Source organism: Amycolatopsis regifaucium (genome assembly GCF_001613935.1).
Lineage (GTDB): Bacteria > Actinomycetota > Actinomycetes > Mycobacteriales > Pseudonocardiaceae > Amycolatopsis > Amycolatopsis regifaucium.
Map to the genome: position 1 here is coordinate 1 of NZ_LQCI01000001.1, position 56840 is coordinate 56840.

Annotated in this window: 50 protein-coding genes and 1 pseudogene (1 of these 51 running past the window's edge); 32 read left to right on the forward strand and 19 right to left on the reverse strand. The window is 69.2% G+C overall.

The annotated features are described in order from the left end of the window. On the forward strand, positions 1 to 530 hold a 530-nt coding region (locus AVL48_RS00005), incomplete at its 5' end, for an HNH endonuclease signature motif containing protein (RefSeq protein WP_156515754.1). A gap of 161 nt (positions 531 to 691) precedes the next feature. On the opposite strand, the pseudogene AVL48_RS00010 reads toward AVL48_RS00005, so the two are convergent. Together AVL48_RS00010 and AVL48_RS00015 are read right to left on the reverse strand one after the other, a co-directional pair. After that, positions 692 to 2259: pseudogene (locus AVL48_RS00010) on the reverse strand (multicopper oxidase family protein). Beyond that, positions 2256 to 2663, reverse strand: coding sequence for a hypothetical protein (locus AVL48_RS00015; RefSeq protein ID WP_177242348.1), 408 nt, complete (start codon positions 2661 to 2663; stop codon positions 2256 to 2258). Before AVL48_RS00015 ends, AVL48_RS00010 begins: the two are co-directional and overlap by 4 nt. An 80-nt stretch (positions 2664 to 2743) precedes the next feature. On the opposite strand from AVL48_RS00015, the gene AVL48_RS00020 reads away from it, so the two are divergent. Next, on the forward strand, positions 2744 to 3646 hold the full coding sequence (locus tag AVL48_RS00020) for a LysR family transcriptional regulator (protein WP_061983090.1): 903 nt from the start codon (positions 2744 to 2746) through the stop codon (positions 3644 to 3646). A gap of 25 nt (positions 3647 to 3671) precedes the next feature. Here AVL48_RS00020 and AVL48_RS00025 read toward each other — a convergent pair whose 3' ends face one another. From AVL48_RS00025 to AVL48_RS00035, 3 genes are all read right to left on the reverse strand, one after another. Beyond that, complete coding sequence (locus AVL48_RS00025) at positions 3672 to 4766, reverse strand: S1 family peptidase (protein WP_061983089.1); 1095 nt, start codon at positions 4764 to 4766, stop codon at positions 3672 to 3674. 202 nt (positions 4767 to 4968) lie between these two features. After that, a complete protein-coding gene (locus AVL48_RS00030; protein ID WP_177242349.1) occupies positions 4969 to 6108 on the reverse strand; it encodes a GDSL-type esterase/lipase family protein in 1140 nt (379 codons plus the stop codon). A gap of 8 nt (positions 6109 to 6116) precedes the next feature. Next, entirely contained in the window at positions 6117 to 6689 is a 573-nt protein-coding gene (locus AVL48_RS00035; RefSeq protein WP_061983087.1) for a TetR/AcrR family transcriptional regulator, read from the reverse strand. Positions 6690 to 6807: 118 nt separating this feature from the next. Between AVL48_RS00035 and AVL48_RS00040 the strand changes: the two genes are divergently transcribed. The 3 genes from AVL48_RS00040 to AVL48_RS00050 are packed head-to-tail and all read left to right on the forward strand — an operon-like array spanning position 6808 to position 9482. Beyond that, a complete protein-coding gene (locus AVL48_RS00040) occupies positions 6808 to 7656 on the forward strand; it encodes a hypothetical protein (protein ID WP_061983086.1) in 849 nt (282 codons plus the stop codon). A gap of 29 nt (positions 7657 to 7685) precedes the next feature. Then, positions 7686 to 8711 carry a hypothetical protein gene (locus tag AVL48_RS00045; RefSeq protein ID WP_061983085.1) on the forward strand — a complete coding sequence of 342 codons (1026 nt, stop codon included), beginning with the start codon at positions 7686 to 7688 and terminating at the stop codon, positions 8709 to 8711. Positions 8712 to 8723: 12 nt separating this feature from the next. Then, a complete protein-coding gene (locus AVL48_RS00050; protein ID WP_061983084.1) occupies positions 8724 to 9482 on the forward strand; it encodes an EI24 domain-containing protein in 759 nt (252 codons plus the stop codon). Between the two features lie 44 nt (positions 9483 to 9526). Here the strand turns inward: AVL48_RS00050 and AVL48_RS00055 are convergent, their stop codons facing one another. Then, positions 9527 to 12511 carry a 3-keto-alpha-glucoside-1,2-lyase-like domain-containing protein gene (locus tag AVL48_RS00055; RefSeq protein ID WP_061983083.1) on the reverse strand — a complete coding sequence of 995 codons (2985 nt, stop codon included), beginning with the start codon at positions 12509 to 12511 and terminating at the stop codon, positions 9527 to 9529. Positions 12512 to 12761: 250 nt separating this feature from the next. Here AVL48_RS00055 and AVL48_RS00060 point away from each other — a divergent pair, with 250 nt between their 5' ends. Then, positions 12762 to 14771 (forward strand): ATP-binding protein, encoded by a 2010-nt coding sequence (locus AVL48_RS00060; protein WP_158070217.1) that lies wholly within the window; start codon positions 12762 to 12764, stop codon positions 14769 to 14771. Positions 14772 to 15230: 459 nt separating this feature from the next. On the opposite strand, the gene AVL48_RS39750 is transcribed toward AVL48_RS00060, so the two are convergent. Further along, a complete protein-coding gene (locus AVL48_RS39750; RefSeq protein ID WP_061983081.1) occupies positions 15231 to 15644 on the reverse strand; it encodes a methyltransferase domain-containing protein in 414 nt (137 codons plus the stop codon). 81 nt (positions 15645 to 15725) lie between these two features. On the opposite strand from AVL48_RS39750, the gene AVL48_RS00070 reads away from it, so the two are divergent. From AVL48_RS00070 to AVL48_RS00095, 6 genes are read left to right on the forward strand one after another with little or no spacing between them, the layout of a single operon-like run. Continuing rightward, positions 15726 to 17039, forward strand: a complete 1314-nt coding sequence (locus AVL48_RS00070) for a hypothetical protein (RefSeq protein ID WP_061983080.1) — start codon at positions 15726 to 15728, stop codon at positions 17037 to 17039. Further along, on the forward strand, positions 17036 to 18091 hold the full coding sequence (locus AVL48_RS00075) for a hypothetical protein (protein WP_061983079.1): 1056 nt from the start codon (positions 17036 to 17038) through the stop codon (positions 18089 to 18091). The genes AVL48_RS00070 and AVL48_RS00075 overlap by 4 nt, the downstream gene beginning before the upstream one ends. A gap of 1 nt (position 18092) precedes the next feature. Next, a complete protein-coding gene (locus tag AVL48_RS00080; RefSeq protein WP_061983078.1) occupies positions 18093 to 21125 on the forward strand; it encodes a hypothetical protein in 3033 nt (1010 codons plus the stop codon). 58 nt (positions 21126 to 21183) lie between these two features. Then, complete coding sequence (locus tag AVL48_RS00085) at positions 21184 to 21711, forward strand: hypothetical protein (RefSeq protein WP_061983077.1); 528 nt, start codon at positions 21184 to 21186, stop codon at positions 21709 to 21711. Positions 21712 to 21721: 10 nt separating this feature from the next. Continuing rightward, complete coding sequence (locus AVL48_RS00090) at positions 21722 to 22585, forward strand: DUF3592 domain-containing protein (RefSeq protein ID WP_061983076.1); 864 nt, start codon at positions 21722 to 21724, stop codon at positions 22583 to 22585. Positions 22586 to 22605: 20 nt separating this feature from the next. Next, a complete protein-coding gene (locus tag AVL48_RS00095) occupies positions 22606 to 23919 on the forward strand; it encodes an MFS transporter (protein WP_061983075.1) in 1314 nt (437 codons plus the stop codon). On the opposite strand, the gene AVL48_RS39900 is transcribed toward AVL48_RS00095, so the two are convergent. Both AVL48_RS39900 and AVL48_RS00105 read right to left on the reverse strand, forming a co-directional pair. After that, a complete protein-coding gene (locus AVL48_RS39900; protein ID WP_244162442.1) occupies positions 23912 to 24202 on the reverse strand; it encodes a hypothetical protein in 291 nt (96 codons plus the stop codon). The genes AVL48_RS00095 and AVL48_RS39900 overlap by 8 nt on opposite strands. A 338-nt stretch (positions 24203 to 24540) precedes the next feature. Continuing rightward, positions 24541 to 25137 (reverse strand): DUF6801 domain-containing protein, encoded by a 597-nt coding sequence (locus AVL48_RS00105; protein WP_061983074.1) that lies wholly within the window; start codon positions 25135 to 25137, stop codon positions 24541 to 24543. Between the two features lie 229 nt (positions 25138 to 25366). Here AVL48_RS00105 and AVL48_RS00110 point away from each other — a divergent pair, with 229 nt between their 5' ends. After that, a complete protein-coding gene (locus AVL48_RS00110) occupies positions 25367 to 26149 on the forward strand; it encodes an adenylate/guanylate cyclase domain-containing protein (protein ID WP_061983112.1) in 783 nt (260 codons plus the stop codon). A 104-nt stretch (positions 26150 to 26253) separates the two neighbouring features. On the opposite strand, the gene AVL48_RS00115 is transcribed toward AVL48_RS00110, so the two are convergent. Together AVL48_RS00115 and AVL48_RS00120 are read right to left on the reverse strand one after the other, a co-directional pair. After that, positions 26254 to 27651, reverse strand: a complete 1398-nt coding sequence (locus AVL48_RS00115) for a Gfo/Idh/MocA family protein (protein WP_061983111.1) — start codon at positions 27649 to 27651, stop codon at positions 26254 to 26256. A 172-nt stretch (positions 27652 to 27823) separates the two neighbouring features. Further along, complete coding sequence (locus AVL48_RS00120) at positions 27824 to 28519, reverse strand: nitroreductase family protein (RefSeq protein ID WP_061983073.1); 696 nt, start codon at positions 28517 to 28519, stop codon at positions 27824 to 27826. Positions 28520 to 28800: 281 nt separating this feature from the next. Between AVL48_RS00120 and AVL48_RS00125 the strand changes: the two genes are divergently transcribed. Next, entirely contained in the window at positions 28801 to 29529 is a 729-nt protein-coding gene (locus AVL48_RS00125) for a S1 family peptidase (RefSeq protein ID WP_061983072.1), read from the forward strand. A gap of 240 nt (positions 29530 to 29769) precedes the next feature. On the opposite strand, the gene AVL48_RS00130 is transcribed toward AVL48_RS00125, so the two are convergent. Further along, a complete protein-coding gene (locus AVL48_RS00130) occupies positions 29770 to 30087 on the reverse strand; it encodes an ArsR/SmtB family transcription factor (protein ID WP_061983071.1) in 318 nt (105 codons plus the stop codon). Between the two features lie 156 nt (positions 30088 to 30243). Between AVL48_RS00130 and AVL48_RS00135 the strand changes: the two genes are divergently transcribed. Beyond that, positions 30244 to 31689: an MFS transporter gene (locus tag AVL48_RS00135; protein WP_177242350.1), complete on the forward strand. Its 1446-nt coding sequence runs from the start codon at positions 30244 to 30246 to the stop codon at positions 31687 to 31689. A gap of 16 nt (positions 31690 to 31705) precedes the next feature. On the opposite strand, the gene AVL48_RS00140 is transcribed toward AVL48_RS00135, so the two are convergent. Further along, positions 31706 to 32116, reverse strand: a complete 411-nt coding sequence (locus tag AVL48_RS00140; protein WP_063816539.1) for an ArsR/SmtB family transcription factor — start codon at positions 32114 to 32116, stop codon at positions 31706 to 31708. 157 nt (positions 32117 to 32273) lie between these two features. On the opposite strand from AVL48_RS00140, the gene AVL48_RS00145 reads away from it, so the two are divergent. Together AVL48_RS00145 and arsB are read left to right on the forward strand one after the other, a co-directional pair. Next, positions 32274 to 32678, forward strand: coding sequence for an arsenate reductase ArsC (locus AVL48_RS00145; protein WP_061983070.1), 405 nt, complete (start codon positions 32274 to 32276; stop codon positions 32676 to 32678). Between the two features lie 34 nt (positions 32679 to 32712). Next, complete coding sequence (arsB, locus tag AVL48_RS00150; protein WP_061983069.1) at positions 32713 to 33786, forward strand: ACR3 family arsenite efflux transporter; 1074 nt, start codon at positions 32713 to 32715, stop codon at positions 33784 to 33786. On the opposite strand, the gene AVL48_RS00155 is transcribed toward arsB, so the two are convergent. Continuing rightward, entirely contained in the window at positions 33787 to 34362 is a 576-nt protein-coding gene (locus tag AVL48_RS00155; protein WP_061983068.1) for a TetR/AcrR family transcriptional regulator, read from the reverse strand. It abuts the gene before it with no gap. A gap of 220 nt (positions 34363 to 34582) precedes the next feature. Between AVL48_RS00155 and AVL48_RS00160 the strand changes: the two genes are divergently transcribed. The 3 genes from AVL48_RS00160 to AVL48_RS00170 are packed head-to-tail and all read left to right on the forward strand — an operon-like array spanning position 34583 to position 38158. Next, a complete protein-coding gene (locus AVL48_RS00160) occupies positions 34583 to 35035 on the forward strand; it encodes a (2Fe-2S)-binding protein (protein ID WP_061983067.1) in 453 nt (150 codons plus the stop codon). Then, positions 35022 to 35981 (forward strand): FAD binding domain-containing protein, encoded by a 960-nt coding sequence (locus AVL48_RS00165; protein ID WP_061983066.1) that lies wholly within the window; start codon positions 35022 to 35024, stop codon positions 35979 to 35981. The genes AVL48_RS00160 and AVL48_RS00165 overlap by 14 nt, the downstream gene beginning before the upstream one ends. After that, positions 35981 to 38158, forward strand: a complete 2178-nt coding sequence (locus AVL48_RS00170) for a xanthine dehydrogenase family protein molybdopterin-binding subunit (protein WP_061983065.1) — start codon at positions 35981 to 35983, stop codon at positions 38156 to 38158. Before AVL48_RS00165 ends, AVL48_RS00170 begins: the two co-directional genes overlap by 1 nt. 172 nt (positions 38159 to 38330) lie before the next feature. Here the strand turns inward: AVL48_RS00170 and AVL48_RS00175 are convergent, their stop codons facing one another. After that, entirely contained in the window at positions 38331 to 38894 is a 564-nt protein-coding gene (locus AVL48_RS00175; protein WP_244162441.1) for a CGNR zinc finger domain-containing protein, read from the reverse strand. Positions 38895 to 38972: 78 nt separating this feature from the next. On the opposite strand from AVL48_RS00175, the gene AVL48_RS00180 reads away from it, so the two are divergent. From AVL48_RS00180 to AVL48_RS00205, 6 genes are all read left to right on the forward strand, one after another. Further along, positions 38973 to 39632 (forward strand): haloacid dehalogenase type II, encoded by a 660-nt coding sequence (locus AVL48_RS00180; protein ID WP_208616228.1) that lies wholly within the window; start codon positions 38973 to 38975, stop codon positions 39630 to 39632. A gap of 73 nt (positions 39633 to 39705) precedes the next feature. After that, positions 39706 to 40206, forward strand: coding sequence for a hypothetical protein (locus AVL48_RS00185; protein ID WP_061983062.1), 501 nt, complete (start codon positions 39706 to 39708; stop codon positions 40204 to 40206). Beyond that, positions 40206 to 41588: a hypothetical protein gene (locus tag AVL48_RS00190; protein WP_244162440.1), complete on the forward strand. Its 1383-nt coding sequence runs from the start codon at positions 40206 to 40208 to the stop codon at positions 41586 to 41588. The genes AVL48_RS00185 and AVL48_RS00190 overlap by 1 nt, the downstream gene beginning before the upstream one ends. Then, positions 41585 to 42955: a VWA domain-containing protein gene (locus tag AVL48_RS00195; RefSeq protein ID WP_061983060.1), complete on the forward strand. Its 1371-nt coding sequence runs from the start codon at positions 41585 to 41587 to the stop codon at positions 42953 to 42955. The genes AVL48_RS00190 and AVL48_RS00195 overlap by 4 nt, the downstream gene beginning before the upstream one ends. 27 nt (positions 42956 to 42982) lie before the next feature. Then, positions 42983 to 44095, forward strand: a complete 1113-nt coding sequence (locus tag AVL48_RS00200; RefSeq protein WP_061983059.1) for an ATP-binding protein — start codon at positions 42983 to 42985, stop codon at positions 44093 to 44095. Next, positions 44092 to 46854, forward strand: coding sequence for a DUF5682 family protein (locus tag AVL48_RS00205; RefSeq protein WP_061983058.1), 2763 nt, complete (start codon positions 44092 to 44094; stop codon positions 46852 to 46854). Before AVL48_RS00200 ends, AVL48_RS00205 begins: the two co-directional genes overlap by 4 nt. Positions 46855 to 46906: 52 nt before the next feature. Here the strand turns inward: AVL48_RS00205 and AVL48_RS00210 are convergent, their stop codons facing one another. After that, positions 46907 to 48385 carry a carotenoid oxygenase family protein gene (locus AVL48_RS00210; RefSeq protein WP_061983057.1) on the reverse strand — a complete coding sequence of 493 codons (1479 nt, stop codon included), beginning with the start codon at positions 48383 to 48385 and terminating at the stop codon, positions 46907 to 46909. 83 nt (positions 48386 to 48468) lie between these two features. On the opposite strand from AVL48_RS00210, the gene AVL48_RS00215 reads away from it, so the two are divergent. Continuing rightward, positions 48469 to 49188 carry a TetR/AcrR family transcriptional regulator gene (locus tag AVL48_RS00215; protein WP_061983056.1) on the forward strand — a complete coding sequence of 240 codons (720 nt, stop codon included), beginning with the start codon at positions 48469 to 48471 and terminating at the stop codon, positions 49186 to 49188. Here AVL48_RS00215 and AVL48_RS00220 read toward each other — a convergent pair. Beyond that, positions 49172 to 49777, reverse strand: a complete 606-nt coding sequence (locus tag AVL48_RS00220) for a TetR/AcrR family transcriptional regulator (protein WP_061983055.1) — start codon at positions 49775 to 49777, stop codon at positions 49172 to 49174. The two genes, AVL48_RS00215 and AVL48_RS00220, sit on opposite strands and share 17 nt — an antisense overlap. Before the next feature lie 87 nt (positions 49778 to 49864). Here AVL48_RS00220 and AVL48_RS00225 point away from each other — a divergent pair, with 87 nt between their 5' ends. Next, positions 49865 to 50746: an alpha/beta fold hydrolase gene (locus AVL48_RS00225; protein WP_061983054.1), complete on the forward strand. Its 882-nt coding sequence runs from the start codon at positions 49865 to 49867 to the stop codon at positions 50744 to 50746. Here the strand turns inward: AVL48_RS00225 and AVL48_RS00230 are convergent. Then, on the reverse strand, positions 50725 to 51351 hold the full coding sequence (locus AVL48_RS00230) for a TIGR03086 family metal-binding protein (RefSeq protein WP_061983053.1): 627 nt from the start codon (positions 51349 to 51351) through the stop codon (positions 50725 to 50727). The genes AVL48_RS00225 and AVL48_RS00230 overlap by 22 nt on opposite strands. A 70-nt stretch (positions 51352 to 51421) precedes the next feature. Between AVL48_RS00230 and AVL48_RS00235 the strand changes: the two genes are divergently transcribed. The 3 genes from AVL48_RS00235 to AVL48_RS00245 are packed head-to-tail and all read left to right on the forward strand — an operon-like array spanning position 51422 to position 55625. Next, positions 51422 to 51865 (forward strand): MarR family winged helix-turn-helix transcriptional regulator, encoded by a 444-nt coding sequence (locus tag AVL48_RS00235; protein WP_061983052.1) that lies wholly within the window; start codon positions 51422 to 51424, stop codon positions 51863 to 51865. 45 nt (positions 51866 to 51910) lie between these two features. Next, positions 51911 to 54922, forward strand: coding sequence for a DEAD/DEAH box helicase (locus AVL48_RS00240; RefSeq protein WP_061983051.1), 3012 nt, complete (start codon positions 51911 to 51913; stop codon positions 54920 to 54922). Then, the gene (locus tag AVL48_RS00245; protein ID WP_061983050.1) at positions 54915 to 55625 is read left to right on the forward strand and encodes an SWIM zinc finger family protein; all 711 of its coding nucleotides are present in this window, start codon (positions 54915 to 54917) and stop codon (positions 55623 to 55625) included. Before AVL48_RS00240 ends, AVL48_RS00245 begins: the two co-directional genes overlap by 8 nt. Here the strand turns inward: AVL48_RS00245 and AVL48_RS00250 are convergent. Beyond that, positions 55609 to 56649 carry an enoyl-CoA hydratase/isomerase family protein gene (locus tag AVL48_RS00250; RefSeq protein ID WP_061983049.1) on the reverse strand — a complete coding sequence of 347 codons (1041 nt, stop codon included), beginning with the start codon at positions 56647 to 56649 and terminating at the stop codon, positions 55609 to 55611. The genes AVL48_RS00245 and AVL48_RS00250 overlap by 17 nt on opposite strands. 103 nt (positions 56650 to 56752) lie before the next feature. Between AVL48_RS00250 and AVL48_RS00255 the strand changes: the two genes are divergently transcribed. Then, positions 56753 to 56840 carry the start of a hypothetical protein gene (locus tag AVL48_RS00255; protein ID WP_244162439.1) on the forward strand. The gene runs 152 nt beyond the window's last position, so only the first 88 of its 240 coding nucleotides appear in the window; it begins with the start codon at positions 56753 to 56755; its stop codon lies off the right edge, out of view.

Sequence of the window (56840 nt, forward strand, 5' to 3'; positions counted from 1 at the left end):
AGGTGCTGGATCTGGCGATCGCGTGCCCGGACCAGCCCGGCACCAGCGGGTATCGGACCCTGCTCCACGTCACCATCGGACTCGAAGAACTCAAGTCCGGGATCGGGACCGCGTGCCTGGACTTCGTCGGGGCCCTGACCGCTCGTGAAGCCCGGCTCGCCGCCTGCGACTGCCTCATGCTGCCGATCGTCCTCAGCGCCTCCGGGGAACCGTTGGACATGGGACGGCTGAGACGGTTCGTCACTCCCGGCCAACGGCGGGCGTTGAACATCCGCGACCGGGGATGCGCCTTCCCCGGCTGCCATCGGCAGCCGAAGCACTGCCACACCCACCACATTGATCACTGGGCAGACGGCGGACCCACCGACCTCCGCAACCTCACCTTGCTCTGCGGCTTCCACCACCGCCTCATCCACCACGGCGACTGGCAAGTCCGGATGGCGGCCGACGGGCTACCCGAGTTCACACCACCCCAGTACCTGGATCCGCTACGAAGACCCCGGCGCAACACCCTCCACCACGCCGCCTAACCCCGCATGACCCGAGGAGCCCGCCAGCCACACCGGCGACGGGCCCCTCGGCATGCCTGTAGGCCGGTAGGACAACGCCTCGTGTGAACGCGCTGCTCCCCGCTCGCTTCCGACCAGCTCCCTGCACCGGCACGACACCGTGGGTCCATAACCGGCCGTGCTCACACCACCTCGAAGTTCGCCATCATCGCCATGTCCTCGTGTTCGGCGTTGTGGCAATGGAAGACGTAGCGGCCGCGGTAGCCGTCGAAACGGGCGATGACCTCGACCGACTCGCCCGGCTTCAGATCGACGGTGTCCTTGATGCCGCCGTCGAACGGTCCCGGCGGACGGCCGCCGCGGGACAGGATCCGGAAGCCCACCAGGTGCAGATGCACGGGGTGGTGGATGTCGGCGACGAACCGCCAGATCTCGACGTCGCCAAGGCGCGGGCTCGCCGACATCAGGTCCGGCGAGAACGGCGCCCCGCCGATCACCCAGCCCGCGTGGCCGTGAACGGTCCCGGCGCGGAACGAGAACTCCCGTGTGGTCGTGGCCTGTTCACGCGCGAGCGGCGCGATTTCGCTGAGCTTCGCCGGGACCCGGCTCTCGTCCAGTGCGCGACGGGCGACGACGAACCGCATGACCTGGCCGGTCGAGCCGGTGCCGAGCCGGTTCACCAGGGTGACTTCGGTGCCCACTGGATATCGGCCGAAGTCGATGACGACGTCGTATCGCTCCGCGGGTGCGATGGGGAGGTGGTCGTGTTCGCGCGGTGCTTCGAGGAGGCCTTGGTCGCCGCCGATCTGGACGAAGCCATCGCCGCCCGGCGGGGGAGGATCGAGCGCGAGGTCGTAGCGGCGGGCGTTGGAACCGTTCAAAACACGGAGTCGGTACCGCACGGCCGCCACCTCGTGTACTGGCCACGGCGCGCCGTTGACGAGGATGACATCCCCGAAAACCCCTTCCACGAATGCACTATCCACCCCAGGCGTGGTCCGCAAGGTCCGGTCGAGCGACGGGTACGCGAATGCGCCGTGCTCGTCGAAGGAGCGGTCGGCGATCATCAGCGGCAGTTCGCGTTCCCCGGACGGGAGCCCCAGCGCCTCTTCCTCGTCGTCGCGCACCAGATGGAAACCGGCGAGGCCCCGATAGACGGCCGGACCGGTGAAGTCCATGCGGTGGTCGTGGTACCACAGAGTCGCGGCCCGTTGCCGCAACGGGAAGACGTAGTCGCGTTCACCGTCCGCGATCCGGGCGCGGGCGTCGACCATGCCGTGCCCGCCGTGTCCGGCGTCCCAGCCGGACAGCGGCAGGACGAGATCGGTCGGGTAACCGTCGGACTCGGCGGGAGTGTGCCCGCCATGCAGGTGGACGACGGTCGGGACGGGAAGTTCGTTGCGGTGGCGCACCACCGTCGTCCGGTCCCGCCGTGATTCGATCGTGGGCCCCGGAAAGATCCCGTCGTAACCCCAGATCGGCGTCCGGACACCGGGAAGGATCTCGGCCGTCGCCGCCCGCTGGGTGATCCGGTAGTGATCCGCGTCGTCCGTCCTGTGTGGACGGATAACCGGAGGGATCGGGAGCGGTACCCGGAACGGTTCCGGCAGGGGGAGCCCGCTGCGCAGCAGTTCACCGGTGCCCGGCGAACCCTGCGCGAGCAGCCGGGGCGCGGTGAGCCCGGCGGCCAGGAGGACACCGGCTCCACCGCGAGCCCGAAAAACGTCCGCCGGGGAAGGCGGCGGCTCATCGGCCCGCCCGCCAGATTTGCGGACGCCAGAGGGCGACGGTCGTCAAAACCATCCCGGCGACGAGGGCGACGCCGAGGGGGATGTGCAGGTCGAGCGCGCCGTCCATACCGGCGAAGTACTGCGCGGTCTCGCCCGCCGCGAGCAGCAGGCTGACCCAGAACAGCCAGCGCGGTCCGCGGACCAGCCACAGGACCAGCGCCGCCAGGATCTGGGCGTACGCCAGGAACGACACGGCGTCGGCACCCACCCGATGCAGCCCCAGCATGTCGTAGTCGCCGCCCAGGTAGCCGCCGGCGAAGACCGGCTGGCCGATGATCGCGACGGTGTGGGCGCTCACGAGCACCCGGTTCACCATCAGCGTCCCGTTCGCCTTCCGGCTTCGGGTAGTCACGGTTTCACTCACGTGACCGAACGTAAGAGCCGTGGCCTTATGCTGTCCAAGACAAGATCAGTTATCTATTCATAGCAGACTGGGTATGAGCGATGGATCTTCTGGCGCTCCGGTACTTCCAGACGGTCGCCCGGCTCGAACACGTCGGCCGCGCGGCCGAGAAACTGCGTGTCGCGCAGCCCTCGCTCAGCCGGACGTTGGCCAGGCTGGAAAACGACCTCGGCGTCCCGCTGTTCGACCGGCACGGCCGCCGGATCCGGCTCAACCGGTTCGGCGCCGCGTTCCTCCGCCGCGTCGACCGGGTACTGGCCGAACTCGACGACGCCCGCCGGGAACTCGACGACGCCGCCGGGCTGGAACGTGGCACCGTCACGGTCGCGGCGGAAAGCCTGCTCGCCCTGACCGAACCGCTCCGCACCTTCATCCCCGGGCACCCGCTGGTGGACGTGCGGCTGTCGCAGGCATCGGCGGAGGGGATGGCCGGAAAACTGCGGTCCGGCGACGTCGACCTGTGCGTCACGTCGCAACCTCTGTCCGGCAACGACGTCCGCAGCCGCGTGCTCCTGGACGAACCCGTGATGCTGTGTGTGCCGTCCGGCCATCGGCTCGCCGGACGCGGCCGCGTCGCACTCGCGGACCTCGCCGGAGAGCCATTCCTCACCACACGGCCCGGTTACTGGCAACGCGAACTCGCCGATCACCTTTTCGCGAAGGCCGGTCTCGACCTCCACATCGTTTGTGAAGGCGATGAAGCCGCCGTGCTCTTCCAGCTCATCGACGCCGGTCTCGGCATCGCGTTCGTGCCCTCGCTCGGGCTGCGGGCGGAGAGCAGGGCTTCGGTGGTCTGGCTCGACGTCGACGATCCCGATTGCCGCCGCGTGCTCAGCGTCGCGTGGCGCGAGGACACCTACCTTTCCGCCGCCGCGCGCCGGTTCCGCGACCACACCGTCGAACATTTCCAGGCACAGGCCGAGGCCGGGCCCCGGTCGGACTGACCAGGACCCGGCCTCGGGGGAACCGCTACGGGTTGAGCGTGACGCTGTAGGCGCTCATGGCCTCGCCGAGCGGCTGGAAGTACGACGTTCCGCTGCCCTTGCCGGAGGTGATGCCCAGTCCGACGCTGCCGGAGAAGAGGCAGCCGCCCGAGTCACCGGGGTTGACCAGCGCGCTGGTCTGGATCAGCTGGTACACCGAGCCTTCGGCGTAGTTCACCGTGACGTTCAGCCGCTGCACCGAACCCGAGGTGAGGTGGGTGGTGCTGCCGCTCTTGCTGATCCGCTGCCCGACGGTGGCGGATCCGGCGGAGGCGATCCGCTGGGTGGAGCCGTTCCACAGGGTGACCGCGCCGGGCGCGCTGCCGGTGGTGTTGCGGATCAGGCCGTAGTCGTTGGTCGGGAAGCTCGCACCCTGCGACGGGCCGACGTTCCACTGCGACACCGCGCGGGTGCAGTGGCCGGCGTCGAGGATGTAGTTCTGGCCACCGCGGTTGGTGTTGAACCCGACCGAGCAGCGGGTGCCGCCGCCGGTGATGGCCTCACCGTTGTAGATCGCGGTGTGCATCTCGCCGGTGGTCCGCTCCACGCGGACCCGGTCGCCGAGCGCTTCGGCGGCCTTCACGAGGGCTTCGGCGCCCTTGGCCGCGTCGGACACGGTCAGCACGACCTGGTTGCTCTTCGGGTCGAGGCCGATCGACGTGTGCGCGACCGTGGGCAGCGCCTGCAGGGCGTTCTGCGCTCCCGCCAGCGCCGCGCTGGAGTGTTTGACCACCCGCGCCCGCGCGCCGGTCGCGGTCACCTGGTCCGCGGCGGCCTGGTCGAGCACGTTCACCACCGGTTCGGCGGCGTCATCGAGGTAACCGTCGGCGGCACGGGAACCCAAGGCGGCGGTGACCTTCTGCAGTGTGTCGACGCTGCCGGTCTGCTTCCGCAGCAACTCGGTGGCGGCGGCTTCGCTGATCCGCGCCTCCGCGGCCAGCGAGGTGACCGCCTCCCGCTGCACGGTGGGGGAGTAACCCTCGATGGTGGTGGCGGTGGCCGTGGACGGGGCGAGGAAACCGATGACCGCGGCGGCGGCCACCAGCGTGGTGGCGGTACGGGCTGAGGGGGTTGGGCGCATACCGGTGACTCACTTTCGCGAGGGGAGATCCAGCGCGAGGGGTGGCCGCACTGGACACAGTGGGGTAGCCGGGCGCGACCGAGGTGGCCCGGCACCGGTGATCCGGTGTCGATCAGGGTGATCCCGTGACACCGGACCCCGGTACCGACTTTCGTTGGACAGGAAGAAAAATAGGTACCGCGCCCTTCGCCCTACCTAAACCTCAGCCGCCGAGACCGAGCCGCGCGAAGCGTTCCCCGATGAGCCGGTGCGTGGCCGCGTCCGGATGGAGGTCGTCGGGCAGCGGCGATTCGGCGTTGTCAGCCTCGCCGTACAGTTCGAGGCCGTCGAGGTACCGCAGGTTCGGGTCGGTGGCGGCGCGCTCCTTGACGATGCGCGCGAGTTCACCGCGGATCATGGTGAGGGTCAGCTTGCCCGCCGCGGTCTCCGCCGGATCGCCCGTGGCCACGAACCGCAGCTTTCCTTCGCTCAGCGAACCGGGATCCATGGCGCTGGGCCCCGGTGTGTGCTCGTGGATGGGGCAGTAGATCGGCGAAATGACCAGCAGCGGCGCGGTGGGGTGTCCTTCCCTGATGGTGTCGAGGAAACCGTGCACGGCCGGTCCGAACGCGCGCAGCCGCAGTACGTCGGAGTTCACGAGGTTGATCCCGATCTTGACGCTGATCAGGTCGGCCGGCGTGTCCCGCATGGCCCTGGCGGTGAACGGGTCGAGCAGCGCACTGCCGCTGAACCCGAGGTTGACCAGGTCCATCCCGGCCAGCCTCGCGGCCAGTGCGGGCCACGTACCGGTCGGGGTCGCCGCGTTGGAGCCGTGGCTGATCGAACTGCCGTGATGCAGCCAGACCTTGCGACCGGTGGACTGTGCATTGTGGACTTCCGCGTCGGTCCGCAAGGCGACCAGCCGGGTGGCTTCGTCATGCGGCAGCCAGAGCTCGACGTCCTTCCCGCGACCTGGCAGGCCGGAGAAGCGCAGGGTCCGTACCGGGCCGGGCTCGGCTTGCGCGGTGCCCGCGGCCATATCGATGGTGAGTGTGTCGCCGTCGTCCACGCCGGCCTGGCTCACGAGCTGCCCGTCGACGAGGAGTTCGTAGACGCCGTCGGGCCGCGGCGGCGCGCCGACGTAGACCCGTTTGGTGGCGATGACGTCCAGCTCGACGGCCGTGGCCGCGGTGCGGAACACCAGCCGCACACCGGACGGCTGCGCTTCCGCCATGGCCAGCAGGGCGTCGGGGATCTGCTGCCGGGCGTGCGCGGTCAGCCGGTGGGGGAGCACGCCGCGTTCGGTGTACTCCAGGTCCAACGCGCCGCGGACGAGGGCGGCGGTGATCGGGGTCGTGATCATTTCCTTGGTCATTTCTTTCGGGGCCAAGCGCGCAAGAGGACGTCGAGCGCGTCGAGGATTTCGGTCCAGCTCTCCTGTGAGCCGGGACTGCTGTGGCTGAAGCTTCCGGAGGACTCCAGGCCGACGTAACCGCTGAAGACACTGCCCAGCAGCCGCACCGCGTGCGTCTGGTGCGGTTCGGCCAGGTCATAGCCGCGCAGGATCGCCCGCATCAGCTGGGCATGCCGGATACCCGCGCTGGCGGCGGCCTTCTCCGGCGCGAGCCGGAATCTCGCGGCGGCGAACCGGCCCGGGTGTTCGAGGGCGTAGTCACGATGGACGTTCGCCAAGGCGATCAGCGCGTCCTTCCCCGCCAGGCCCGCGACCGCCGCCGACGCGAGGTCGGCGAGTTCCGCCAAGGCCAGCAAGGCGATCTCGGTCTTCAGGTCGTGGGCGCTCTTCACGTGCGAGTACAGGCTCGCCGTCTTGACGCCGCACCGCTTCGCGAGCTCGGTCGGGGTCACCTGCTCGAAGCCGATCTCGTCGGCCATCTCCGCCCCTGCCCGCACTACGCGCTCCGTGGTCAGTCCCGCCCTTGCCATGCCACCACGTTACCATAGTCCATTCTGGATTTGCCTAATTCTTTTAGGAAAGCGAAACCTGGGTTCGGTAGCACCCGGTCCGGTGCACGCTGGGTGCCACCGAACGGAGGTGAACGTGATGAACACGGTGGATCCGGCGCGGGCCCGGCATGACCGCATCGAGTGCCTGCGGGGGGACGGGCGTCTGCTCGTCGGCGGGATCCTGGCTTCGGCCGTCACGCCGGCCTGCGGATTCCTGGCCGGGCACGGCTTCGGCACCTTGGTCGAAATGTTCCGGACCATGGCGATCGACAGCGTCTTCGACGACCGCGGCGACAGCGATCCGCCGTACGGGGTGATGTGGGGGACTTTCGGCTTCGTGGGCTGCCTCTTCGCGGCGACGCTCGCGGGAAGTGCCCTGCGGCGCTACCAGGGGCGGCCGTCCGGACCGGCGTTCCCGATCGTGCTGGTCTTCGCGGCTATCACGCTCGGCACCGGCGACTCCTCGCGAGAATGGCTTCCGCCGCTCGCCGTCGGCACCGCGGTCGACCCCGTCTTCCACGAGAACGAAGAGTGGGGGTTCTGGGCGTGGCTGATGTACTACGCGGACCGGTGGGTGCCCCTGCTCATGCTCGTCTTGACGCTTCTTGTGCTGTGGTACGCCGTTCAGGACTCCCGCCGGTACGCCGAAATGGCCCGGACCCGGGACCGGCTCCTGACCTACGGCCGTCGTGTGCCGGCCCGGATCGCCGAGGTGGAGGTCCACCTCGGCGGGGACGAATCGGCGAAGCGGGCCGTCGGCGCGATCGTCACGCTGTGCTTCGACGATCTCGCGGGTGTCCGGCACTGGGTGACCCGCCGCACCCGGGACACCACGATCGCGACCGCCGAAGTGCTGTTCGACCCGGCATCACCGGACGACGACAAGAAGATCTTCGTGGCGCTCCGGCGCTGCCCCGCCCTCAGCGATTGGCTGCCCGCGGCCTGAACGCCGCCCGAAAGTCTGGAGTCACGTTCATGTCGGTCGTCCCACCACCCGCCCGGCCCGGCCCACTCGCCGCCGTCCGCGGGTTCCTGGCCGGGATCGTCATCGGGACGACGCTGTGCGCCTTCGTCGTCGGCATCATCATCGAGTACGTTCCCTTGATCATCGCCGGCGTGGGGCTTCCCCTCGTCTACGGCTTTCTGCTCTACGCCGCCGGGGCACCACGACGCGCTCGCGAGGCGGCGATCGTCCCGGTGGTGGCGCTCGCCAAGATCGAAAGCCTGCGGGCGAGTGGCACGGAAACGGGAGACATCCCGGTCGACTTCGTCCTTACCGTCGCACCCGACGGCGCGGCATCGCACCGCGTGAAGATCACCCACGGCGTCAACCTGGTCGACATCCCGGACCATCGGCCGGGCAACGTCCTCGTCGTCCAGTACCCGCCGGACCGGCCGTGGAAGGCGAAGATCGTGGAGCGGCTGTCACCGGAGTGGGAGCGCCGCGTGGCCGAAGCCGTGATCGAATCCGCTCCGGAGTCCAGCCTGGTGCAGGAGCCGCCGGAAGGCTGCCTGTTCGGTGCGCTCACGTTGCTCGGGTTGCTGCTCGGCGCGGCACTGGTGCTGTTCCTGTTCCGCGCGGAACTGTTCGCGCCGGAAGCCCCCGCCCGGACGGAAGAAACGCAGTCCAGCGTGACCACGTCATCGTCGGGCTCCGCGACGGTCACCGTGGACCGGCCGCTGCTGGGCGAGGGGGAATTGCGCCGGGCGATCGACTCGCTGGCGGGGGCGACGGACGTCTCGCGGGTGCTCACCGCGGTGGTCGAAGAGCGGCGGCTGACCGTGGTCTTCGCGCCGACGGACGCGCAGGTGCCGCGATTCGATCTGCGCGCACTGGCCGTCGACCGCGTCCCGGCGCTGGTCGAGCGGGCGACGACCACGATCGACGTCGGTTCGCCGCGGACCTGGCAGGTCATCGCCGTCCCCTTCGGTGGTGTGGTCAGCCTCCGCGTCGTCGTGACCGGCCCCGACGGGAGTGGCTCGCTCCCGGACGGCGGCTGATAGAACTGTCCGATGCGGGATTTCTTCAAGGGGTTCAAGATGTTCGGGCAAGGCCTGGGCATTCTGCTGCGATCGCCGAAACTGCTGCTGATCGGGGCGCTGCCCGCGGTGCTGACCACACTGCTGCTGCTCGGCGGTGTCGTCGCGCTGGCGTTCTGGATCGACGACCTCTCCCTGCTGATCACGCCGTTCGCCGACGACTGGGACCCGGGCTGGCGGACGACGATCCGGGTGGCGGTCGGCGTCGCGGTCTTCGGCGTGGTGCTGGCCCTGTGCCTGATCGGGTTCACGGCGATCACCCTCGCCGTCGGCGGTCCGTTCTACGAGCACATCGCGGAGAAGGTCGAGGACGATCTCGGCGGGGTTCCCGGTGCGGTGGACCTGTCGTTCTGGCGGTTGCTGGGGATGGGCCTGAAGGACGGGCTGTCGCTCGTGCTGCGGTCGCTGATGTTCACGATCCCGCTGTTGATCGCGGGCTTCATCCCCGTGGTCGGACAGACCGTCGTGCCGGTCCTGCTGGCCTTGGTCACGGCGTGGTTCCTGGCACTGGAACTGATCGCCGTGCCGTTCTACCGGCGCGGGATGGACCTCAAGCAACGGCGGCTGCTGCTTCGCAAACGGCGCGCGCTCGCTCTCGGTCTCGGACTTCCCGCCTCCCTGCTGAGCCTGATCCCGTTCGCCGTCCTGATCGTGATGCCGGTGGGCTTCGTCGGCGGGGTTCTCGTCGCCCGTGAGGTCCTCGAGGCGGACGCAGTGGACCGGAAAGTCTGAGCGACCGGCAGGCCCCTGTCGCGGGCCTGCCGGTCACTCACCGGTTAGGCGACGGGTTCGATCCAGATGTTGCGGAACCGCGGGTTCTCCCCGGGGTCGCCGTGGTCCTGGAGCCGGATCGCGCCCGGCCCGGCGTTCTCCGGGTTGCTGTCACCCGTGCCGCCGTCGATCTCCACGTTGTCGTGGACCACCACGCCATTCCAGACCACGGTCACCCGGGCGTTGTCGGTCTTGTTCCCGGCCCCGTCGAACCGCGCGGCGCGGAAGGTGACGTCGTAGGTCTGCCACGTTCCCGGTGCCGCCGCCATGTTCCGGTCGGGCGCCTTCTTCAGGTAGATCGCCCCGGCTTCATTGCTGGCGAGGGTGGTGTCGCCGAACGATTCCAGCACCTGAAGCTCGTAGCGTTCCTGGAGGTAGACACCGCTGTTGCCCCTGGCCTGCCCGGTCACCTCGGGCGGATAGTTCGGCTCGTTCCACTCGACGTGCAGCCGGAAGTCGCCGAACTGCTGCTTCGTCCGGATGTCACCGCCGTTCGACTCCATCGCCCCGCCCGCCACCGGCCAGGTCGCGGCGCCGCCCGCCCGTTTCTCCCAGGCGTCGAGGTTTTTGCCGTCGAACAACTGGATGCGCTGGGTGGCGGTGACGGTCAGGCTGTCGAGGTTGACGTTGCCCGCGTCGCCGCTGTCGTAGCGGTAGGAGATCGAATTCGTTCCGGCGGCGAGGGTCAGGGTCTCCGGTTGGGAGTTCCAGGTGTCCCAGTTGCCGGTGCCGGCGAGCCTGACTTGCCTGACCTTCGTGCCGTTGACGTAAACGCTCACGGATTTGGGCCCGGGTGCCGGATCCGGGCCGTTGGCGTAGCGCAAGGCCGCGTTGTAGGTCCCGGCCTTGGGGACGTTCACCGTGAACGTCGTCGCGGCGCCCGGGTTCCAGTAGCCGTCGACGAAGCCGGTGCCGGTGTAGCCGGCGTGGTTGGTGTTGGTCGCGGCGCCACCGCTGAGCGCGGCGCGTTCCGCTTCGTAGGTCGTACTCGCCGCCGGGCCACCGACCAGGGAGTTCAGCGTGTACCACGCCTCGGTGCTCCACAACGCCGCACCGGACTCCGCGGCGAACGGGCGCGGGGACCGGACGTGCACCACGTGTCCCGCCTTCAGGCCGGACATCCGCAGCGTGACCTTCTTGCGGTCGGGGGACAGGCTCGCGGAGGTGACGGACAAGGTCTGCTCGTCGATCTTCGGCCCGCCGTACGCGGGAGTGGGCTGGTAGCGCCACTGCTGCGCCTGGTACTTCGCCGCGAGGTTCTGCGCTGTCTCGGCCGACAGCGGCTGGGTGTATTCGAGTTCGAAGCCGCCCGCGACGGCGCGCATCGCGCGGATGTCGAAGGCGTTCGTACCGTTCGGCGTCACCTTCTGGAGGCCGTAGGCAAGCTTGCCGGGCTGGCCCCAGTTACCGCCGCCGTCGATGCCGCCGGTGTAGATCGCGCCGTCGGGGCCGAGGCTGATCCGGCTGACCCCCGACTCGAGTCCTTGCGTCATCCTGAACACGGCGCCCTGGTACTCGCCGTTGACCTTCTCCAGGAACGCCCGCTGCAGCCCGCCGTAGGTCACGTCGCCGTACACCATCTGCCCGGCGAAAGGACCTTGCGACAGCATCACCATGTTGCTCGGCGAGTTCGCGATCTCGTTGTGCGGCAACCACAACACCGGCGCGGTCACCGACTTCGAGTCGAACGGTCCCGGGGGATTGGTGTAGTGGTTGAAGAAGCGGTCCTGCTTGATCCGCACGAGCTTGTTCGCGGGCAGCCAGCCGCCTTGGTTGTCGGTGACGAAGACGTCGCCTTCCGGGCCCCATCCGATGCCGTGCGGGGTGCGCAACCCGCCGGCGATGTAGGACACCTGGCCGGTCGCCTTGTCGATCTTGATCGTGGTGCCGCGATTCGGCGCGGGCTGCGGGTCGGTCGTCGCGCCGCCGTAGTTGATCGACACGGAAAGGTTGGCGTAGAAGTAGCCGCCCTTGTACAGCAGGCCGAACGCGAACTCGTGGAAGTTGCCGCCGAAGGGCCAAGTGGCGACCGTACGGTAGTTGTCGGTCACGCCGTCGCCGTTGTTGTCGTTCAGTTCGACGAGCCGCGTCTTCTCCGACACGTACAGCTTGCCGTCGACGTACTTGATCCCCATCGGTTCCTTCAACCCGCTGGCGACCCGCTTGGTCTTGACCTTGGCGGGGTCGGTGTTCCCGGTGACGTTGCTCAGCACGTGGACCTCACCGAGGACCTTGTCGGAGCCGCCCCACGTGGCGATGGCGAGGCGTCCGTCCGGTAGCCAATCCATCCCGGTGACCTGCGGCTGGAAACCGTCGGGCCGCAGGTTCGTCAGCGTGAAACCGGGGTGGACGCCGTTGAGCGGCAGGCCGTCACCCGGTGAGTCCGCGACGCCCTCGCACTCCTTGCGGCCCGGCGAGGTCACCCGGACGACGTCGGCGTCGGTGCTGAGCACCGAAGTCGGCACGATCGTGAAATCGGCCGCGCCCGGCGGCCGCCATTCGAGGGTGATCTGCTGGTCGTAAAGATTGTCGAAATGGTCGATCCGCAGCGCGCGGTATCCCGTGGCCAGCTCGACGGAGCCGGTCGCCGGGGTCGCGCCGTGCAGGCCGTCGTGGTTGATCACCCGCTGCCCGTCGATGAGCAGCCGGGAGCCGTCGTCGCTGGTGAGGCGGAATTCGTACCGGCCGGCGGTGGCGATGTCGAGGTTGGCGGTCACCTCGGACACGAACTGGTCGCCGATTCCGAAATCGGCCGTGCTGGTCCAGTTGATCGTCGGCAGCACTTTGTCGACGTTGGGGGTCTGGCCGGACTTGAGCGCGCAGAGCTTGTCGATCTGGCGCTGGAGGTCGTACGTGCGGAGCGTGACCCCGGGTTGCTGGGGCGGGACAGCCGCTTCGGCCGGTGCGGTCACGAGTCCCGACAGGGTCGTGACCAGCGCCAATGAGGCGACGATGGACCGGTGGAAGCGCTTGCGGACAGACGGAAGCATCGTTGCTCCTCGAGGTTGGCGGCGGAGCACCTCTGTGACGTCCGCTGAACCTAAGAGGACTTTCGTCCTAAGTCAACGAAAGTCTGTACAACTCGGACGAAAGTTAGCCCGAACGGCCGCCTGGTGTCCACAAAGGACAGAGGAGGTCCGACGGGCTTGCGCCATTCAGGTGGCAACCTGGCGAGTACGCGACGATTGCCGAGGCCGGAACGACAGAGCCGGTATGGATCGTCCCGGTGGGGATTCACCGTTGACCCCGCATCAACTGCCTGCCCTGCCCCCGACCTTCGTCGGACGGGAGGCCGAACTGGCCAAGCTCAGCGCGCTCGCCGACCGGGCGAGGGACGGGCAGGCGATCGCGGTCGTGATCGTCGCCGGGGCGCCTGGCGTGGGCAAGACCGCCTTGGCCGTGCTGTGGGCGCACCGGCAGCGAGAGCGGTATCCGCACGGCGATCTCTACTGCGACCTTCACGGCTACTCGCCGGGGCCCCCGAGCACCCCTCACGAGGCACTCGCCGGATTTCTGACCGCGCTCGAAGTGCCGGGGAAGATGATCCCGCGCAGCCTCGAAGCGAAGTCGGCCCTCTTCCGATCCCTGGTGAACGATCGCCGGTTCGTCATCGTCCTCGACAACGTCACGTCCCCGGACGAAGTCCGCGCTCTGCTGCCCAGCACACCCGGCTGCTTCGTGATGGTGACCAGCCGCAGCAGCCTTTCGGGTCTCGTCGTCCGCAACGGCGCGCATCGGATCACCCTCGACATGCTGACCCCGGCGGAGTCCGAAGCCCTTCTGCGCAAGGTGATCGGGCGGGAACGGGCGGACGGCGAACCCGGCGCGATCGGCGACCTGGCCGGCCTGTGCGGACATCTGCCGCTCGCCCTGCGAATCGCGGCCGAGCGGGTGGCGGCCCATCCCTATCTGCGGCTCGCCGACCTGCTCGGCGAACTCACGACGGAGGCGCGGACGCTGGACGCCCTCGAGACGGGTGACGACGAGATGTCCGCGCTGCGGCCCGTTTTCTCGTGGTCGTATCGAGCACTCGATCCCGAGACCGCCCGCGTCTTCCGGGTACTCGGCCTGCATCCCGGCCCGACCATCAGCGTGGCCGCCGCGACGGTACTGACCGGTTCCCCCGCCGTGGACGTCCGGCGCAGGCTGGACAACCTGACCGGTGGCTGCCTGCTGTTCGAAGTGGAGCGCGAACGGTTCCGGTTCCACGATCTCCTGCGCGTCTACGCGAAAGAGCGTGTCGAGGCCGAGGAAACGGCCGACGAACGGGAAAACGCGGCCAAACGACTGCTGGAGTGGTACCTGGCCGGTGCCGATTCCGCGGACCGCGTGCTCACCCCGATGCGCAGGCGCAGCCCGCTCGGCCTCACCACCGACGTGTCCGGCCTGCTCGACTTCGGCAGCTACGGTGACGCCCTCGCCTGGTGCGAGGCCGAACAACCCAACCTGGTGGCGTCCGTGCACGCCGCGCTGGCCGCCGACTGGCCGGAGATCGCGTGTCGGCTGCCGCTCGCGTTATGGGCGTTCTTCACGTTGCGCAAACCATGGGCGGACTGGATTGCGACCTACAAGGCCGGTGTCGAGGCCGCCCGGCGATGCGCCGACCCGTTCAGCGAAGCCTCGTTGCTGGCCGGGCTGGGCATCGCCCACCGCGATCTGTGCCGGTTCGAGGAAGCGCTGGAGTACTTGGGATCCGCACTCGCCCTCCGACGCATGATCGGGGACGCCTGGGGACAGGGGCAGGCCCTGATCAGCCTCGGCATCGCCTACCACGAACAAGGCGAGTTCGCCGAGGCCCTCGGCCATCACGGGGAAGCGCTGGCCGTCTTCCAGGAACTCGATGACGAATGGGGAGTCGCGCAGACCCTGCACTTCCTCGGCCTGACCAACCACGAACTGGGCCGTTTCGAGAAGGCCTACGAGACCCTGCGGGAGGCCTTGGACATCCGGCACCGGATCGGTTACCGCTACGGCGAGGCGGAATCACTGGTCGGGCTCGCGCTCGTCTTCCAGAAGATCGATCGAAGCGGTGAATCCGGCGGTCATCTCGATCGCGCGCTCGAGATCCGCCGTGAGATGGGGGATCGCTACGGCGAGGCGGCGGCACTGGATCACCTCGGCCAGCTCTGGGCGGCGACGGGCGAGGTGACCTCGGCGAAGGAGTGCTGGCGTGACGCCTTGAAGATCTTCACCGAGCTGGGCGCTCCCCGGGCCGCCGACGTGTACGCCCGACTTCAGCGGATCTCTTGAGAGGTAGCCGAACTCCGTGATGGCCTCCTTCCCTGCTCTCGAAGTCAGGGTCCGGAAAAGTCGAGGTAGGGCGGGCACTGGTTCTCAGATGCCGTCCGGGCGTGGCTTTCGCGACATGGGCGGGCTGGCGGCAGCCTCCACGGACTGTGGAACCGCAGCCTGGCGTCACGGCCGTCCCGCATCGGTCGGTAGCGAAGGGCCCCTTCACTACCTTCAGGGTAGGCAAGGAGGCCTTCACGGAGTTCGCCACCTTCAGCTTACCTCTCAGGTCTTCCGTGCCCAGGCGACCAGGCCTCTTTTGGTGAGAGACAAGGGAACCGTCGCCCCAAGGGCGAGCCGTCTCGCGGACCTTCCGGAAGACCTCTGCCTCGAAGGTGCAGGGCGACCGGGCGTGGTCGGGAAGCGTGACGAGCGGGGCGTCCCAGATCCGGACGGCGTCGACCTCGAATACGTTTCCCATCAGGGTTCCCGCGACTTCGGCGTCGAAGCTCGACGGGCGTCCCCAACGGGGGAGGGCTCAGGCGAGTCCGGAATCGTTTCACCGGCTGGCCGCTGATACGGCGAGGAGGCCGCGGGAGCGAGGACCCGGCGGACCTCGGTGAGCGCCTGGATCGGGTCGGCCACGTGATGCAACATCCACAGCGCCGCGGCACCGTCGAACGTGTTGTCGCGGAAGGACGAGGGCGGCGATGTCCGCCCGGACCGCGAACCCCGGCGCACGAGCAGCCGCGAGAGCGGATGGACGTCGCCGTACGAGGAGAACCACGCCGTCGACAGGACGTTGGCCGCGAGGCGTCCGGGATCGGTCTCGTAGGCGACGGGTATGGCGTTACTGGCCGACGTCGACTTCGACGTTCTCCCTCCTCCGCCCACGGCCTTCCAGCGTAGGGACCGGGAGAAGGCGTCCGCGTCGTCTGCTCGGTTAGAGTGCGAAGGGACTCAAGGGGGCGGGTGATGACGACGGGTTCGGATGACTCCCGGCTGCGATCGGCCGTCCTCGCGCGGGCGTGGGAGAAGCTCCCCGGGGTCGAGGTCCTGTCGTCCGCCGACGGCGGCCCGCTGACCAGGACGATCAAGAAGATCATCGACCCGCTCGTGATCCGCACGGCGGCGCGTCCCCGGCTCGGCCGTCCGGTGCTGGATTCGGTGGCGGCCGCCGAGCTGACGGAACTGCTGCTGGCCGACGCGGACAGGTTGCGCGCCACCGCCGCGTGGTTCACGCATCTGAAGCGCCAGCGCCGCGCGTTGCGCATCACGGCGGGCAACGTCCAGGACGTGTGCTTCCCGTTGGCTTACGAACTGGCGACCGGGTTCGGCGCGCCGGGGCCGGAGGCGCCCGCGACCGCCGCGGCGGCGTTGCGTGATCTGCACGGAGAGGGCGGCGCGGCCGGTGTCGATCAGCTCACCCGCTACCTCGCGGATCCCCGGGTGTCGGCGGATCTGACCGAGGAGCTTCGTCGCCGCTGGCACACCGTGTCCGAGGCGCCGCAAGACATTCCGGCGCTCCAAGCGTTCGTCGATGGTCTTACCGACTCCGCGTGGCGGGCTCTCGCCGCTTCGGCCGCCGGGCACGCTCTCGGGCTGGCCCTTCGCGGTCCGGACGGGGTACGCGCCCTGGCTGAGGCCGTCGAAGAGATCTCCGGCCTGCCTGTGCCGGATCTCGGTCTGCAGCGCGGGGAGCGCACCGAGGTCCCGCCGTTGAACCGGCGGGACGAAACCGGCGCCGAACTGCTCGAACGCAGTGTCGAACGGCGGGTGCGGGCCACCTTGCGCCGTCTTCCGGCGGACGAGCGGGCTCCCGTCGCCGATCTTGTCGACGACGAGCTCACGCGGGTCGCCGCCGGATTCGGGCTCGGCCTGCCCGCGCTTGCCGCCTGTTTCGCGGTCGGTGTCGTGCTCGCGCCCGCGCTCCGGCCGCTCGACGGTGCCGCGCCCGCCGGTGTCCCGGAGTTCGCGCGGCAGCTCAACGCCCAGGTGGCCCGGGAGGGCTACGTGCTGCACGCCCGGCGCGCACTGGCCGGAGCCACGCCGCTCACCCCGCGGCCCGACGCCGAACTGCTCCGTGATCTGCGCGAGTTCGCCAAGCAGTTCCTCAGCAGGCTTTGGGTGCGGCTGCACGGTTTCGACGTCCGCGGTGACCTGCCCGCCGACGCCGCCGACGTCCGTGACCTCGTCACCGGCGTGGTGCGGTCGACCTCGATGGACCTGCGGACGAAAGTGCGGCGCGCGCTCGTGGCCCGCCTCCCGGATCTGGAGGCCGTGTCGTGACGCATCCGGTGCACACTCCCGTTGTCGCGGCGGACGGTGCTCTCATCCGCTTCGCCCTCGCCGATCTCCTTTCCGGCAGGGCTTCCTCGATGCGGATCGAACTGAGCGACGCGGGGGCCGCCGAACCGTGGCTCACCCGGCTCGTCGGTACGGAGGCCGGTCTGGACGCGCTCGGCAAGGGACATGCCGAGGTGCCCGCCCGGCCGGAACTGGCCAGACTCGCCTTGCTGCTGTGGATCCGCCGCTGGTGGCCCGCCGGCCCGTCGCTCGGTGTTCCGTCACTCGACCCGGCGTTGCTGGACCTCGAAACGGCGGTCGCGACGGCCGCGGTCGAGGACTTGGCCGAAGGCCTCCTCGACGGTTTCGAAGCCTCTCCGGCGGAGCTGTTCGACACGGCGATCGCGGACGACGCCTTGATGGCCGCCGCGCCCCCGGTCGCCGACGAGGTCCGTGGCCTGTGCGGCCGCCTCGCGTCCTGGTTCGACGACCAGGACGACGTCGTGCGCGCCGAAGCCGCGGCCGAAATGGTGGCACGCCTGGATGCCGCGGCTCCGGGCCAACGCGCGTACGCGCTGGCCGCCGGAACCGATCCCGTCGCGTCCGGTGAAGGCGTACTGGCTTCGGGGCGGGCGAGTGTCGACTGGGCGCGGGTACCGCCGGGGATCCTGGACGCCGCCGAGGACACGGTGACCTGGCGGATCGTCATGGCAGCGGCGACCGCCCGGCTCGAAGTCGACGTCGCGGGCGCGTTCGCCGACGCGGCTCTCACCGCGACAGCGCTGCATGACGGTGAGCCGTTCGCGGAGGTCCCCCTGTCGCTCGGCGCCGGACGATTCACCGGGGCCGCTGACCTCGACGAAGCCTCGACCCAGCTCGCGGCGAGCGTCCAGAGTGGACGGATAACGCTCGTCGTCGGCGTGGCGGGCGAGGGGGTCACCGGGACCACGGCGGAAGACCGGGCGGAGGTGGTCGCGCTCGTGCGGGCCCGCCCGCCGGAAGACCGGACACTCGCCGAACGGGCGGCGGCCGCTTCCACCGAAGAGGAGTTCTGACGTGCTCGTCGGCATGCCGCCGCCTCAGACCCCGCCGGACCGTCCGCTCCCGCCCGAACTGAGTCCGGCGACCTCGCACGGCTACAACTGCCGTTGTGTCGCAAGGCATTTCGGCATCGATCCGGCCCCGTACGGCGAAGTGCCCGCGTGCTCGCTGTCCGAGGGCGAATACCGCAAACTGCTCAGGGAAGCCGCCAAGGTCCAAGACCAGGCCAAACGACTCGCCGCGGCGCGGAACGTCGCCGGCGCGCACCGCAAGTACGCGCGGATGCGGGAGATCGCGCAGAAACTCGACCGGACCGACCTCGAACTCGCCGCCGTCAGCGATCTGGCCCACGTCTGCTACTCCGCGGGCGACCTGCGCAACGCGCGGCAATGCGCCGAGGCGGTGCTCCAAGTCTTCAAGGTGAGCGCCGCCGCCATCGTCCACTTCGGACAGTACACCGAGGCGCGGATGATCGAGGGTTCCCGGGAGGTCGCCGAACGCGTGCTCATCTCACTGGCCACGGAGGAAGGTGACGTCGCCAAGGCGCGTGAGCTGATCGCCGGGCAGCGCCGCCGGGCGGCGTTCCGCAAGGAAGCGGGACCGGAACAGTATCCGCCCGAGTTGCTCGACGTCCACGGCGCCGACGAGCTGGAACTGCGGATCTTCGACGTGCGCGTCCAGATCGCCGCGGGGGAGCTGGCGGAGGCGCGGGCCGCGCTCGAGGAGATCCTGGCGGCGTTGGACGTCCTCGCGGAAAAGGACGAGGTCCGCGAGCGGGCCGTCCTGCAGCAGGCCATGGCCAGGGCCGAACGTGCCCGGATCCTCCACGCGGGTGGTGAGGACGCGGACGCGCGGGCCGACCTGCTGAGGCTGAGCGCCCGGCACGCGGGCGCCCCCGTGGCCGCGAAGGCCGACATCGGGCTGGCGGAGGCGCGTGCCCTGGCCGGTGACTTCCCCGGCGCGGTCGCCGCGATCGTCGCCGCCCGCGACGAACTCGCGGCGGCGGGCCTGACCGGCGATGTCGCGGAGGCGAGCCACGCGCTGGGCACATTGCTGCTCTACGCGGGTGACGTCGGGCAGGCCAGGGCCCAGTTCGAGCACGCGAAGACGATCCGGACGGCCAACGGTGACGTTCCGGGCCTGCGCCTCGTGGACACGGCGCTGGCCCGGTGCGCCGCGGCGGAAGGCGACTGGGTCGCGGCGGAGGAGCACGCGAACCGCGCCAGGGAATCGGCGCGCACGTCGGGGGACTGGTCCGACCACCTGCACACGGATTTCGTGGCGGCCACGATCGGGCTCGCCCGTGGGGAGGACCTGCGGGCGGTGCTGGATCTGGCGCTCCCGCTGACCCTCGCGGCGGCGGAGTACCGGTTCGAGTTCGTCTCGCCACCGGCGCGTACGGCCTGGGCGCGCGACATCGCGGCTCCGACGATGGCGTTGACACTGGCGTTGCTGGCCCAGTTGAAGGAGCCGAGGCTGGCAGCCGAGCTGATCGAGCGCACCTGCGCGGTCGGGGCGTACACCGGGGTCGAGGGGCCGTCGCTCGGCCTGACCGGAGCGCTGCCGGCCCTCGAGGTCTCGCCGTCCACTGAGGACGAAAGGCTTCCCTTGGCGGCCCTGGGTTCCGTCACGTCGTCGCTGCCACTCCGGCTCGCTCCGCCGCCCGCCCTGCGCTGGTCGCCGTCCTCGCCCATGGAGCTGGACCCGTGGCTCCGCCTCGCCGCCGAGCGGTATCGCCTGCCACGGCCTGGCACGGAAACCGTCGAGACCTGGCCCGCCGCGCGGCCCGGCCGCGAGACGTTCCTCCTGCGGTTCGCCGACGCCGGCCACACCTTTCTCACCTGGCGGACCACCGAGGACCTCGACACCGTCCACACGCATCCGATCGACGCCGCCCTGGTCGGCACCGCTCGCGAGTACTTGGACGCCGCCTCGCCGACCCCGCACGACGGCGAGAGCGTCACCGACGCCGTCCGGCGGTCGCTGGGCGAAGAAGCCCTCGGCAGCCACGTCGGCGAGCAACGCCTGGCCAGGGTCCTCGCCCTCAACCTCCTGCCCGCCGACTTGGTCGAACGGCTCCGGCTGGCCGCCGCCGGAGGAAACCGCCCGCTGCTGCGGATCCAGCCGTCGCCGAGCCTCGCCGGAGTTCCGTGGGGACTGCTCGCCCTGCCCGATCGGCGGGCCGATCACGTGCTGGACATCGGCGAGATCGGCTCCTGTTTCGACAGTGACGAGCGCGTTCTCGACGTCGCCGACGTCTCACTGCTCGCCCCGGCCGGGATCCCCCGCCGTCCACCCGCCGCCGACGGCCCGCCCGTCTACCTGCTCGATCCCCGCGTCCCCGGCCAGAGTGCCTTCGGCGAGCTGGGGTCCGTGCTCGGCAGGCAGGACGCGGCGTCGCCGCTGATCCGGCATCTGGACGCGCGGCTGGCCGAAGGCCCGGTCCTTCCCGCCGTCGCACGCGGGGTCGAGCTGGTCCGCCGCACCGACACCGACCGCCGTCTGCTCGCCGGCCTCCTGTCCCGGCCCTGTTCGCGGCTGGTGTTCGTGGGACACGTCAGCCGCGTCCGCGACGAGTACGGCGCGCAGACCGCGCTGCACCTGTCCTGTACGGCCGGTCTGCCCGGTACGGCGGCGCCGATCGGAACGCACCGGCCGTTCACCGCCGCCGACCTCGCACTGTCCGAAGTGGACACTATGCCCGCACGGGTGGCGCTGATCGGCTGCGCCAGCGCGAGCGACTTCGGACTGGCGGAGCCGTTCGGTGTGCTGCTCGCCGCTGTCGCGGCCGGAGCGGGCCTGGTCGCGGCGACGGTCTGGGCGCTGCCGACGTCGGCCGCGGTCCCTGGCGCGGACCCGATGTCCGAGCTGGTCATCGCCGTCGACACCGCCCTCGCCGGTGAGGATCCGGTCACCGAGCTCAACGCCTGGCAGCGCGCGAAGCTCGCCCGCTGGCGCGAAAAGCCGGAACCGGCGGGCTCACCGGTCTTCTGGGCGGCCCTGACCTGCCTCGACGCCACCGACGACGGGAAAACCTGGGTTCGGTAGCGCACCGCCCCGCCGAAGCTGTGTCCAGCGAGAACGACACGGCGAAAGGCGGCACCCGATGTTCAAGAAGATCCGCGACAAGATCAACGACGCGACGCAGCAGGGCATGGCGCGGGGTGCGCAGGACTTCCAGCGGCACGCCGAGCAGTTCCGGCAGGCGGCCGCCGCGCAGGGCCACGACATCACCCCGCAGCTGCCGACGCCGCAGCTGGCCGCGCAGGCGTTCCGGAACCTCGACGCCGACCCGGACATGGCGGCGTTCCTGGCCCTGCCGATGGAGGAGCAGCTGCGCCAGCAGCGGGAACTGCAGGCCTACGGCACCGAACTGCGGCGGCTCTACGACACCTGCGAGCCCGCCACCCTGGTGATCCGCGCACTGGAGCCGACCGGCCGGAAGATCGCCGGGCAGGCGCAGTACACCGCGACCCTCGAGGTCACCCGCGCCGACGGCACCACCTACGAGACGGTGACCCCGCTGATCGCGCCGCTGGCGACGGTCCAGCAGTACGCGCCCGGCACCCGGCACGAGGCCAGGGTGGACCCCGCCGACCCCGCGAAGGTCGCTGTCTTCGGCCCGATCGCGTAAGGGGGCGGAAATGGTGTTCGGGTCCTTCGAGTTCGGCCTGCCGGGCGATCCCCGGCAGGCCGGCCGTCCCGGCCTGCGCCTGTGGCTGCTCGGCGTGCCGACGACGCTCGCGTGGGCGGTCGTGGGCTGGTCCGGCGCACTCGGGCTGCTGGACGGCTTCCGGCTGATGTCGCTCAACCGCGTCGACGCGTGGGGTGCCGACAAGGGACCGGCGGTTTCGCTCGTCCTGTTGTTCAGCATCTCGATCACGGTCGCCTCGTCGCTCGGCTTCGCGATGCTGTGGGGCGGCGGGATGTCGTTGCGGGGAATGGGGGTCGGCTTCCGCGCGAGCTCACTCGCGGCGTCTCTCGGGGTGGCGCTGGGCAGTGGCGTCGCGATTCCTTCGTGGACCCCGCCGGAGGCGGTGGGGCAGCGGCTGCCGGTCGGCCGTGGCGCGGCCGAACCCTGGACCGACGTCGACTGGGTCGTCTACTACGAGCCGTATCTCCTGCCGGGGGTGGCCGGGGTGACGGCGCTGGTGATGGTCATGGTGCTGGGGCGGGCGTTCGTCACCAAGGCGGAGGCGGACGACCGTGCGCAGGCACTGGCGCAGACCGGCCGCCAGGTGATCGGCCACGTCGTCGGCGTCGAGTTCACGAACGTCTGGGTGATGGGGAACCCCCGCTTCACCGTGCAGGTCCGGTTCCCCACGGACGCCGGGGAGCGGACGGTGACCACGACGATGATCTCTCCGCCGCTGCAGGCCCCGTCCCGGGGTTCGACGGTGAAGGTCACTTATGACCCACGCGACCCCGACACGGTCCAGGTGGACCCGGATCCGGCTGATCGGGCAGCGGGCGGAAATTTCGGTGCCTTTCTTCCCCCGCTGTTCTGACCGCCCCCTACACTCGCGCGATGGACGAACAGACGGCAGAGGTGTCCACCGCGCCAGCGGTGCGCAAGGCGATGATCCGGCTGGTCCCGTTACTCGGGCTGCTCTACCTGCTCAACTATCTCGACCGGGTCAACGTCGGGTTCGCGGCGCTCACCATGAACGCCGACCTCGGCATCAGCTCGGCGGCCTACGGGCTCGGCGCGGGCCTGTTCTTCGTGGGGTACTTCTTCTTCGAAGTACCCAGCAACGTGATCCTGCACAAGGTCGGTGCCCGGATCTGGATCGCGCGGATCATGGTCACCTGGGGGATCGTCGCCTCGGCGACCGCGTTCATCCAGGGCGAGATCGGCTTCTACATCGTTCGGGTGCTGCTCGGTATCGCCGAAGCCGGTTTCTTCCCCGGCATCATCCTGTACCTGACCTACTGGTTCCCGCGTAAGCAGCGAGCGAAGATCGTCGCGCTGTTCTTCCTCGCGGTACCGCTCTCGTCGGTCATCGGCAGTCCGGTCTCCTCCCTGCTCATCAAACACGGCGACGGCGCCTTGGGCTTCGACGCCGGCTGGCGGTTCATGTTCTTCGCCGAAGGCGTGCCTTCGATCCTGCTCGGCGTGGCGGTGTTCTTCCTGCTGCCGAGCAAACCGAAGGACGCGAAGTGGCTGACCCCGGGGGAGCGCACGGCGTTGCAGTCGGCCATCGACGCGGAAGACACCCGTGAGGTCGGCAAGGAGGTCAGCACGCGATCGGCACTGACCGATCCGCGCGTGCTCGCGCTGAGCGCCGTCTACTTCGGGATCATCTTCGGCCTCTACGTGCTCGCGTTCTTCCTCCCGCAGGTGATCAAGGGCTTCCAGCAACAGTTCCAGACCGACTACAGCATCGTCGAGATCGGGCTCATCACGGCGATCCCGTACGCGGTGGCCGCCGTGGCCATGGTGTTGTGGGCACGGCATTCGGACCGCACCGGCGAACGGGCCGGGCACGTCGCCATCCCCGCTTTCGTCGGCGCGATCGCGATCGCCGTCGCGCTGTACCTCGGCTCCCCGCTGTGGGTGATGATCGCGGTGACCATCTGCGCGGTCGGGGTGTTCACCGCCATCCCGGTGTTCTGGCAGCTGCCCAACGCCTTCCTCACCGGAGTCGGCGCCGCCGCGGGGATCGGCTTGATCAACTCCTTCGGCAACCTGTCGGGCTTCGTCGGTCCCTACCTCACCGGCTGGCTGCAGGGGCTGACCGGCAGCTTCCGCGCCGGGATGTGGGCCGTCGCGTTCTTCATGGCGATGGCGGGCTTCATCGCGCTGTCCTTCCGCCACAAGGACAAACGCGCGATCAAGTGAGGTGGTCGAAGTCGTCGTTCACCCACCGGATATGGGTTTCGGCGCTGCGGCGCACGACGGCACGGGCGTCCTGATCGACGGTGTCACCGCCGAGGGTGTAGAACCGGTCGTAGGTGAAGTCGTCGAGCCGGTCGACGATGCGGCGTACCACGGCGGCGGACATCGGGATGTGCTTGGGGAAGTTACGCTGGAACGACACCCGGTTCGGCGCGAGCCCGCCACTGATCGTGTCCCCGGCCAGGATGCTGCCGTCCGGCGTGCGCGCCACGGCGCTGCCGCGCATATGCCCGCCGAGCCGGATGAGTTCCAGGCCCGGCGACGGTTCGCTGTGCTCGTCCCAGAACGCGAAGGCCGGGTCGGGCGCGGGGAGCCAAGGTCTTGTGCGGCGCGGAGATCAGTTCCTCGTGGGTCCACCAGCGCCCGGTGTGCGGGCCGAGGTCTCCGGCTTCTTCGATGCCGACCTCGCCGCGGTCGAGTACGCACCGGGGCGGCTCCGCGGTGGCTGGATGTTCGATACCGCACCTGTCGCAAATCCACATGATCGACAGCTTGCGACCTCCAGTGCGCTGGAGGTCAAAACGCGTCTTCCCCCGGCTCGCCGAGCCGGGGGAAGACGGGTGGTCAGCTGACGGTCGTCTTGCCGAGGACGGCGTCCTGGTCGGGCGGGTCGAGGGTGAGGTCGACGTCGAATTCACCGAGCGAGCTGTCGGTCTTGATGTGCGAGGTCGCCGCGGCGTCCACGCTGCTGGTCGCGTCACCGGCCGGGGTACCCGCCGGGATGGTGAAGTCGACCTTGCCCGTCGCGGTGAACTTCAGCGAACCCTCGGCGGGCACCTCGGTGTCCGGGATCGGCAGCTCGATGGGGATGGCCACCTTCTGCTCGCCGAGCGTGATGTTGACCTTCGAGCTGATCGTGCCGGAGAGCTTCTTCGCGCCGACCAGCCGGAGCCCGTCGCCCGCGGCCTGCCCGGAATCGACGTCCAGGGTGAACGGCACCGAAATCGGTTCCCCGGCCTTCGCGGCCGCCGGGATTTCGGCCTTCACGACCACCGCGACCTTCTGGTCGCCGATGATGGGGAAGCCGCCCTTGTACGTGAGGTTCTTTTCGACGGCGGCCGCGGTCCCGGCGGCGGAAAGCAGCACGGTTCCCGCCACCGCGGCGGCGATGCCGGCCGCGCAGAACCGGCGAACGCCCTTCCGTACGAGGGTTTCCGTCATTTTCAGGTCCTTTCGTCGTTGAATGGGCTCGAAGCCGAATGTAGGTGGAAAGTCACCAACGAGGAAAGGAAAAGATCTCTCGCGTTTTCTTTACGCGCCGATCTTGTCACGTGTACACGGAACAATATTGTCGTGAATTGTCATGCGAAGGCATAAAGGGGAAACGCGGGCGGGATTCTTGTCACCCCGGTGACAGGTGGCCGGTTCCGGTGGCGGGCGGGCTATCGTCTTGATCGTGACCGACCGACCCGAGCCGTGGCACCTCCGGACCCGCCGCTTCCTGCGCGCGACGGACCAGCGAGGCGAGCTGGTGCGCGGTGCGCGGTTCCTGCGGAGGCTCGTCCCCGGTGACGACCCGCTCGCGCCGTCGACGAGCCGCTCGTCCGACCGGCTCGCGCGGCTGCTCGCCGAGGCGGGCGCCGACCGGCCCAGCGCGACCCGTGAGCTGGGGCTGGCCGCCGTGCAGGCGTGGAAGGCCCTCAGGCGGACCGGAACGCAGCCGAGGGCGGCGAACGGGGTCACGGTGCTGTTCACCGACCTCGTCGGCTTCTCGACCTGGGCACTGCACGCCGGCGACGACCGCGTTCTCGAACTGCTCCGCGCGGTCTCCGACGTCACCGAATCGATCGTCACCGGGCATCGCGGCAGCATCGTCAAAGGGCTCGGCGACGGCGTGATGGCCGTGTTCGCCGACCCGGGCGAAGCGGTGAAAGCCGCCTACGAAACGTGCTCCGCCGTGAGCGTGATCAAGGCCGAGGGTTACCTGCCGCACCTGCGTGCGGGCCTGCATCGAGGAAACCCGCAGCGGGTCGGCGACGACTACCTCGGCGTCGACGTGAACATCGCCGCCCGGATCATGGCGGCCGCGGACGGCGACGAGGTACTGGCCAGTGGAAGCGTCGTCGAGGAACTCGACGCGGACACGGTCACCGTGCGGCCACGCCGGAATTTCCGCGCCAAGGGCACGCCGAAGGATCTGCGCGTCTACCGCGTCGTCCCGCGCTACTCGTGAAGGCCTCCTTCCCTACGCTCAAGGTAGGGAAGGAGGCCTTCACGACGCGGGCCTGGACTGGTCGACGAAGGCCGACCGACCCTCGACGTCCACAGGGGTTTCGCCTAGGCGGGCATTTCCGAAGGCTGCGAGTCCAGCCCCGCGCGAGGCCTCGTCCAGCCGCCGCGGGTGAAGTCCGGCACCGCGACCGGTTTCCCGCCGTTCGACAGCGAGACCACGCTCAACGGCACGGGGGAGCACCAGGCCGCGGAGTCGTAGACGTCGATGTCCGGCACCAGCCCGGCGCGCATCTGCTGCACGATCCGCCACTGCAGCACGTAGTCCATGCCGCCGTGGCCGCCGAGGTTCGGGTCGTCCTTGAGCTTCTTCCACAGCCAGTGGTCGTGGCGGTCGCGGTACGGGCCGAAGTCCTTCCACGCGTGACCGCTGTGGTCGGGCTCCACGTAGATGCGGGCGGGGTAGTCCTCGACGATGCCTCGGCTGCCCGCGAGGCTGTTGATGCGGCTGTACGGGCGCGGCGAGCTGACGTCGTGTTCGGCGCGGATGATCCGGCCCTGCGCGGTCTCGATCAGGCAGGTCACCAGGTCACCGTTGATGTAGGTCTCTTTCCACGACGGGTGGCCCGGCGGCATGTGCCGCTTGCGGTAGTCGGCGAGGCCCCTCGGCTCGGTCGCCGTGGCGCGCAGCGTGGCGAAGCGGTCGCCGCGGTTGACGTCCATGCAGGCGGCGATCGGGGCGAGACCGTGCATCGGGTAGAAACTCGCGATGCTGCGGGTGTGCCATCTACGGCGCCACGCGTCGGTGTAATACGTGTCGGAGAACAGCAGTTCGCGCAGGTCGTGCAGGTAACCGCCGTGCCCGTTGGTGACCTCGCCGAAGACGCCCGCGTGCGCCATCTTGAGGATGGCCAGTTCGTTGCGGCCGTAGCTGCAGTTCTCAGCGAGGAACAGGTGTTTGCGGGTCTGTTCGCTGGTATTGACGAGGTCCCACAGCTGGTCCAGCTCGGTGGCGATGGGCAGTTCGACGCCGACGTGCTTGCCTGCCAGCAGCGCGGCTTTGCCTTGCGGGTAGTGGAACTCCCACGGGGTGGCGATGTAGACCAGGTCGATGTCGGCGCGGGAGAGCATTTTCCTGTAGGCGTCGGCCGATCCGCCGTATTCGGCCGGGCGTGGCCGTCCGTCGGCGGCGAGCTTGTCCGCGGCGGCCTTCGCGCGCTCGGTGCGGATGTCGCAGACCGCGGTGACCACCGCGCCCGGCACGGCGCTCCACCCGCCGATCATGGACATACCACGGTTTCCGAGCCCGATGAGTCCTATTCGGACGGTCTGGTGCCGCTCGAACGGCACCCCGATCATACTGCGCTGGCCCGGACGGCGAGGCGCGCTTTCCGCTTCGGCGGCCTCTTCCGCGGCGGCGGCGCTCGTCGGGATCGCGGCGAGCGCCCCGGCGGCGAGGGCGCCACCGAACAAGGTCCGGCGGGAGACAGAGGGCAGGTCGGCCATGAAGAACACTCCTTCGTGTCGCCTTCGATGCCCCGACTTTGTCCAATCGCCGCCAGATATGTCAAGAGATGCGTCAAAGTGCGCAGTAAACTGCACTAATGCGCAGTTTGGCTGGGTGAAACCGGATGTTTCGCGCAACCCGGGTGTTCGTACACCCGGGCCGCGCGAGGTGTCAGCGCCGGATCAGCACCTGATCGATGGACTTGCGCACGAGGTTCGGGACCACGCAGTCGTCCGCCGGATAGCCGACCGGGATGACGGCGAACGCCTTCTCGTTCTGCGGCCGTTCGAGCAGTTCGCTCAGGAAGCGCATCGGCGACGGCGTATGCGTCAACGCGGCCAGTCCGGACAGGTGCAGCGCCGTGATGAGCATGCCGACCGCGATGCCCACCGATTCGTCGACGTAGTAATGCTTGTGCTTGGTGCCGTCCTCGTCGAGGAAGTAGCGCTGCTGGAAGACCACGATGAGATACGGCGCGTCGGTGAGGTGGGTCTTGACCGCGTCGGTGCCCAGCGGGCGCAGTGCGGACAGCCACTCTTCGCCGAGTCTGCCCTCGTAGGAGATCCGCTCCTCCTCTTCGGCGGCCTCGCGGATGCGCTGTTTGGTTTCCGCGTCTTTGATGAGCACGAACGTCCACGGCTGCTGGTGCGCGCCGCTGGGCGCGGTCGCCGCCACCGCGATGGCGTCCACCAGCACCTGCTCGGGTACCGGGTCGGTGGCGAACATCCGCACGGTGCGCCGGGTGTCCATGCGACGGCGCAGATCGGCGGCGGTGGCCAGCGATTCCGCCGCGGACGGGCGGGCGGGCCGGTAGGGCACCGGCTCGAAGGGGTCGCCGTAGGTCGGGGTCCAGTGTGCTGCGGTCATGATCCGATTGTGGTGGCGGCCGTGGCTTTCGGGAAGCCCCGAGGTCAGGTTATGTCCCTGGGGTTATGCCGCCATCTGTCCCCAGTGGACGGACGTCGGGTGGAGCAACCGCCATCCGGTCCCACTACCTAGAGGGAACCCTTAACGGTCACCGCGGCGAAAGAGATAGGTACCTCCTGCACGACTTTCGTCGGTGTCCGATTTCTCTTGCGGCGTCCCAGAATCAGCACACCCGTCCCCAGTGCGCGGCCGAACCCGGGCCGCAGAAACGAGTCGGAACCATGCGACTGCGCTCCTTCGCCCTGATCGCCGGCACCGCCTTCATGGCGCTGCTCGGCGCGACCGCCCCCGTGGCGTCCGCCGCGGAACCGGCCACGGACCCCTCCGGCGTCCAGCCGATGATCATCGGCGGGCAGTACGCCCAGAGCGGGCCGTGGGCAGCCAGGCTCTTCGCCAACGGCCGCCAGACCTGTACCTCCACGATCATCGCGCCGCAGTACATCCTGACCGCCAAACACTGTGTGGCGAGCGGTGGCACGTTCACCTTCCGGATCGGCAGCCTGGACCAGACCAGTGGCGGCACCATGGCCACCGGCTCCACGGTCACCCGGCACGCCAGCGCGGACCTCGCGATCGTGCGGCTGACCGCGCCGGTGAACGCCACCTATTCGCCGCTGGGCACCACCAGCGACGTCGCGACCGGGCAGACCGTGCAGGTCTACGGCTGGGGCGCGACCAGCCAGTGCGGTTCGGAGATCAACTGCCAGTCCCAGTACCTGAAGGTCGCCAACGTCCGGGTCACCTCGGTCGCTTGCCGTGACTACAACGGCGGTGTCGCGGTGTGCGCCAGCCGCGGGGACGGCATCACCGCCGGTGGGGACTCCGGCGGCCCGATGTTCGCCTCCGGTCGTCAGGTCGGCGTCGCTTCGACGAGTGACCGGCAGACCACCACCGCCTACACCAACATCACCCGGTACCGGCCGTGGATCCAGCAGGTGGCCGGCGTCTGAGTCACACTTTCTGTTCACAAGCCCTCGAAGTACATGATGGCCCCCTTCCTTGCGCTAGGCGCAAGGAAGGGGGCCATCATGTACCACGCGCCACCGGTGACTGGTGACGCCGCTGAATACCGGACGCTTGATTGCCACGGTTGTCCCTTGTGGACAGACCCGGACTGCGCGAAGAGTCCGAAGCCGTACCGCCCTTCGTGCCATTGTCCCAGTGACGGTCGATGAGGTGATGCGGATCTTCTAGGATTCCTGTTCGCTGCGGAGGATCGAAGTCAGCAGGCCGGGATAGCGCTCGTCGAGGTCTTCGGTGCGAAGCGAGAGCAGGTTCTCGCGGCCCGCGGGGCGTTGCCAGATCACGCCGGAGTCCCTGAGCACCCGCCAGTGGTGGGTCAGAGTGGATTTCGACATCGACGCGTCGAGGTCGGCGCCGACCGTTCCGCAGGCCTGCTCGCCGCGCTGGGCGAGGATCCGGATGATGTTGAGCCGGATGGGGTTGCCCAGTGCGGCCAGGACGTTCTCCAGTCGGATCTGGTCGCGTTCCGGGTGCTGGGCGATCATGGGCGGAAGTCTAGCCGATAGTGCGACTGGACGTGCACTGTCGTACGGTCACTGTACGAAATCTCTCGAACAGATGCCGCCGCCCCGGTTCCCGTCTGTTCGATAGTACGTTAAATTTCGTACAGTCATCTTCTTGGGAACCGGGAGTCGTGTGCCATGTCGTCACCTTCTACGTCCACGGCGCCGGGCCGCCGTCCGCTCGGCTGGACCCTGGCGCTGCTCGCGCTGGCGCAGCTGATCTTTTCGCTCGACCTGAACATCGTGTTCGTCGCGCTTCCCGAGATCGGCGCGGAACTGGGCTTCTCCGGACAGACTTTGCAGTGGGTCGTCGGGGCCTACGCGGTCTTCGCGGGCGGTTTCCTGCTGTTCGGCGGCCGGGCGGCGGACCTGTTCGGACGCCGCCGGGTCTTCGTGATCGCGTTGACCCTCTATGCACTGTCGTCCCTCGCCGGCGGGCTGGCCACGAGTCCCGCGATGATCATCGTCGCCAGGGCCGTTCAGGGGATCGGGGGCGCTTTGCTGTTGCCATCCACCTTGTCCCTGATCAACACCCTCTTCGAGGAAGGTCCTCGACGGAACAAGGCACTCGCCGTCTGGGGTGGTGCCGGGGCGAGCGGGCTCACGGTGGGGGCGCTGCTCGGTGGGCTGCTCACCGAAGGCTTCGGCTGGCCCGCCGTCTTCTACGTCAACGTCCCACTCGCCGGACTCGTCGCCCTCGCCGCCTTGTACTTCGTCCCGCGCGACGAGCGTCAGGCCGATTCCCGCAAGTTCGACTTCCCCGGCGCGCTGACGGTGACCGTCGGCGCGACTTTGCTGGTGTACGTCCTGGTGCAGGGACCCGAGGACGGGTGGGGCTCCCTCGGCATCGTCGTCGCGGCCGTTTCGGCGATCATCCTGCTGGTCGCCTTCGCCGTCATCGAGGCACGCAGTTCGGACCCCTTGATGCCACCGCGGCTGTTCGAGAACCGCAGTCTCGTCGTGGGTATCTCGGTCACCTTCATCTACATGGGGACCTTCGGTGCGCTGCCGTACTTTCTGACGATCTTGTTCCAGGGGGTCCAAGGGTTCTCCGCGTGGCAAACCGGCTTGGCGTTCCTGGTCCCGTCGCTGGCCATCGCGAGCGGCACCCAGCTCGGCGGACGGATCGCGACCCGGCTGGGGGTCCGGTCGACGTTGTGGATCGGCTTCGGCGTGGGCGTCGTCGGCACCGCGACGCTGGCCGTCGGGTTCGATGCCGGCAGCTCCTACCTGGTCGCGGTGCCCGGCTTGGTCGTGTCCGGTGTGGGCCAAGGGCTCGTGTGGACCGCCATGTTCATCGCCGCGTCCTCCGGTGTGGCACCGGAGGAACAAGGTGTCGCGAACGGTCTGGCCACCACGACGCTGAACCTGGGCTACGCGATCGGTTTGGCCGTCTTGGTCGCCGTCGCCAACGCCGGAACCGGCGGCCTGTCCGATGACGAGGCTCGGGTCGCCTCGGCCGACGGTGGTTTCGTCGCCGTCCTGCTCGCGGCCGCGGGAATGCTGCTGGGATTGCTGATCACTCTCGTCCACCCCAGCGCTTCGGAGCCGTCCGCGGCCGTTTCGGGGCAGCTCGACCGCTGAACGTCGTGAGGTGTGCTCAGCACCTCGCGTCGCGTTCCGCGACGGAGAGGCGGGCCGGCCGATCGGCGAGCGGGCCACCCGGGCGCAGGAGGGACTCCAGGGTTTCGAGTGGTTCGGGGACGACGCGGTACCAGCTCCAGGTGCCGCGTCGTTCCCGTTCGAGGACGCCGGCCGAGACCAGCACCCGAAGGTGATGGCTGAGCGAGGGCTGAGGCATGTCGAATTCTTCGGCCAGGTCGCAGAAACACGCCTCGCCGCCGGGGGAGTACCGCACCAGCGACAACAGCCGGATCCGCACCGGATCCGAGAGCGCTTTGAACAGCTTCGCCGCCGCCTCGGCGTCGCCGGGATCGACGACGGCGGCGGGTTCGGCCATCAGGAGGGTCACCGCGATCGGTTTCCGGGTGCGGCTGTCCGCGCTCGCCATGGGCCCTCCTCCGCTGGTGATGACGCCGACCACCCTACCCATTGGATTGACAAAACTCGATCCAGTAATCTTCACTTGCATCGGAATACTTCGATTCAGCGTCACCAGGCCCCGTCGCTGGCTCGTTTCCGTCCCCTGCGAGCAAGGAGAAACGGGCATGACCCGCACGCCCGAAGTGCTGTTCGTCTGCGTGCACAACGCGGGCCGTTCGCAGCTGGCCGCCGCGTTGTTGCGGCACTACTCGCTCGGCCGTATCGCCGTCCGGTCCGCCGGTTCGGAGCCCGCGGAGCAGGTGAATCCGGCTGCGGCGGCCGCACTCGCGGAGTGGGGATTGGACATCACCGACGAGGTGCCGACCAAGCTGTCCGCCGAGGACGTCGAGGTCTCTGACGTGGTGATCACCATGGGTTGCGGCGACACCTGCCCGGTGTTCCCCGGCAAGCGGTACCTCGATTGGCCGCTGGAGGACCCGGCGGGCCAGGGCGTGGCGGCCGTGCGCCCGATCCGGGACGAGATCGACCGGCGCGTCCGCGGCCTGGTCGCCGAAATCCTCGACGCCTGACCCTTCCCGCCACCCGCCCCAGGAGATCAGCACTGTGCCCCGAACCGCGGCCCCGGCCGACGCCGACGTCCTGCGCAAACTGTCCTTTCTGGACCGCTTCCTGCCGGTCTGGATCGTCACCGCGATGGTGGCCGGGCTACTGCTGGGCAGCGTCGTGCCCGGTCTGCGGGAGGTGCTGGACGCGGTCAAGATCGGGCAGGTGTCGCTGCCGATCGCGCTCGGGTTGCTGCTGATGATGTACCCGGTGCTGGCGAAGGTCCGCTACGACAAGCTCGACACCGTCACCAAGGACAAGCGCACGATGGTGCTTTCCCTGGTGCTCAACTGGATCCTGGGTCCGGCGCTGATGTTCGCCCTCGCCTGGCTGCTGTTGCCGGATCTGCCCGAATACCGGACCGGGCTGATCATCGTCGGTCTCGCCCGCTGCATCGCGATGGTGATCATCTGGAACGACCTCGCCTGCGGTGACCGTGAGGCCGCGGCGGTGCTGGTCGCGCTGAATTCGGTTTTCCAGGTGATCATGTTCGGCGTACTCGGCTGGTTCTATCTCGATCTGCTTCCCGGCTGGCTGGACTTGGACACCACGACACTCGACTTCTCGCCGTGGGAGATCGCGCTGAGCGTGCTCGTCTTCCTCGGCATCCCGCTCGCCGCCGGATATCTGTCCCGCCGCGTGGGGGAGCGGAGCAAGGGGCGTGACTGGTACGAGGGGAAGTTCCTGCCGAAGATCGGCCCGGTCGCGCTGTACGGTCTGCTGTTCACGATCGTCATCCTGTTCGCGCTGCAAGGCGACAACATCACCTCGCGGCCGCTCGACGTCGCCCGGATCGCTTTGCCGCTCTTGGTGTACTTCGCGATCATGTGGATCGGCGGCTATCTGCTGGGCAAGGCTTTCGGGCTGTCGTACGAGCGCACCACGACGCTGGCGTTCACCGCCGCGGGCAACAACTTCGAACTCGCGATCGCCGTCGCGATCGGTGTCTTCGGGGTGACTTCCGGGCAGGCGCTCGCCGGGGTCGTCGGCCCGCTGATCGAGGTGCCGGTGCTGGTGGCGCTGGTCTACGTCAGTCTCTGGCTGCGGAAACGCTGGACCGCCCCTCGGCGGTAGTCAGGACCGGTCGGTGCCCATCCCTCGCCACATCAGGTCGAGAAGGTCCGCGACGTCGCGTTGCCAATCGCCGTCCGGATCGAGGTACAGCAGCCCGCCCAGGCCGCGAAGGACCGTCTGCGGTTCCAGGTTCGCGCGGACGGTGCCGGCGTCGACATTGGCCTTCAGCAACGTGGACACCGCGTCGATCATCGCCTGGTAGGCGTTCGCGGGCAATTCGCCGCGATAGGCCGTCGCGGTCCGCAACGCGTCGGCCAGGCCGCGTTTGGTCATCATGTAATGCGCGAGGTGGTCGATCGTCCACGTTCGGAACGCCTGCTCCGGGGTGTACTTCTCGAGCAGGCTCGGCACGACGTCCACAAGTTGGCTGACCTCGCGGCGGTAGACGGCCAAGATGAGGGCTTCCGGAGTCGGGAAGTGCCGGTACACCGTGCCGACGCCGACCTCGGCCTGTTTCGCGATGGCGTTGAACGAGACCTCGCCCGAGCGGGTCAGCGATTTCGCCGCCGCGGTGAGGATGCGTTCGTGGTTGCGCCGGGTGTCCGCACGCCGCGGGCTGACCGAACCCGTGGTCATGACCCCTCCCGTCCGCCGATTCCGTTCTCGGTGAATGTAGCCGAGGAGTCCGCGGACCTGGAGCAACTCCAGGAAATACGGGCGTTGCGCAGGGGATTGTGATCCGCTAGCGTGAAAAACGAAGCGGATTAATATCCGGTTCGCTCCGTGAACGGACTACCCGCCACCACAACCTACGCCGTCAGGCCACCCGGCCGTGACGATCCGCGGAAGGGATTCAGTGGACATTTCACTCGAAGTCAACGGCCACACGGAACACCTGAATGTCGATCCGGGTGTGACGCTGCTGGACGCGCTGCGGGAGCGGCTCGCGGTCACCGGCCCGAAGAAGGGCTGCGACCGGGGGCAGTGCGGCGCCTGCACGGTGCACGTCGCCGGACGGCCGGTGCTCTCCTGTCTTACCTTGGCCGCCACCGTGAAACAGCCGGTGACCACGGTCGAAGCACTGTCCACAGGGGACGAACTGCATCCGGTCCAGCAGGCGTTCGTCGATCAGGACGCCCTGCAGTGCGGGTTCTGCACCTCCGGGCAGATCATGTCGGCGGTCGCCGCCGTCGAACAGGACGTCCAGGACGTCCGGGAATTCATGTCCGGCAACCTCTGCCGATGCGCGGCCTATCCGAACATCATCGCGGCGGTCGAACAGGCGAGGCGGGCCGATGCGTCCCTTTGAGCTGACCGCCCCCACGACCGTCGAAGCCGCGGTCGCCTCGCCGGGCACCTTCCTGGCAGGCGGGACCACCCTCGTCGACCTGATGAAACTCAACGTCCTGGCGCCGAGTCAGGTCCTGGACATCAACGAGGTGCCGTTGCGCGGCATCGACACCGCCGACGGACTGCGGATCGGCGCGCTGGAGCGGATGAGCGACATCGCCGGGCACCCCGGCGTGTACCCGGCGATCTCGCGGGCGCTGCTGCTCAGCGCCTCCCAGCAGATCCGGAACATGGCCAGCATCGGCGGGAACCTGATGCAGCGCACCCGCTGCTCTTATTTCCGGGACGTCACCATGCCGTGCAACCGCCGGGAGTCCGACAGCGGCTGCCCGGCGATCTCGGGCGCCAACCGGATGCACGCCGTACTGGGTACCAGCGAGTCGTGCGTGGCGACCCATGCCAGCGACGTGGCCGTCGCCCTGGTCGCCCTCGACGCGGAGCTTCGGCTGGTGAGCGCCACCGGGACGCGCACCGTCGAGCTGGGCTCGTTCTACCGCCTGCCCGGGGACACCCCTGAGGTGGAGAACGAGCTGCGTCCCGGTGAACTGATCGCCGAAGTCAGGGTTCCCCCGCTGGAGTGGGCGTCGAACTCCACCTACGTCAAGGTGCGGGACAGGCAATCGTACGAGTTCGCGCTGTGCTCCGCCGCGGTCGCGCTGGACGTGCGGGACTCGCACATCGTCGACGCCAGGGTCGCGGCCGGTGGCGTGGCGACCGTGCCGTGGCGGCTGCCCGAGGTCGAGGCGGCCTTGCGCGGCGCACCCGTGACGGTCGCCGCCTTCGAGGAGGCCGCGGCGCCGGCCGCCGAGGGCGCGCGCCCGTTGTCCGGGAACGGATTCAAGATGTCGTTGCTGCGGAGGACCATCGTCCGCGCACTGGTCGAGCTGACCGAGGGGAGCCGCTGATGGCCGGCCGGGTGGACGGGCCGCTGAAGGTGACCGGTCAGGCCAAGTACGGTGCGGACCACGGCTTTCCGGGACTGCTTCACGGATTCGTCGTGACCAGTTCGATCGCCCACGGAGAGATCGAGGCGATGGACGTCACGCAGGCGAAGGGTGCCCCGGGCGTGATCGGCGTCTACACGCCTTTCGAGCCGCTGGAGCTGCGCGCTCCGGTCACACCGTTCTTCGGCGAGACCTGGGTTCCGCTGCAGGACAAGGAAGTCGTCTACCGAGGCCAGCCGATCGGCTTCGTGGTGGCCGAGACCTACGAACAGGCGCGCGACGCGGCGATGCTCGTCGAGGTCTCCTACCGGTCTCGGCCCGCGCTGACGTCGCTTCAGGACGGGCTGGCCTCGGCCGAAGACGCCCCTGCCGCACGGAACGGCGAGCCGCCGACCCTCGAAATCCTCGCCCCCGGCGTGGAGTCCATCGAGGACGCGCTGGCCGCGAGCCCGGTGGTCGTGGAAGCCACCTATTCCACCGCGACCCAGCATCACGCCGCGCTGGAACCGCATTCCGCGGTCGCGGTATGGGGGCCCGACGGCTTGACGGTCCACAGCGGCAATCAGGGCTCCGATGTCCAGGCGGCGGAGCTGGCAGGCGCGCTGGACGTCGAGCCATCCGTGGTGCACGCGGTCAATCCGTACGTGGGCGGTGCGTTCGGGGGAAAGGCCCGCACCTCCGCGCCGGCCTTCCTGGCCGCGGCGGCGGCCAGAGTCCTCGACCGGCCGGTCAAGGCCGTGCTCAGCCGGGAACAGGTCTTCACCGCGACAGCGGGCCGTGCCGCGACGGTACAGAAGATCACCCTCGGCGCGGAGCACGACGGCACGCTCAACGCGCTGCGCCACGACTCGTGGGCCAGCACCGCGATGGACCGGTCGTTCGTCGAACCGACGTCACACGGCACCTCGCGGGAGTGGTACTCCACCCGGAACCTGGCGCTCAGCCAGAAGATGGTGCCGCTGAACATCCCGCCGACCACCTTCATGCGGGCGCCGGGCGAGGCACCCGGGTCGTTCGCACTGGAGAGCGCGATCGACGAACTCGCGATCGCACTCGGCATGGACCCGATCGAGTTGCGTCAGCGGAACAACTCGACCGCACCGCCCGGCAAGGATCTGCAGTGGTCGAGCAAGCATCTCGACGAATGCTTCCGCGTCGGCGCGGCCCGGTTCGGCTGGGCGGACCGCTCTCCTCAGGGGCGGACCGACGGCGACTGGCTCGTGGGCCTCGGCACGGCCACCGCCATGTTCCCCGCCCTGCGCTTCCCGGCCACGATCGGGATCACCCTGCGGCCCGACGACACGGCCGTCGTCGCGACCAGCGGTGCGGACCCGGGAACCGGCCTGCTGACCGTGCTTTGCTTGGTGGGCGCGGAATCGCTGGACATCTCCCCGGACCGGATCGTGCCGAGGCTCGGCGATTCGACGCTTCCGCCCGGCGGCCTGTCCGGAGGTTCGACCGCCACCGCGAGCGCGGGGTCGGCCATCATGATCGCAGCGGCCAAGGTGATCGACGACCTGCTGGCGCTGGCTTCGGCCCCGGGCGCGCCGTTCGACGGCATGGAGGTGTCCTATGCGCACGGACGGTTGCTGGCCGGAGACCGGACGATGAGCTTCGGCGAACTGTTGCGGACGATGAACCGTCCGTCGATCTCCGTGACCGGCTCGTCGGCTCCCGGCGAAGAGCTGACGAAGCATTCGTTCAGCTCCTTCGGTGCCCAGTTCTGCGAAGTCCGCGTGCACAAGTGGACACGCGAGACCCGGGTGTCCCGCATGCTCGGTGTATTCGACGCCGGGCGGATCATCAACCCGACGGCGGCGCGGAGCCAGCTCATCGGGGGCATGATCTGGGGGGTGTCGGCCGCCCTGCACGAGGGGCTGGAGATCGAGGCAGACGGGCGCTTCGCCAACGGTGACTTCGCGAGCTACCTGATCCCGGTCAACGCGGACATCCCCGAGGTCGACGTCCACTTCGTCGAGTACCCGGACACCCTGCACAACCCGGTCGGCGCGAAAGGACTCGGCGAGATCGGCATCGTCGGGATGGCGGCGGCGGTCGCCAACGCCGTCCACAACGCCACGGGCATCCGGGTCCGGCACATCCCCATCCTGGTCGAGGATCTGCTCGACCAGGCGTAGGGACTGCGGCGGGGGTGGTGGTTCTTGCCTGACTGTCCACAACGGACGTTCGTGGTGGGGTCGTGAGTGGCGATTCGGGTTCTAACCCTAATCGTCACTCACGACCAACCCAGCCCACCCCTTCCCGGCAGTCTCACGCCGGACACGTCTGCCCCGTCCCGTCGATCGCCACTCACGTGCCCTCGCGCGCCGCGGCCCGCCGGGCCCGGTGGTTGGCCACGTTCACGCGGTTCCCGCACAAGCCCGGCATGCAGTACCGGCGCCGCCCCGGTCGCGTGGTGTCGATGAACGCGCCTCGGCAAGTGGGCGCGCCGCAGGCTCGGAACCGGTCGACACCGAGAGCTCGTACGACGCCGAGGATGCCCACGCCGCAGGCCAGCGAGAGTGCGTCGGCGACGGTCGCGCCCGGCCGGAGTGAAGCGGTCCAACGGGGTGGCGTGTGGTCGGCGAGCAGTGTGATGGCGCCGACGGAAGCCGTAAGCGCGGAGGCGGCGACGAGACGGTCAGGCGCGGGATGGTCGATCAGCTCTCGCACCGTCGTGCGCAGCTCGTGGACCGCACGCAGGTCGGCGACCCGGGCACGGCGGGCGAGCGCGGTCAGTGAATCAGATCCGTGAAGCTCGGTGAAGGTGACGAGAGACGCCAGGTCCGGCAGATGGTCTTCGCCGTGCCAGACCGCCGCGGCGGTGTTGACCAGCTCCGTAGCGAGGCCCGCCGCCCAGACGTAATCGTCCAACGCTACTTGCATCCCTTACCGGCCTCTCGTATGTTCACGGTTAACAGGTACTTTAACCCTTACCGGGAGGTCGGGTCCGTGGAGATCGACGCTTTGGTGTTCGACGTGCTCGGCACGCTCGTCGACGAGCCCGCCGGGATCCGCGCCGGTATCCGTGAGGTCGTACCGGACGCGGATGCCGACGGGTTGCTCAAGCTCTGGCAGGACCATGTCGAGCGCGAGCAACAGCGCATCGTCGAAGGCGGCAGGCCTTACGTGGCCAGCGACGTTCTCGACCACGAAGCCGCTCAGCTCGTCGCCGCCGCCTGTGATCGTGAGCCCGGCGAGTTCGCGACGGCCGGACGACGGCTCCCGGCCTGGCCCGACACGGTGGCCGGGCTCGCCAGGCTCGCCGAGCGATTTCCGTTGATCGGACTCTCCAACGCCGGCCGTGCCTCCCTGCTCCGCATCAACGCCCACGCGGGCCTGCGCTGGCACCAGGCGCTCTCCGCCGAGGACGCGCGGACCTACAAGCCGGACCCGGCCGTCTACGAGCTGGCCGTCAAGGTGAGCGGCACATCCCCGGAGCGCTTGCTGATGGTCGCCGCACACGCGTGGGACCTGAGAGGAGCGCAGGCCGCCGGTCTGCGGACCGCTTACCTCTCCAGGCCCGTCGGGGACCCGCCGTCACCTTCGGACCGCTTCGACCTCCATGCCGGGGATCTGGCCGACCTGGCCGACCGGCTCGGGAGGTCGTGAGACAGAACTGTCGGTGCCTCCCGCTAGGTTCTTCCCAGTCCCCACCGAGGCACCCCCGCAAGGAGAAGATGCGTTGTCAGACTGGGAAAGAGCGAGCACGGCCCGGGTGTTGCCACCCGCCCGTCCGCGCAAGCTCGCCAAGGTCCCGTTCGTCGAACTGGCCGACGGACGGGTGCAGGGCGTGGTGTCCAGCGGTTCGGACATCGGGCGTGTGTACGTCTCGTCGGTCGCGGCGGGAACGTATGAATTCGCCTGCAGTACCAACAACAATCGGCCCTGCGGCGGGGCGAGGGGCATGTTCTGCAATCACATCCTCGCCTTGCTCAACGAAGCCGCTCTTCAGTACGGCGCCGAGCGGGTCGCGCGGTATCTGCGGGTGGAGGTCGCGGCCGACGAGCTGACGGCTCAGGCCATCTCGCAGGCCATGAGCGCCACCGGACCGGCGCAGGGCGACAGTGCCGCCGCGTCCGTGTTCAGCCAGTTCCTGCGGCATCTGGCGTACCTGGAATTCGAACCGTCGACGGCACCGGTGCCGGAGCTGCAGTGGTTCCCCCAGACCAGGACGGTGGTCTGATGAGGATCGATCTGCTCACCGACCCGATCGCCGGGCTCGACGAGGCTTTGGCGGTGGTCGACGCCTTCGATCACGTACTCGTGGGCGGTCTGCTCCGGCCACAGAGAAGCGCCGGACTGACCGATCTGGCCGACGCCGTCGCGGGGTCGCCACTGGCCGTGCGCGTCGCCGAGGCGGCCGGGAAGACGGCGGCCGGCGCGGCGGGGGAGGAGCACTTCGTTTCCCTTGCCGCGGCGAGGATCGCGGTGTTCGGCTCGGTGCACGACGCACTCGCGCACCGGCTGGCCGAGGCGACCGGGCGGCCGCCCGGCGAGGAGCCCGCACCGGATGCCGCGTCGGCCGAGTCGCCGAATCTGCTGGCCGCTGCCCGATCGTGGCTTTCCGACCTGGCCCGCGCCGGCTGGCAGGGCATCGACCACGACCTCGTTTCGGCCTCCGCGCCGGTGATTTCCGCGCTGCTCGCGGAACCCGGCCTGCGCCGGTTGGCGGTCCTGCTCGACGGTTTCGCGGCGGAACTCGCCGCGTCCTGTCCGGGTTCGGCGCTGGAGCGGGTCCCGGTCCGGCGCTGGGGTGATCTCTGGTCACGCGGGATGCTGCTGACCGTGCCCGGAGTGGCGGCGACACCCGCGATCGGCACGGTCACGGGCCGCCTTCTGCCGCTCGGCGTCGACCTGCTCGAACACGCGACGGCGGCGCAGGCGCAGGTTCACGCGGTGTTCGAACCGGAGGACGGCGGCGCGCCGCGGCTTGTGCGCGCGAGTGTGACGGCGCCGAAGCCGGACACGATCATCGGCGCCGGGATCTGGCAGCTGCTGCGCCCGCGGCTGTCGCTGCTCGCGGCGGTCAGCGAGGGCCGCTCGATGGACCTGGTCGACATGCCGGTCACCGCGGAGGGCGACCTTCTCTGGCAGGACGAGCACGCTCGCATCAGTGAGCCCGCGGACGCCTTCGCCACCGCGCGAGTCGCCCTGGCCACCGCCACCACACCGGCGGCCGTGCCCTTGAACCGGCATCCGGCGCGAATCGCCGTCCCCGTCTTCCTGGAGGGTTACGGCATCGAAGGTGACGAAGACGCACTCGCGTTCACCTTCGCCGGGAATCACCTCGCCGTCGACACCGATCGCGTCCCCGTCGCCGGTCCGCTCACCCCGAAGGCGGTCGCGAACTCCAGCGCGTGTCTCGGCCTGCTCCGATGGGACGACGGTGGTTTCCGGCTCCAGCCGTTCGCCGTCGAAACCACCGTGCGCAAGAAGACCACCGCCGTGCACGCCGGAGCGTGGGCCGGGGGCACGACGGACAAGGCCGGGCTGAAAGCCGAGAAGGCGGCCACGGACGCCGCGGCCGTACTGCGCGAACGCGCCGGAAGGCTGCTGCGGAAATGACCGACGCTGAAGACAACCGCCGCCAGGTCTTGTACTGGCGCCTGCTCGCCCGGCTTTTCGACACCGACGAGCAGGCCACGCTCGAATCGGCGAGCGTGGCCGTGGTCGAGGACATCGGCCTCCCGGCCGCGGTGCTGGACCCGAACGTCGCCGTCGACTCGATCGTCCAGCGTCATCCGGAGCTGGCCGCCGAATTCGACGGGCTGATGGTCCCCGAAGCCGAGGACGGCCGGGACAAGGCCGCGGAAGTACGGCGTGCGGCGCTGGTGTCGAAGGTGCTGCTCAACGTCTTCGCCCAGGCGCCCAGCACGGTGACGGCCGGGCAGCTGTCGGCCTGGCAGGCCGACGCGGGCTGGTTCGAGCGTGCGCTGGGATGCCGTCCGGGTGAGCTGCGGGGCGGTCGTCCCGGGGGAGCGCCGACCGGGCTCGGGGGCACCGGCGGGGGCGGAGCACCCGATCTGAGCACGCTGCTCCCGGGGATCGGGCCGGAACTCGGCGCCATCGAGGCGGACCTCGTCAAGCGGATGCATCTGCGTGAGGTGCTCGCCGATCCCGCGCTCGCGGCGAAGCTCAGTCCGAGTATGTCGCTCATCGAGCAGTTGCTGCGGGACAAGGACAATCTGTCCGGAGTGGCGCTGGCCAACGCCAAGTCGCTGATCCGCCGCTACGTCGACGAGATCGCGGAGGTCCTGCGCACCCAGGTCGAGAAGGCTTCGACAGGCAAGGTGGATCGGTCGGTTCCACCGAAGCGCGTGTTCCGCAACCTCGACCTCGATCGGACGATCTGGAAGAACCTCACCAACTGGAGCCCGGAAGAGGAGCGGCTCTACGTCGATCGCCTCTACTACAAGCAGACCGCGAAGAAGACGACGCCTCAGCGGCTCATCGCGGTCGTCGACCAGTCCGGCTCCATGGTCGACTCGATGGTCAACTGCGCGGTACTGGCCTCGATCTTCGCCGGACTGCCCAAAGTGGACGTTCACCTGATCGCCTACGACACCCAGGCACTCGACCTCACCCCGTGGGTGCACGATCCGTTCGAAACCCTGCTGCGTACCAATCTCGGTGGCGGCAACGACGGCATGGTCGCGATGGCGCTGACCCAGCCGAAGATCGCCGAGCCCGCCAACACCGTGGTGGTGTGGATCTCCGACTTCTACGAGACCCGCGTCGAGCAGCTCTTCGAGAGCATGGCCGCGATCCACCGGTCCGGGGCGAAGTTCATCCCGGTCGGCTCGGTCACCAGCGCCGGTCGCGGCAGCGTCAACCCGTGGTTCCGTGAGCGCTTCAAGGACCTCGGCACGCCGGTGATCTCCGGCCACATCACCAAGCTCGTCCACGAACTCAAAACCTTCCTCACCTCCTGACCTCCTGAACTTCCCGAAAGGCACGACATGTCCGACGTCCTGCGCGCCCCCGCCGAACTCAAGTACGCCGAAGAGCTGGACTGGCTCGAATCGATCGATGACAACCCCAAGCCGTTCGCCTGGCGCCTGTCCCCGAAGATGGTGCGCCTGTTCGTCCTCGGCGCCGAGCGCGCCGACGGCCTCGATCGCGAGATCTCGCAGAAGTGGTTCGGCGACCGCAGCATCGTCGAGCGGGCCATCGTCACCCTCGCCTCCGACCGGGGACTGCTGCTGATCGGCGATCCCGGCACCGGCAAGAGCTGGCTCGCCGAACTGCTGGCCGCCGCGATCTCGCGCAACTCCACGCTCGTGGTGCAGGGCACGGCGGGGACCACCGAGGACCACATCAAGTACTCGTGGAACGTGTCCATGGTCATCGCCAAGGGGCAATCGCGTGAGTCGATGATCCCCTCGCCGATCATGACCGCGATGGAGGCCGGATCGATCGGCCGCTTCGAGGAACTGACCCGGTCCACCAGCGACGTGCAGGACGCGCTGATCTCGATCCTGTCCGAGAAGTACATCTCGGTGCCGGAACTCGACAGTGACGGCATCGTCTTCGCCAAGCCCGGGTTCTCCGTGATCGCGACCGCCAACAGCCGCGACCGGGGCGTCAACGACCTGTCCTCCGCGCTCAAGCGCCGGTTCAACTTCGTCCGCATCCCGGTGGTGACGAACAAGAAGAGCGAGGCGGAGATCGTCCGCTTCCGCACCGAGGAACTCCTGCGCCGCCACCAGATCGAGCTGGACGTGCCGCCGACGCTGCTCGACGTGCTGCTGCGCAGCTTCGGCGACCTGCGCGCCGCGGCGGCGTCGGCGGGCAGTGACGATGAGAAGCTGGAGTCCGCGTTGTCCACCGCCGAACAGATCGGCGTCCTCGAAGACGCGGTACTGCACAGCAACTTCTTCGGGGAACGAGCCTTGACCGCCCGCACCCTCGCGTCTTCCCTCGTCGGTTCCCTCGCCCGTCGTGAGCCGGAGGATCTGGCGATCCTCAACAAGTACCTGCACGGCGTCGTCGAACCGCGCAGCAAGGACGAGGGCGGGGACTGGCCGGAGTTCCTCGACGGCGGCCGCGACGCGATCGCCACCCTGTCGTGAGCGGCGCCTTCGAGGCGTTGCGCGGCCAGTTACGGGAGGCCGCGGCCGCCTTCGCCGACGGACCAGGCGCGCTGGAGGGCATCCTGCTCGGGCTCGTCGACGACGTCGACCGCGCGGTGCGGGAGCCGTTGGAGATCTTCCCCGTCTGCCACCATTCCCCGGCTTCGGCCGTGGCGATGGCCCGGCGGCTGCGGGAGAAACAGCCGATGGTCGTCTACCTCGAACTGTGCGAGGACATGGCGCCGCTGCTGACCGAGCTGCGCAACTGCCGTCTTCCCGTGGCGGTGCAGGCTTTCGCGACGGACGTGAAGGGATTCCCCGCCGAGTGGGCGCCGCTGTCGGTGGTCGCGCCGATCACCGAGGCTTCGGCCGAGTACCAGGCGATCGCCTACGCGCTGGACACCCCGGGGGTCGAACTCGTCCTCGTCGACCGGTCCGCCGACCACGTGTTCCAGTGGGACGAGCGTGAGCAGCCCGCGGATCCGGACGCGCCACGCGCGGAGGAGGAAGCCGCGCTGCACGGTGACGCGGTCGGCGTCGAGATCGGCGATCTGCGGCCCCGGTTCGCCGAACTCGAAGAACACCTGCTGCGTCACGGGCGGGTGCGGCACTGGTCGGAGTGGTGGCATCAGTACGTCGAACTGCCGCTCGGCGACAGCGACCACGACACCTATCGCCAGGTCATGTTCCTGATCGGCAGCCTGTTCCGGCGGCTCGCTCCCGGAGACACCCACCGCGTCCGGGTGGACGAAGACCGCGAACGCTACATGTGGACCCGCATGCGCGAGCACCTCGCCGCTTCGGGCGCCGACCCCGCGGACTGCCTCTACGTCTGCGGCGCGTTCCACGCCGCCAGCCGGGTGGCGGAGTTCGGCATCGAGGGCACGGACGGGTTCGTGATCAGCCCGCGCAGCGCGAGCACCTGGCAGTACGGGCTGATCCCGTCGAGCCACGCGTCGATCGAGGCGCAATTCGGCCTGGCCGGGGGATCGGTCTCGATCGCGGCGACCGAATGGGCGAAGAACCTCAAGCGCACCCGGGTGAAGCAGTTCCAACTGGACGGGCAGGTGGGCGGGCCGAAGCGGAAGAAGGCCGCCGAGCTGCCCCAGCCCACCGCCGATCCGGTCTCCTCGGATCAGCTGACCGGATTCCTGCGGCGGCCGCCGGTCCTGGACAAACTGGACGAGGCCGAGCTGCTGGGCTGGTCGGTCGAGATCGTGCGAGCCGCACGCCGAAACGGATATCTGTCCTCGACCGCCGACGCCATCGCGGTGTTCGAGACGTCGATCCTGCTGGCGGGTCTGCGCGACCGGGCGAAGCCGACGCCGTACGACTTCCAGGACGCGGCGGTCACCTGCATCGAGAAGGACGTCGTACCCGGCAGGCGCGACGTGCGCCGTCTGGTCGAGATCATGATGGGCGGCGACCGGATCGGTCAGGTCGGCTATGACGCGCTTCCGCCGCTGGCGCGCGACGTGCACGACAGGCTCGCACCGCTGAACCTCAAGCTGCAGCAACGAGGTGTGCAGCGGGCGTTGCTCGACATCGCGGCGCGGCCGGAGCTTGAGCCCTGCTCGGATCTGCTGTGGATGCTGCGGTACCTGATGCCGCAGGGTGCGGCGCGGCCGATCATGGGGGAGCGGCGGCTCGGCGAACGGCCGATCCAGGAGTCGTGGGATCTGGCGCTGGGCACTCATCAGCGAGCCCTCATCGAACTGGGCTACGAGGGTGTCAGCATCGAACAGGTGCTGGAGCAACGGCTTCGGCGTGCCGCCTACCATCCGCAGGCCACCGCGGCGAAGGTGCTCGGAGCCGTCGAGGACGCGACACTCTATTTGCGCAGTGCCCGGTTGGCGGGGGAACTGGGCACCCGTGCCCTGGAGGTGCTGGCCACCGAACGCACCGTCGACGGCGCTCCCGAAGTGTTGCGGCGAGTGCGACGGCTGCTGGCGCACTACCGGACCAGTGAGCCGGTCTTGCCCCGGTGGATCGAGGAGTTCGTCAGGACGGGGTACGCGCACTACTGCACCCTGCTGCCCGCGGCCTTCGCCGACGAGGAGGCCGGAGTCGAGCAGGTCGCCGCGATGCTGGGCTTCCTGTTCAGCATGGAAGCGCTCGCCCTGTCACTGGGGTGCGACCGTACCCAGCTGGAACTGGCGATCACCGGGTCGCATCCGCAGGAGCCGTCGAAGGTGGCGCTGCTGTGGGCGGCCCAGGTCCAGCTCGGTCGGCTTTCGCGCGCGGAGTTGCGTGAGCGGTGTGCCGGGCTGCTGGCGAATCCGTTGGTACTGCCCGCTTATCCGCGCTATCTCAGCGGATTCGTCCACGCGCTGGAACCGGCGCCGGGGCTGGCCGACTTCGTCGTCGAGGCGGTGTCGAACGCCTTCGCCGAGCTGCCGGACAGGTTGCTGCTGCCGTGGTTGCCGACGTTGATCACCACACTGCGGTCCCGGGGCGCGGACCTCGTGCCGTTGCTCGTCCGTGAGGCCGGCCGGCTCTTTCCCGGCCGTCTCGCGGCACTCGATGAATGGGTTCCGCCGTGGAAGAACCCGCCGGAACCCGTTGCCTTGGCGGGGAAGACCGCCGGGACCGGGCTGGTGTTGCTGGCCGCGCATCCGGCGACCTGTGATGCCGTCGCCAACCTGCTGGGTTGCGACGGCGAGTGGGTCACTCCGGGGGCGACCCCGGCAGGCGCGGCGCTGGTCGCGCGGTACCCGGAGACCGCCGCGGCACTGGAGGAGGTGCTCACGGCCGTGTGACCGGAGCGGATGGTCACCGGCGCCCGCGCCGGGCGCCGGCGACCACCGATCGTCAGTCGGCCACCCAGCTGCCGTGGAAGCCCAGCGGCACGGGCCTCGGGAGGTGGACGCGGGCCAAGGGCTTCGCGGTGAAGTCCTGAGCCGAGAGGATCACGAGGTCCGAAGCGTTGCGGTCAGGGTTGTTCACGTAGGCAAGGGCGTAGCCGTCGTCCTCGGTCTTACCGCGGGCCGAGGGCACGAAGACAGCCTCGCTCGCGTCGGCACCGCGGCCGAATCGGTGCACCTGTGAACGTCCGGTGTTCAGGTCGTGCTTGATCAGGGCGTTGCCGAAGGAGCCGGCGGGCTTGTCGAGATAGACGTCGAACAGCTCACCGGGCGAGGCCGAGTAGCCGTATCGATGCCGTCGTGAGACCAGGCTTTCGTTGACCCGGGGGAACTCCTGGGGCCGGTCGTCGAGCACGCGGCGGTGGACGCGGCCACGTGCCAGGTCGATCACCCACCGCTCCAGCACCGGCGGGCCGGACGCCGAGGGGCCGCCGAAACCCTGCTTGCCCGCCACCTCGAACGGCGCCGGCATGGTGGTGAGGTCCACCACCACCGTGGAGCCCTGCTCGTAGGCGTTGAGCGTGTGGGAGTAGAACACCGGGTCCACGCCGAACCACCGGACCGGCCCGCCTTCACGCTTCATGACCCCGACCCGGGCCGGATGGCCGGGATTCCACCGGTAAGGCACCACTTTGCCCGGTCGCGGATCGAAGGTGACGGGCACGTCGAAGACGACCACGTAGTTCTTGGTGAGCCCGAAGTCGTGCATCATCGGGCTGTCGGTGACCGGGATCGGGGTGGTCCGCACCACGCGGCCGCTCCGGTCGACCAGCAGATGCCGCACGTGATCCCAGGTCGGGTGGTAGGTCACCGCGTGCAGTTCGTCGGCTTGGGCGTCGAACTTGGTGTGCGCCGTGTACGACCCCTCCAGTGAACCGCTGAAATCGAACGGCCCCAGTGTGTTCAGCTCGCCGTCGAGTTCGTATGGCGGGGCGCCGGACTCCTGCAGGGTGAGGATGCGGCCGTGGTGGCTGATCACATGGGTGTTCGGCGCGAAGTCCTCCGCGGGCACCGGCCACGGGTACCCTTCGCCGAGCTTCGCCGCGACACCGGACGACCGCACCCAGCGGTTGCGGTACCACTCGGCCTTCCCGTCGCGCAGCCGGACGCCGTGCACCATCCCCTCGCCCAGCATCCAGTGGTGTGCGCGCGGATCCTCGAGGCCAAGCACGTTCGGCCCGGTGCGCAGATACCGGCCGCAGAGGTCATCGGGAATGCGACCGGTGACCGGGAGGCCGAACGCGGTCACCTCCTCCCGTACCGGCGCGAACGCCCCTTCCAGGAACGGGTAGCGCTCCTTCGCCGCTTCGACCGCCGGACTTTGCGCTGCCGAGGCCGCGCCGACGTTGCCGTAGGTCGTGGCGACACCGCCGATGGCCAGCGCGGCCGCTCCTCGAAGCACGTTCCGCCTGCTCGGTTCGGTCATGGCGATCCCCCAAGATCGGGTATTAACTGTGTATGACATGAACAGTATATGCCTTTACCGGTTTTGAATGCAACAATGCCCCGGTGAACGAGGACAAGATCGACGCGCTGCCGCCGGGCACCGCGCTGGCCTGGGGGCAGGCCCCGGCACCCCGGCGTGGACCGAAGCCGGGTTACAGCCTTGAGCAGATCGTCGACGCGGCCATCGCGCAGGCCGACGCCGAGGGCTTCGCGGCACTGACCATGCCGTCGATCGCCAAACGCCTCGGCGTCACGGCCAACGCGCTCTACCGCTATCTGAGTTCGAAAGAGGAACTGCTCGTTCTGGTCGCCGAGGCGGCGTGGGGGCCGCCGCCCGAACCGCCGTCCGGTGATTGGCGTGCGGCGGTCACCGCCTGGGCCCACGCCCTCCTCGAACGCTGTCGCCGTCATCCGTGGCTGATCGAACTGCCGGTGCGCAGTGCGCCGACGACGCCGAATCTGCTGGGCTGGCTGGAGAACTTCCTCGACGGGATGGCGGATTCAGGGCTGAGTACCGGCGACGTGGTCGGTTGCGCGCTGCTCGTCGACGGCTGGGTGCGCAGTACCGCGGCCCTGCTGCGTGACGTGCACGCGAGCACTCCTGAGCGGGTCCAGGCGGTGAGTGAGTTCCTGCGTCCGCGCCTCGAGGAACGGGGCTATTCACGCGTCGCCGCCGTGGTCTCCGGCGAGGCTTACGGTGAAGACGGCGTCGAGGACGACGACGTCGAGTTCGGCCTCGGTCGCATCCTGGACGGCATCGAGGCGCTCATCGGCCGCCGGTGAACAGGCCGTCGAGCCGGTAGTCGACGATCTTCGTCGCCTGTTCGGTGGTGTAGGCGTCGACCAGGATCCCGGTGAGGAGCCCGGCGGACATGGTCGCGAGCGTGTCCGCTTCGAGCCCCGGGTCGAGGTGTGCCGGGACGGCGCCCTTCGCCTGTGCCCGGCGCAATAGTCCGGCGAGTGCCCGTACCAGGTGTGGGAGCAAGGCCTCTTGATCCGGTGCTTGGCCGCCCCGGGTGACATCGACGGCGAAGTAGGCGATCTGGACCGCGGCCAGCATGCGGCCGCGGCCGTCGGTGGGCAGGACGCCGGTCAGGTACGCCCGCACGATCGCGCGTTCGTCGCCGGTCTTCATCGCCTGCCCGATCCTCTCGCCGGCGATCTCCCCGGTCAATTCGACGATGCGCTGCCAGGCGAACCGCAGCATCTCCTCCTTGGTCGGGAAGTAGTACTGGACCAGATTCATCGAGATGCCCGCCTCCGCGGCCACCGCACGCAACGTGACCGCCTGCAGGCCTTGAGCGGCGGCGATCCGGAAGAGTGCTTCCGCGATCGCGCGCCTGCGCTCTTGGTGGTCCACACGTTTCGGCACGCGATCACTCTTTCACGTCGGCCGAACTGGCCGGGATCGGCCACCGGCTGTTATGGTGCAAGTGCACCATAAAACTGAGGAGGCGCGATGCTGGGGGAGTTTCCGGACGAGAAGACGGAAAAGCGGTTCTTCGCCGTCTACGACGACATCCTGCGGAGATGGCCGGTTCCGGCCGAGGAATGGGACATCGAGACCACGTTCGGCCCGACCAGGGTCCGGCGGTGCGGCGCCGAGCGGGGCACGCCGATCGTGCTCCTGCCGGGAGGGCGGGGTGCCTCGCTGTCGTGGTACCCGCATATCGCCGAACTGGCTCAGCGGCACCGGATCTACGCCGTCGACACGATCGGCGAACCGGGCCGGTCGGTGCAGACCGCTCCGCTCGAGAACTCCGAAGACTGCGCGGACTGGCTTTCGGAAGTACTCGACGGTGTCCTCGCCGGTTCCGGCCACGAGAAGGTCCACCTCGCCGGTGTTTCGCGCGGTGGCTGGCTTTCGCTCAATCTCGCCTCGCGGAACACCGAACGGATCGCCGGTGTCGTCACCTTCGAGGCGTCGGGGTTCGGGGTGATCGGCCGGAGCTTCATCTGGTGGAGCCTGGGTGAGATCTTCCGCTGGTTTCTGCCGAAATGGCTCCTCCGGCTGATCGCCTCCGGGGACCCGGAGGCGCGGCACATCCTGCGCCCCCTTCTCTTCGCCGCCCTCGAATACCGGGATCAGCTGCCCGAGATGCACCTGTTCGGCGACGACGAGCTGGCGTCGATCGAGGTGCCCACCCGGATCGTCGTCGCCGAACGCAGTGTCATCCACGATGCCCGGGAGGTGGCCGCGCGGCTCGAATCACTGAACCCGCACATTCGCGTCGAGGTCGTACCCAAGGCCACGCACGGGCTGTCGCTCGAGAGGCCGGAACTCGTCACCACCCGGATTCTGGAGGCGGCGCGGGAACGTCACGCCGACGCGGCGGATTGACCCGGCGCGGAGTCCGGCCATGACGGGGACCGGCCAAGCAGCGCCACGATCGTGTCCAAAGTAGACGTTCCGGCCGCCTTGACGGCCGGGCCGAAGGCGGCTCCCGGCGCGACCCGGTTCTTTCCGTCGGGAATCGACTCCGCGAGCTTCAGCGCGACGTCGAGTACCTCTTTGTCGAAGCCGACGGGCAGGTCCAGGGTCTTGGCCACATCCCAGGAATGCACCACGTAGTCGATGAAGTGGAACCCCAGGGCCTTGTCCGCGGCGAAGGTGAATTCGGTGGAGAACTCGGGGAGGGTGAACTCGCGATCCTCGAGGTCGTGGACGGCGAAGGCGCTCAGCACCCGCTTGACCGACGCGCGGTAGTCGGCGACGGGATCTTCGCCGAGCGGGATCGCGCGCCAGTGGGTGGGATTCGCACCGTCACCGTCGGCCGCGGCGGCGAAGCCGTAGTGCTGGGTGGCCATATGGGACAGGAGCCCGTGCAAGGTCCAGGAAGCGCACGGCGTCGTCCTGGTCAGGTCTTCGGGGGTGAGGTGCGCGACGAGGTCGAGACTCTTGCGGGTCGCGATGGCGTCGAGAAAGCGAAGCTCATTGGTGTGCATGGGCATATCATCTACATATGCATACGAGTTCGTCAACCGGCTTCGCGGGCCGGGTCGGTATGGTCTGCGCATGGCGGAGCAGCGGAGGCCGGATCTCGCGGCGATGCTCGGCGGGCTGATGCGACGGCTGATGGCGGCCGAGTCGCCGGTGCTGGCCGAGCACGGGTTGACCATGTGGGGCTACGTGGTGCTCAGTGCGCTCGACGACGGGCCTGTCCGCGCGCAGGCCGCGCTCGCGAAGGCGATCGGCGCGGACAAGACGCGGATCATCGGCACCCTCGACAAGCTTCAGGAGGACGGGCTGATCACCCGCGAGCCGGATCCGAACGACCGCCGGGTCCGGCTACTGGAGATCACCGAGGCGGGCCGTGTCGCGCGCCGGTCGGCTCAGGCGCGGATCCAGGAGCAGGAGGAGCGGCTGCTGGAACGGTTGCCCGCCGCTGACCGCGAGGCGTTCCTCCGCGCCGCGCGCGTGCTGTCCGAAGCGTCCGGCGAGGCACTGACCGAACGCTGATCGGGTGCGGGCATGCTGAGAGGACAGACCGCGGAAAGGGGAGCCATGCCGCCACTCGTCGTGCACGGCCTGTGGTCCCCACGCCGGGGGATCCTGCTGTGGGGTGAGCACGGTGACCGGCCCGCGACGACGTCGATGCGGCCGTCGAGTTCGGCCCGGCCGCATCCGTTCGCGGCGTCGGTGGCGGATCTGACCGCACTGCATCCCGGCAAGCCGGCGTCGGCCACCCTGCTGTTGCCGTCGCGACGTGGTGGCCCGGTCGCCTCGCCCGAACTGGGTGCGCGCGGCCGTCCTCAGGGGGAACTGTCGCTGGAGCCCTGGTCGGTGCCCGCGCTCCTGATCGATCCGTCCGAATTGGACGATCCGGTCGAGTCGGTCCGCTACGGCGCCTCTGTCCGGCATCTTCGTGCCATCGCCCGGTTCGCGGACGATCTCGTGCGCCGCGGCCGGGTGCTGCCCACCCTCGCGCGGACCGAGCTCGTGGCGCGGGCGCGGTGGCGGCCGGTGGCCAGAGGCGGCGACGCGGTCACGCTCCGGGCGCTGATCGCGGCCACCCCGCCGGTCGGCCGGGCCGAACACACCGAACCGGATCCGGCGGCGCTCGTCACCGACGCGCTCCACAGCCTGGTCGACGCCGCCGTGCGCGATCGGCTGGCCGCCGCCGGTCACGCCACGGAAAGCGACGGGCGCGAAGGACCTTTCGGATCGTGGCTCCACGCGCTGAAGAGCGCCGACGACCGGATCAGCCAAGCGCCGGGACGGATGGGGATCGTCGCCGAGGGGATCGCGGCGTGGGACGCGGTCACCGACACCGATCTGACCGAGGGCACCGTCTGCATCCGGCTCGACGAGGTGCCCACCCTGTATGGCCCGGTGGACGACCCCGACGACCAGACCGGCGACGGAACCAAGTGGCAGCTGCGGTTCCTCCTGCGCTCCACTGCCGATTCGAGCCTTCTCATCCCGGCCGAGGACGTCTGGTCGGGCAAGGCGGGCGCGCGGTTCACCGACCCCGAAGGGCTTTTCGCCGCCGAGCTGGGGCGTGCCGCGGGGGTACTGCCGCTGCTCGCTCCGGCGGTCGAAGCCGGGAAACCGGGTGTCCACGACCTCACCGTCGCCGAAACCGTCGAATTCCTGGACGGTGGCGCGGAGCGGCTGGTCGCGGCCGGTTTCGACGTCGAGCTCCCGGCGAGCTGGGGTGGCAGGCGCAAGCTCGCCCTGAAGCTGTCCGTCCGCGGCGCGCCCGTCGACCAGGCCGCCGTGTACCGGCTCGGCCGTCATCAGCTCGCTTCGTACCGCTGGTCGCTCGCCGTCGGGGAGGACGCCCTGACGGACGAGGAACTGGCCGGGCTCGCCGCCGCGAAGTCGTCCCTGGTGCGGTTGCGCGGCCGGTGGGTGAGCGTCGACCCCGAACTGCTGCGCGCCGGTCTCGAGTATCTGCGCCGCGACCCCGACCGCGAGAAGCCCCCGCTGCCCAGCCCGGCGGAGCTGCTCGCCCTGCTCCACGGGTTCGATGACACGCCACTGCCGGTCACCGAGGTGACGACCGACGGCTGGATCGACGACTTCCTCGCCGGCCGGGTCCACCGCGTCATCGAACCGGTCGAGCCACCGCCGACCTTCCTGGCGACCCTGCGGCCGTACCAGGAACGAGGCGTCGCCTGGCTCTCGTTCATGGCGTCGATCGGGCTCGGTGCCTGTCTCGCCGACGACATGGGTCTCGGCAAGACCGTCCAGCTTCTCGCCCTCGAAGCGATCGAGCGCACGCGCGCCGAGTGCGGACCGACCCTGCTGGTCTGCCCGATGTCCTTGCTCGGGACGTGGCAGCGGGAGGCGGCCAAGTTCGCCCCCGATCTCCGGGTGACCATCCATCACGGGGCCGCGCGGGACCACGGCGCCCGGCTGGCCGCGCGTGTCGCGGCCGCCGATCTCGTCGTCACCACCTATTCGACCGCCGCCAGGGACGTCGACGAACTGGCGGGCGCCCGGTGGCATCGCCTGGTGCTCGACGAGGCGCAGGCGGTCAAGAACCAGAACACCGGTCCGGCGCAGGCGTTGCGCCGGATCCCGGCCGAGCACCGGGTCGCACTGACCGGCACGCCGGTGGAGAACCGGCTCGCCGATCTGTGGTCGCTTTCGGATCTGCTCAACCCCGGCGTGCTCGGTGGGCGGCAAGAATTCCGCGAGCGGTTCGAGATACCCATCGAACGACGGGGCGACCTGGCCGCCGCCGGCGAACTGCGCCGGCTCACCCGGCCTTTCCTGTTGCGCCGTCTCAAAAGCGACCCCACCGTGCTCGTGGATCTGCCCGAGAAGATCGAGATCGTCCAGGAATACCGCCTCACCCGCGAGCAGGTGACGCTCTACCGCGCGACCGTGGACGAGATGATGACCAAGATCACCGACAGCGCCGGGGTCAAACGGCGCGGCAACATCCTCGCCGCGATCACCAAACTCAAGCAGATCTGCAACCACCCCGCGCATCTGCTGCACGACGGCTCACCGCTGGAAAACCGCTCCGGGAAGGTCAACCGGCTCGAAGAACTCCTCGCCGAGATCCTCGATTCGGGGGACCGCGCGCTGTGCTTCACGCAGTACGCCGAGTTCGGGCATCTGCTCGTGCCGCATCTGTCGAGCAGGCTGAACGCGAAGATCGCGTTCTTGCACGGTGGGTTGTCCCAGCAGCGCCGGGACTCGATCGTCGAGCATTTCCAGTCCGGCACCGGACCGCCGATCCTGCTGGCGTCGCTGAAGACCGGGGGAGCGGGGCTGACCCTCACCGCCGCCACCCACGTCCTGCATCTGGATCGCTGGTGGAATCCGGCGGTCGAGGAGCAGGCCACCGACCGCGCCTTCCGCATCGGTCAGCGGCGGAGCGTCCAGGTGCGGAAGTTCGTCTGCCCCGGCACCATCGAGGAACGGATCGACGCCGTCATCACCAAGAAGGAGTCGCTGGCCGGAATGGTCGTCACCGATGGCGAAGACTGGCTCACCGGGCTGTCCACCGACTCGCTGAGGGAAGTCTTCGCGCTGGGACGGGAGGCGGCCGATGACTGACCGATTCCGGCGCACCCTGGACGAACTCGGCGTCCACAAAGGACTTGTACCGCCCTGTCGGGTCGACAGCCTGGCGGTCGGGCCCGGCGCCGCGGTCGCCCAGGTGCGTGTGACGCGACAACGGTGCTACGAGGTCCGCATCGGACTTCCGACGTTCGGCAAACAGGTGTGGACAGCCGTGACCGCGGCCGTCGTCGAGGACGAGGTCACGACGACGGCCCTGCTCGACGGCCGGGTTCCGGACGACATCGAACGCTTCTTCGCCGCGGAGCAGGTGCCCCTGTTCCCGGAAACGAGGGAGTTGTCGCTGGACTGCACGTGCCCCGGTACGAAGGTCCCGTGCGATCACCTCGTCGCGGGCCTGATCGCCTTGGTGGAGGAGACCGACGGCGATCCGTTCGCGATGTTCGCCCTCCGCGGGCGTGACCGGACCACCCTGCTCGAAGAGATCGGGCGACAGGCGGGCGCCAGGATCACGGCGCCGCCCACCGACGCGGAGGCACCTGGCCTCGCCGAGGTCATGGACGACTTCTTCGGCTGGGGCCCGGCGGGTGACATCACGCGGTCGGCCAAACGACAGCCACCGGCCGGCGCCGCGCTGGGACTGCTCGGTGAGGTGCCGCCGCTCGCGGCCACGGTCGACGGAACCTCGGTCACCGAACTGCTCCGGCCGCTCTACCGGGCGCTCACCGGTCAGGAGTGAAGAACCGCTGTTCCGCGTTCCCGAGATCTGCGAAGTAGGAATCGACCAGAGCGTCGTCCACTTCGGACAGTGTCGCCGGGGACCAGCGCGGTGCGCGGTCCTTGTCGATGATCTGCGCCCGGATCCCCTCGGTGAATTCGGCCGAGGCGAGCGCGCGGTGCGAGACGCGGTATTCCTGTGCCAGCACGGTCTCCAAGTCGGGCAACGCCGCCGCGGTCCGGAGCGCGCGCAAGGTCACCTTCAAGGCGGTGGGTGACTTCGCTTCGATCTCCTTGGCGACGGTGGCCGCCGCGTCGCCTCCGGCGTGGAGCCGGGAGAGGATCTCCTCGACCGTGTCCGCCGCGTAACAGCGGTCGATCCACTCCGCGTCGGCGGCCAGTTCACTCGGCGGCGCCGGTTCGGCGACCAGTTCCAGCGCGGTGTCCGGCGAGTGCGACGCGAGCGCGTCGAGCAGCTCGGGAATCCGTTCACTGCGCAGGAAGTGGTCGGCGAGTCCACAGTGGATCGCGTCGGGTCCGCTGATCGACCCCGCGGTGAGGGCGATATGCGTGCCGAGCTGTCCTGGGGTACGGGACAGCAGGTACGTGCCGCCGACATCGGGGACGAAACCGATGCCGACCTCGGGCATGGCGACGCGGGAGCGTTCGGTGACGATCCGGTGGCTGCCGTGCGCGGAGACGCCGACCCCGCCGCCCATGACGAGACCGTCCATGAGCGCCAGGTACGGCTTGGGGTAGCGCGAGATCAGCGCGTTCAAGCGATATTCGTCGGCCCAGAACCGCAGTGAGGCGGAACCGCCGCCGCGGGCGTCTTCGTAGATGGCGCGGATGTCGCCGCCCGCGCAGAGCCCGCGTTCGCCGGCGCCGTCGATCAGCACGGCGTGGACCGCGGGATCGGAGCGCCAAGCCTCGAGCCGCTCGGCGATGGCGCGGACCATGTCGTGGTTCAGCGAGTTGAGCGCGCGCGGCCGGTTCAGCGTGATCCGGCCGATTCCACCGTGGACGAAGAACAGCACGTCGTTCATGAAGCCTCCTGTGGACATCCTAAAGTGGGACGTCCGACCAACCGGAGGTGGGCGGTACACAGCCGACCGCGGCGGAACTGGCCGACGACCGGTGGAACGCGCGGTGCGCAACGCCATCGCCCACGTCGACCGGTTCCTGGCCACGGAGCCGAACGCGCTGCTGGTCCCGCCACTGACCGGAGACCGGGTGG

Coding starts and splice junctions, on each gene's coding strand:
- AVL48_RS39900 (WP_244162442.1), bottom strand. CDS start 24,202: ATGCGCGGCAGCGCCGTGGCGCGCACGCCGGACGGCAGCATCCTGGCC.
- AVL48_RS00040 (WP_061983086.1), top strand. CDS start 6,808: ATGAACACGGTGGATCCGGCGCGGGCCCGGCATGACCGCATCGAGTGC.
- AVL48_RS00030 (WP_177242349.1), bottom strand. CDS start 6,108: ATGATCACGACCCCGATCACCGCCGCCCTCGTCCGCGGCGCGTTGGAC.
- AVL48_RS00250 (WP_061983049.1), bottom strand. CDS start 56,649: ATGAACGACGTGCTGTTCTTCGTCCACGGTGGAATCGGCCGGATCACG.
- AVL48_RS00095 (WP_061983075.1), top strand. CDS start 22,606: ATGGACGAACAGACGGCAGAGGTGTCCACCGCGCCAGCGGTGCGCAAG.
- AVL48_RS00240 (WP_061983051.1), top strand. CDS start 51,911: ATGCCGCCACTCGTCGTGCACGGCCTGTGGTCCCCACGCCGGGGGATC.
- AVL48_RS00090 (WP_061983076.1), top strand. CDS start 21,722: ATGGTGTTCGGGTCCTTCGAGTTCGGCCTGCCGGGCGATCCCCGGCAG.
- AVL48_RS00125 (WP_061983072.1), top strand. CDS start 28,801: ATGCGACTGCGCTCCTTCGCCCTGATCGCCGGCACCGCCTTCATGGCG.
- AVL48_RS00145 (WP_061983070.1), top strand. CDS start 32,274: ATGACCCGCACGCCCGAAGTGCTGTTCGTCTGCGTGCACAACGCGGGC.
- AVL48_RS00105 (WP_061983074.1), bottom strand. CDS start 25,137: ATGACGGAAACCCTCGTACGGAAGGGCGTTCGCCGGTTCTGCGCGGCC.
- AVL48_RS00070 (WP_061983080.1), top strand. CDS start 15,726: ATGACGACGGGTTCGGATGACTCCCGGCTGCGATCGGCCGTCCTCGCG.
- AVL48_RS00230 (WP_061983053.1), bottom strand. CDS start 51,351: ATGCACACCAATGAGCTTCGCTTTCTCGACGCCATCGCGACCCGCAAG.
- AVL48_RS00165 (WP_061983066.1), top strand. CDS start 35,022: ATGCGTCCCTTTGAGCTGACCGCCCCCACGACCGTCGAAGCCGCGGTC.
- AVL48_RS00200 (WP_061983059.1), top strand. CDS start 42,983: ATGTCCGACGTCCTGCGCGCCCCCGCCGAACTCAAGTACGCCGAAGAG.
- AVL48_RS00020 (WP_061983090.1), top strand. CDS start 2,744: ATGGATCTTCTGGCGCTCCGGTACTTCCAGACGGTCGCCCGGCTCGAA.
- AVL48_RS00055 (WP_061983083.1), bottom strand. CDS start 12,511: ATGCTTCCGTCTGTCCGCAAGCGCTTCCACCGGTCCATCGTCGCCTCA.
- AVL48_RS00120 (WP_061983073.1), bottom strand. CDS start 28,519: ATGACCGCAGCACACTGGACCCCGACCTACGGCGACCCCTTCGAGCCG.
- AVL48_RS00045 (WP_061983085.1), top strand. CDS start 7,686: ATGTCGGTCGTCCCACCACCCGCCCGGCCCGGCCCACTCGCCGCCGTC.
- AVL48_RS00190 (WP_244162440.1), top strand. CDS start 40,206: ATGAGGATCGATCTGCTCACCGACCCGATCGCCGGGCTCGACGAGGCT.
- AVL48_RS00195 (WP_061983060.1), top strand. CDS start 41,585: ATGACCGACGCTGAAGACAACCGCCGCCAGGTCTTGTACTGGCGCCTG.
- AVL48_RS00115 (WP_061983111.1), bottom strand. CDS start 27,651: ATGGCCGACCTGCCCTCTGTCTCCCGCCGGACCTTGTTCGGTGGCGCC.
- AVL48_RS00225 (WP_061983054.1), top strand. CDS start 49,865: ATGCTGGGGGAGTTTCCGGACGAGAAGACGGAAAAGCGGTTCTTCGCC.
- AVL48_RS00210 (WP_061983057.1), bottom strand. CDS start 48,385: ATGACCGAACCGAGCAGGCGGAACGTGCTTCGAGGAGCGGCCGCGCTG.
- AVL48_RS00140 (WP_063816539.1), bottom strand. CDS start 32,116: ATGGCGAGCGCGGACAGCCGCACCCGGAAACCGATCGCGGTGACCCTC.
- AVL48_RS00130 (WP_061983071.1), bottom strand. CDS start 30,087: ATGATCGCCCAGCACCCGGAACGCGACCAGATCCGACTGGAGAACGTC.
- AVL48_RS00085 (WP_061983077.1), top strand. CDS start 21,184: ATGTTCAAGAAGATCCGCGACAAGATCAACGACGCGACGCAGCAGGGC.
- AVL48_RS00235 (WP_061983052.1), top strand. CDS start 51,422: ATGGCGGAGCAGCGGAGGCCGGATCTCGCGGCGATGCTCGGCGGGCTG.
- AVL48_RS00245 (WP_061983050.1), top strand. CDS start 54,915: ATGACTGACCGATTCCGGCGCACCCTGGACGAACTCGGCGTCCACAAA.
- AVL48_RS00050 (WP_061983084.1), top strand. CDS start 8,724: ATGCGGGATTTCTTCAAGGGGTTCAAGATGTTCGGGCAAGGCCTGGGC.
- AVL48_RS00155 (WP_061983068.1), bottom strand. CDS start 34,362: ATGACCACGGGTTCGGTCAGCCCGCGGCGTGCGGACACCCGGCGCAAC.
- AVL48_RS00135 (WP_177242350.1), top strand. CDS start 30,244: ATGTCGTCACCTTCTACGTCCACGGCGCCGGGCCGCCGTCCGCTCGGC.
- AVL48_RS00035 (WP_061983087.1), bottom strand. CDS start 6,689: ATGGCAAGGGCGGGACTGACCACGGAGCGCGTAGTGCGGGCAGGGGCG.
- AVL48_RS00025 (WP_061983089.1), bottom strand. CDS start 4,766: ATGCGCCCAACCCCCTCAGCCCGTACCGCCACCACGCTGGTGGCCGCC.
- AVL48_RS00170 (WP_061983065.1), top strand. CDS start 35,981: ATGGCCGGCCGGGTGGACGGGCCGCTGAAGGTGACCGGTCAGGCCAAG.